At 36.5% G+C, this 56,402-nt stretch carries 72 protein-coding genes (1 of these 72 only partly in view); 1 reads left to right on the forward strand and 71 read right to left on the reverse strand.

Annotated features, from left to right (window positions below):
* Window positions 1-612: 612 nt before the first annotated feature.
* Entirely contained in the window at window positions 613-1,365 is a 753-nt protein-coding gene (locus tag JC2156_RS07070; RefSeq protein WP_006845945.1) for a hypothetical protein, read from the reverse strand.
* Window positions 1,366-1,747: 382 nt separating this feature from the next.
* On the opposite strand from JC2156_RS07070, the gene JC2156_RS07080 reads away from it, so the two are divergent.
* On the forward strand, window positions 1,748-1,960 hold the full coding sequence (locus JC2156_RS07080; RefSeq protein ID WP_006845946.1) for a hypothetical protein: 213 nt from the start codon (window positions 1,748-1,750) through the stop codon (window positions 1,958-1,960).
* A gap of 760 nt (window positions 1,961-2,720) precedes the next feature.
* Here JC2156_RS07080 and JC2156_RS07085 read toward each other — a convergent pair.
* The 70 genes from JC2156_RS07085 to JC2156_RS07425 all read right to left on the reverse strand — a co-directional run.
* Complete coding sequence (locus JC2156_RS07085) at window positions 2,721-3,329, reverse strand: hypothetical protein (RefSeq protein WP_006845947.1); 609 nt, start codon at window positions 3,327-3,329, stop codon at window positions 2,721-2,723.
* Window positions 3,330-3,428: 99 nt separating this feature from the next.
* Window positions 3,429-4,385 (reverse strand): alpha/beta hydrolase, encoded by a 957-nt coding sequence (locus JC2156_RS07090; protein ID WP_006845948.1) that lies wholly within the window; start codon window positions 4,383-4,385, stop codon window positions 3,429-3,431.
* A gap of 177 nt (window positions 4,386-4,562) precedes the next feature.
* Window positions 4,563-4,880 carry a hypothetical protein gene (locus tag JC2156_RS07095; RefSeq protein ID WP_006845949.1) on the reverse strand — a complete coding sequence of 106 codons (318 nt, stop codon included), beginning with the start codon at window positions 4,878-4,880 and terminating at the stop codon, window positions 4,563-4,565.
* Between the two features lie 386 nt (window positions 4,881-5,266).
* A complete protein-coding gene (gene adhP / locus JC2156_RS07100) occupies window positions 5,267-6,319 on the reverse strand; it encodes an alcohol dehydrogenase AdhP (RefSeq protein WP_006845950.1) in 1,053 nt (350 codons plus the stop codon).
* A gap of 345 nt (window positions 6,320-6,664) precedes the next feature.
* Window positions 6,665-7,051 (reverse strand): 50S ribosomal protein L17, encoded by a 387-nt coding sequence (gene rplQ / locus JC2156_RS07105; protein ID WP_006845951.1) that lies wholly within the window; start codon window positions 7,049-7,051, stop codon window positions 6,665-6,667.
* A 35-nt stretch (window positions 7,052-7,086) separates the two neighbouring features.
* Window positions 7,087-8,031, reverse strand: coding sequence for a DNA-directed RNA polymerase subunit alpha (locus JC2156_RS07110; protein ID WP_006845952.1), 945 nt, complete (start codon window positions 8,029-8,031; stop codon window positions 7,087-7,089).
* A 55-nt stretch (window positions 8,032-8,086) separates the two neighbouring features.
* Window positions 8,087-8,473, reverse strand: a complete 387-nt coding sequence (gene rpsK / locus JC2156_RS07115) for a 30S ribosomal protein S11 (RefSeq protein ID WP_006845953.1) — start codon at window positions 8,471-8,473, stop codon at window positions 8,087-8,089.
* A 28-nt stretch (window positions 8,474-8,501) separates the two neighbouring features.
* Complete coding sequence (gene rpsM, locus JC2156_RS07120) at window positions 8,502-8,867, reverse strand: 30S ribosomal protein S13 (RefSeq protein ID WP_006845954.1); 366 nt, start codon at window positions 8,865-8,867, stop codon at window positions 8,502-8,504.
* 46 nt (window positions 8,868-8,913) lie between these two features.
* The gene (rpmJ, locus tag JC2156_RS08780; protein WP_013989368.1) at window positions 8,914-9,030 is read right to left on the reverse strand and encodes a 50S ribosomal protein L36; all 117 of its coding nucleotides are present in this window, start codon (window positions 9,028-9,030) and stop codon (window positions 8,914-8,916) included.
* Between the two features lie 33 nt (window positions 9,031-9,063).
* Complete coding sequence (infA, locus tag JC2156_RS07125) at window positions 9,064-9,279, reverse strand: translation initiation factor IF-1 (protein WP_006845955.1); 216 nt, start codon at window positions 9,277-9,279, stop codon at window positions 9,064-9,066.
* A gap of 83 nt (window positions 9,280-9,362) precedes the next feature.
* Window positions 9,363-9,932 carry an adenylate kinase gene (locus JC2156_RS07130; protein WP_006845956.1) on the reverse strand — a complete coding sequence of 190 codons (570 nt, stop codon included), beginning with the start codon at window positions 9,930-9,932 and terminating at the stop codon, window positions 9,363-9,365.
* Entirely contained in the window at window positions 9,932-11,236 is a 1,305-nt protein-coding gene (gene secY / locus JC2156_RS07135) for a preprotein translocase subunit SecY (protein WP_006845957.1), read from the reverse strand. The genes JC2156_RS07130 and secY overlap by 1 nt, the downstream gene beginning before the upstream one ends.
* Window positions 11,236-11,670, reverse strand: a complete 435-nt coding sequence (rplO, locus tag JC2156_RS07140) for a 50S ribosomal protein L15 (protein ID WP_006845958.1) — start codon at window positions 11,668-11,670, stop codon at window positions 11,236-11,238. Before rplO ends, secY begins: the two co-directional genes overlap by 1 nt.
* Before the next feature lie 31 nt (window positions 11,671-11,701).
* Window positions 11,702-11,887 carry a 50S ribosomal protein L30 gene (gene rpmD / locus JC2156_RS07145; RefSeq protein ID WP_006845959.1) on the reverse strand — a complete coding sequence of 62 codons (186 nt, stop codon included), beginning with the start codon at window positions 11,885-11,887 and terminating at the stop codon, window positions 11,702-11,704.
* A gap of 11 nt (window positions 11,888-11,898) precedes the next feature.
* Complete coding sequence (rpsE, locus tag JC2156_RS07150; RefSeq protein WP_006845960.1) at window positions 11,899-12,402, reverse strand: 30S ribosomal protein S5; 504 nt, start codon at window positions 12,400-12,402, stop codon at window positions 11,899-11,901.
* Window positions 12,403-12,420: 18 nt separating this feature from the next.
* Window positions 12,421-12,777 carry a 50S ribosomal protein L18 gene (rplR, locus tag JC2156_RS07155; protein WP_006845961.1) on the reverse strand — a complete coding sequence of 119 codons (357 nt, stop codon included), beginning with the start codon at window positions 12,775-12,777 and terminating at the stop codon, window positions 12,421-12,423.
* 90 nt (window positions 12,778-12,867) lie between these two features.
* The gene (rplF, locus tag JC2156_RS07160; RefSeq protein WP_006845962.1) at window positions 12,868-13,404 is read right to left on the reverse strand and encodes a 50S ribosomal protein L6; all 537 of its coding nucleotides are present in this window, start codon (window positions 13,402-13,404) and stop codon (window positions 12,868-12,870) included.
* A gap of 31 nt (window positions 13,405-13,435) precedes the next feature.
* A complete protein-coding gene (gene rpsH / locus JC2156_RS07165) occupies window positions 13,436-13,834 on the reverse strand; it encodes a 30S ribosomal protein S8 (RefSeq protein WP_006845963.1) in 399 nt (132 codons plus the stop codon).
* 49 nt (window positions 13,835-13,883) lie between these two features.
* Entirely contained in the window at window positions 13,884-14,426 is a 543-nt protein-coding gene (gene rplE, locus JC2156_RS07170; RefSeq protein WP_006845964.1) for a 50S ribosomal protein L5, read from the reverse strand.
* 27 nt (window positions 14,427-14,453) lie between these two features.
* A complete protein-coding gene (rplX, locus tag JC2156_RS07175) occupies window positions 14,454-14,759 on the reverse strand; it encodes a 50S ribosomal protein L24 (protein WP_006845965.1) in 306 nt (101 codons plus the stop codon).
* Window positions 14,760-14,794: 35 nt separating this feature from the next.
* Window positions 14,795-15,163 (reverse strand): 50S ribosomal protein L14, encoded by a 369-nt coding sequence (gene rplN, locus JC2156_RS07180; protein ID WP_006845966.1) that lies wholly within the window; start codon window positions 15,161-15,163, stop codon window positions 14,795-14,797.
* Between the two features lie 46 nt (window positions 15,164-15,209).
* Window positions 15,210-15,476 carry a 30S ribosomal protein S17 gene (gene rpsQ, locus JC2156_RS07185; RefSeq protein WP_006845967.1) on the reverse strand — a complete coding sequence of 89 codons (267 nt, stop codon included), beginning with the start codon at window positions 15,474-15,476 and terminating at the stop codon, window positions 15,210-15,212.
* 18 nt (window positions 15,477-15,494) lie between these two features.
* Window positions 15,495-15,701, reverse strand: coding sequence for a 50S ribosomal protein L29 (rpmC, locus tag JC2156_RS07190; protein ID WP_006845968.1), 207 nt, complete (start codon window positions 15,699-15,701; stop codon window positions 15,495-15,497).
* Window positions 15,701-16,120 carry a 50S ribosomal protein L16 gene (gene rplP / locus JC2156_RS07195; protein WP_006845969.1) on the reverse strand — a complete coding sequence of 140 codons (420 nt, stop codon included), beginning with the start codon at window positions 16,118-16,120 and terminating at the stop codon, window positions 15,701-15,703. Before rplP ends, rpmC begins: the two co-directional genes overlap by 1 nt.
* Window positions 16,121-16,122: 2 nt before the next feature.
* Window positions 16,123-16,788: a 30S ribosomal protein S3 gene (gene rpsC / locus JC2156_RS07200; RefSeq protein WP_006845970.1), complete on the reverse strand. Its 666-nt coding sequence runs from the start codon at window positions 16,786-16,788 to the stop codon at window positions 16,123-16,125.
* Between the two features lie 13 nt (window positions 16,789-16,801).
* The gene (gene rplV, locus JC2156_RS07205; protein ID WP_006845971.1) at window positions 16,802-17,149 is read right to left on the reverse strand and encodes a 50S ribosomal protein L22; all 348 of its coding nucleotides are present in this window, start codon (window positions 17,147-17,149) and stop codon (window positions 16,802-16,804) included.
* A gap of 17 nt (window positions 17,150-17,166) precedes the next feature.
* The gene (gene rpsS, locus JC2156_RS07210; protein ID WP_006845972.1) at window positions 17,167-17,448 is read right to left on the reverse strand and encodes a 30S ribosomal protein S19; all 282 of its coding nucleotides are present in this window, start codon (window positions 17,446-17,448) and stop codon (window positions 17,167-17,169) included.
* Window positions 17,449-17,499: 51 nt separating this feature from the next.
* Window positions 17,500-18,333, reverse strand: coding sequence for a 50S ribosomal protein L2 (rplB, locus tag JC2156_RS07215; protein ID WP_006845973.1), 834 nt, complete (start codon window positions 18,331-18,333; stop codon window positions 17,500-17,502).
* Between the two features lie 17 nt (window positions 18,334-18,350).
* A complete protein-coding gene (rplW, locus tag JC2156_RS07220) occupies window positions 18,351-18,638 on the reverse strand; it encodes a 50S ribosomal protein L23 (protein WP_006845974.1) in 288 nt (95 codons plus the stop codon).
* Window positions 18,638-19,261, reverse strand: coding sequence for a 50S ribosomal protein L4 (gene rplD / locus JC2156_RS07225; protein WP_006845975.1), 624 nt, complete (start codon window positions 19,259-19,261; stop codon window positions 18,638-18,640). Before rplD ends, rplW begins: the two co-directional genes overlap by 1 nt.
* Window positions 19,262-19,285: 24 nt before the next feature.
* A complete protein-coding gene (gene rplC, locus JC2156_RS07230; protein WP_006845976.1) occupies window positions 19,286-19,912 on the reverse strand; it encodes a 50S ribosomal protein L3 in 627 nt (208 codons plus the stop codon).
* A gap of 80 nt (window positions 19,913-19,992) precedes the next feature.
* The gene (gene rpsJ, locus JC2156_RS07235; protein WP_006845977.1) at window positions 19,993-20,301 is read right to left on the reverse strand and encodes a 30S ribosomal protein S10; all 309 of its coding nucleotides are present in this window, start codon (window positions 20,299-20,301) and stop codon (window positions 19,993-19,995) included.
* A 697-nt stretch (window positions 20,302-20,998) separates the two neighbouring features.
* Window positions 20,999-21,337 carry a helix-turn-helix domain-containing protein gene (locus tag JC2156_RS07240; RefSeq protein ID WP_006845978.1) on the reverse strand — a complete coding sequence of 113 codons (339 nt, stop codon included), beginning with the start codon at window positions 21,335-21,337 and terminating at the stop codon, window positions 20,999-21,001.
* A 51-nt stretch (window positions 21,338-21,388) separates the two neighbouring features.
* The gene (locus JC2156_RS07245; protein ID WP_006845979.1) at window positions 21,389-23,260 is read right to left on the reverse strand and encodes a hypothetical protein; all 1,872 of its coding nucleotides are present in this window, start codon (window positions 23,258-23,260) and stop codon (window positions 21,389-21,391) included.
* A gap of 29 nt (window positions 23,261-23,289) precedes the next feature.
* On the reverse strand, window positions 23,290-24,486 hold the full coding sequence (locus JC2156_RS07250; RefSeq protein WP_006845980.1) for a glycosyltransferase family 4 protein: 1,197 nt from the start codon (window positions 24,484-24,486) through the stop codon (window positions 23,290-23,292).
* A gap of 4 nt (window positions 24,487-24,490) precedes the next feature.
* Complete coding sequence (locus JC2156_RS07255) at window positions 24,491-25,453, reverse strand: acyltransferase family protein (protein WP_006845981.1); 963 nt, start codon at window positions 25,451-25,453, stop codon at window positions 24,491-24,493.
* A gap of 4 nt (window positions 25,454-25,457) precedes the next feature.
* Window positions 25,458-26,525 (reverse strand): glycosyltransferase, encoded by a 1,068-nt coding sequence (locus tag JC2156_RS07260; protein ID WP_006845982.1) that lies wholly within the window; start codon window positions 26,523-26,525, stop codon window positions 25,458-25,460.
* A complete protein-coding gene (locus JC2156_RS07265; protein WP_006845983.1) occupies window positions 26,522-27,079 on the reverse strand; it encodes a hypothetical protein in 558 nt (185 codons plus the stop codon). Before JC2156_RS07265 ends, JC2156_RS07260 begins: the two co-directional genes overlap by 4 nt.
* Window positions 27,072-27,839, reverse strand: coding sequence for a WecB/TagA/CpsF family glycosyltransferase (locus tag JC2156_RS07270; protein ID WP_006845984.1), 768 nt, complete (start codon window positions 27,837-27,839; stop codon window positions 27,072-27,074). The genes JC2156_RS07265 and JC2156_RS07270 overlap by 8 nt, the downstream gene beginning before the upstream one ends.
* Entirely contained in the window at window positions 27,836-29,284 is a 1,449-nt protein-coding gene (locus tag JC2156_RS07275; RefSeq protein ID WP_006845985.1) for an oligosaccharide flippase family protein, read from the reverse strand. The genes JC2156_RS07270 and JC2156_RS07275 overlap by 4 nt, the downstream gene beginning before the upstream one ends.
* The gene (locus tag JC2156_RS07280) at window positions 29,277-29,657 is read right to left on the reverse strand and encodes an acyltransferase (RefSeq protein WP_238530596.1); all 381 of its coding nucleotides are present in this window, start codon (window positions 29,655-29,657) and stop codon (window positions 29,277-29,279) included. Before JC2156_RS07280 ends, JC2156_RS07275 begins: the two co-directional genes overlap by 8 nt.
* 167 nt (window positions 29,658-29,824) lie before the next feature.
* Window positions 29,825-31,111, reverse strand: coding sequence for an O-antigen ligase family protein (locus tag JC2156_RS07285; protein WP_006845987.1), 1,287 nt, complete (start codon window positions 31,109-31,111; stop codon window positions 29,825-29,827).
* A 42-nt stretch (window positions 31,112-31,153) separates the two neighbouring features.
* Window positions 31,154-31,795 carry a YveK family protein gene (locus tag JC2156_RS07290; RefSeq protein WP_238530597.1) on the reverse strand — a complete coding sequence of 214 codons (642 nt, stop codon included), beginning with the start codon at window positions 31,793-31,795 and terminating at the stop codon, window positions 31,154-31,156.
* Between the two features lie 11 nt (window positions 31,796-31,806).
* Window positions 31,807-32,442, reverse strand: a complete 636-nt coding sequence (locus tag JC2156_RS07295; RefSeq protein WP_038241288.1) for a sugar transferase — start codon at window positions 32,440-32,442, stop codon at window positions 31,807-31,809.
* A 7-nt stretch (window positions 32,443-32,449) separates the two neighbouring features.
* Window positions 32,450-33,070, reverse strand: a complete 621-nt coding sequence (locus JC2156_RS07300) for a hypothetical protein (protein ID WP_006845991.1) — start codon at window positions 33,068-33,070, stop codon at window positions 32,450-32,452.
* Between the two features lie 279 nt (window positions 33,071-33,349).
* Complete coding sequence (locus tag JC2156_RS07305; RefSeq protein WP_006845992.1) at window positions 33,350-33,961, reverse strand: recombinase family protein; 612 nt, start codon at window positions 33,959-33,961, stop codon at window positions 33,350-33,352.
* 201 nt (window positions 33,962-34,162) lie between these two features.
* Entirely contained in the window at window positions 34,163-35,275 is a 1,113-nt protein-coding gene (wecB, locus tag JC2156_RS07310) for a non-hydrolyzing UDP-N-acetylglucosamine 2-epimerase (protein WP_006845993.1), read from the reverse strand.
* 206 nt (window positions 35,276-35,481) lie between these two features.
* Window positions 35,482-36,939, reverse strand: coding sequence for an Ig-like domain-containing protein (locus JC2156_RS07315; RefSeq protein WP_006845994.1), 1,458 nt, complete (start codon window positions 36,937-36,939; stop codon window positions 35,482-35,484).
* Window positions 36,940-37,234: 295 nt separating this feature from the next.
* On the reverse strand, window positions 37,235-38,296 hold the full coding sequence (gene tsaD, locus JC2156_RS07320) for a tRNA (adenosine(37)-N6)-threonylcarbamoyltransferase complex transferase subunit TsaD (RefSeq protein ID WP_006845995.1): 1,062 nt from the start codon (window positions 38,294-38,296) through the stop codon (window positions 37,235-37,237).
* A gap of 3 nt (window positions 38,297-38,299) precedes the next feature.
* On the reverse strand, window positions 38,300-38,752 hold the full coding sequence (rimI, locus tag JC2156_RS08945; protein ID WP_006845996.1) for a ribosomal protein S18-alanine N-acetyltransferase: 453 nt from the start codon (window positions 38,750-38,752) through the stop codon (window positions 38,300-38,302).
* Window positions 38,749-39,318 (reverse strand): ribosomal protein S18-alanine N-acetyltransferase, encoded by a 570-nt coding sequence (gene rimI / locus JC2156_RS07330; RefSeq protein WP_006845997.1) that lies wholly within the window; start codon window positions 39,316-39,318, stop codon window positions 38,749-38,751. The genes rimI (JC2156_RS08945) and rimI (JC2156_RS07330) overlap by 4 nt, the downstream gene beginning before the upstream one ends.
* Window positions 39,299-40,018 (reverse strand): tRNA (adenosine(37)-N6)-threonylcarbamoyltransferase complex dimerization subunit type 1 TsaB, encoded by a 720-nt coding sequence (gene tsaB / locus JC2156_RS07335; protein ID WP_006845998.1) that lies wholly within the window; start codon window positions 40,016-40,018, stop codon window positions 39,299-39,301. Before tsaB ends, rimI (JC2156_RS07330) begins: the two co-directional genes overlap by 20 nt.
* A gap of 11 nt (window positions 40,019-40,029) precedes the next feature.
* Window positions 40,030-40,974 carry a sortase domain-containing protein gene (locus tag JC2156_RS07340; protein ID WP_006845999.1) on the reverse strand — a complete coding sequence of 315 codons (945 nt, stop codon included), beginning with the start codon at window positions 40,972-40,974 and terminating at the stop codon, window positions 40,030-40,032.
* Between the two features lie 184 nt (window positions 40,975-41,158).
* The gene (locus tag JC2156_RS07345; RefSeq protein WP_006846000.1) at window positions 41,159-42,304 is read right to left on the reverse strand and encodes a PTS sugar transporter subunit IIC; all 1,146 of its coding nucleotides are present in this window, start codon (window positions 42,302-42,304) and stop codon (window positions 41,159-41,161) included.
* A gap of 149 nt (window positions 42,305-42,453) precedes the next feature.
* Window positions 42,454-43,452 carry a D-2-hydroxyacid dehydrogenase gene (locus JC2156_RS07350; protein ID WP_006846001.1) on the reverse strand — a complete coding sequence of 333 codons (999 nt, stop codon included), beginning with the start codon at window positions 43,450-43,452 and terminating at the stop codon, window positions 42,454-42,456.
* Window positions 43,453-43,664: 212 nt separating this feature from the next.
* Entirely contained in the window at window positions 43,665-44,663 is a 999-nt protein-coding gene (locus JC2156_RS07355; RefSeq protein WP_006846002.1) for a D-2-hydroxyacid dehydrogenase, read from the reverse strand.
* Between the two features lie 261 nt (window positions 44,664-44,924).
* Window positions 44,925-45,113 carry a hypothetical protein gene (locus JC2156_RS07360; protein ID WP_006846003.1) on the reverse strand — a complete coding sequence of 63 codons (189 nt, stop codon included), beginning with the start codon at window positions 45,111-45,113 and terminating at the stop codon, window positions 44,925-44,927.
* A gap of 230 nt (window positions 45,114-45,343) precedes the next feature.
* Window positions 45,344-46,621: a serine--tRNA ligase gene (gene serS, locus JC2156_RS07365; RefSeq protein ID WP_006846004.1), complete on the reverse strand. Its 1,278-nt coding sequence runs from the start codon at window positions 46,619-46,621 to the stop codon at window positions 45,344-45,346.
* A 3-nt stretch (window positions 46,622-46,624) separates the two neighbouring features.
* Window positions 46,625-47,275 carry a deoxynucleoside kinase gene (locus JC2156_RS07370; protein ID WP_006846005.1) on the reverse strand — a complete coding sequence of 217 codons (651 nt, stop codon included), beginning with the start codon at window positions 47,273-47,275 and terminating at the stop codon, window positions 46,625-46,627.
* Between the two features lie 284 nt (window positions 47,276-47,559).
* Entirely contained in the window at window positions 47,560-47,982 is a 423-nt protein-coding gene (locus JC2156_RS07375) for a F0F1 ATP synthase subunit epsilon (RefSeq protein ID WP_416236435.1), read from the reverse strand.
* Window positions 47,983-47,988: 6 nt separating this feature from the next.
* On the reverse strand, window positions 47,989-49,386 hold the full coding sequence (gene atpD, locus JC2156_RS07380) for a F0F1 ATP synthase subunit beta (RefSeq protein WP_006846007.1): 1,398 nt from the start codon (window positions 49,384-49,386) through the stop codon (window positions 47,989-47,991).
* Between the two features lie 51 nt (window positions 49,387-49,437).
* Window positions 49,438-50,319: a F0F1 ATP synthase subunit gamma gene (locus tag JC2156_RS07385; protein ID WP_006846008.1), complete on the reverse strand. Its 882-nt coding sequence runs from the start codon at window positions 50,317-50,319 to the stop codon at window positions 49,438-49,440.
* 16 nt (window positions 50,320-50,335) lie between these two features.
* Window positions 50,336-51,856 (reverse strand): F0F1 ATP synthase subunit alpha, encoded by a 1,521-nt coding sequence (atpA, locus tag JC2156_RS07390; protein WP_006846009.1) that lies wholly within the window; start codon window positions 51,854-51,856, stop codon window positions 50,336-50,338.
* A 54-nt stretch (window positions 51,857-51,910) separates the two neighbouring features.
* Window positions 51,911-52,453: an ATP synthase F1 subunit delta gene (atpH, locus tag JC2156_RS07395; protein WP_006846010.1), complete on the reverse strand. Its 543-nt coding sequence runs from the start codon at window positions 52,451-52,453 to the stop codon at window positions 51,911-51,913.
* Window positions 52,453-52,968, reverse strand: a complete 516-nt coding sequence (gene atpF, locus JC2156_RS07400; protein WP_006846011.1) for a F0F1 ATP synthase subunit B — start codon at window positions 52,966-52,968, stop codon at window positions 52,453-52,455. The genes atpH and atpF overlap by 1 nt, the downstream gene beginning before the upstream one ends.
* 33 nt (window positions 52,969-53,001) lie before the next feature.
* On the reverse strand, window positions 53,002-53,214 hold the full coding sequence (gene atpE, locus JC2156_RS07405; RefSeq protein WP_269961283.1) for a F0F1 ATP synthase subunit C: 213 nt from the start codon (window positions 53,212-53,214) through the stop codon (window positions 53,002-53,004).
* A 52-nt stretch (window positions 53,215-53,266) separates the two neighbouring features.
* A complete protein-coding gene (gene atpB, locus JC2156_RS07410) occupies window positions 53,267-53,983 on the reverse strand; it encodes a F0F1 ATP synthase subunit A (RefSeq protein ID WP_006846013.1) in 717 nt (238 codons plus the stop codon).
* Window positions 53,984-54,323: 340 nt separating this feature from the next.
* Entirely contained in the window at window positions 54,324-54,953 is a 630-nt protein-coding gene (gene upp / locus JC2156_RS07415) for a uracil phosphoribosyltransferase (protein WP_006846014.1), read from the reverse strand.
* A 79-nt stretch (window positions 54,954-55,032) separates the two neighbouring features.
* Entirely contained in the window at window positions 55,033-56,280 is a 1,248-nt protein-coding gene (glyA, locus tag JC2156_RS07420; protein WP_006846015.1) for a serine hydroxymethyltransferase, read from the reverse strand.
* A gap of 46 nt (window positions 56,281-56,326) precedes the next feature.
* A protein-coding gene (locus JC2156_RS07425; RefSeq protein WP_006846016.1) for an L-threonylcarbamoyladenylate synthase crosses the window boundary here: on the reverse strand, window positions 56,327-56,402 show its final stretch. Its footprint extends 956 nt past the window's final position; 76 of the gene's 1,032 nt are visible here — the last part of the coding sequence; its start codon lies off the right edge, out of view; its stop codon occupies window positions 56,327-56,329.

Raw genomic sequence — 56,402 nt, forward strand, 5'->3', positions numbered from 1 at the left:
CCGCCTAGAAAAGATAATATACCGATAGTTCCCAAATATACAATTAATAATTTCGACGCTTCTGAATTTGTTCGATTGCTATTTGTTAATAAACCCTCTACAAGGCCAGAAGCCATCGCACACGCTACTAACGTCCCCACTAATATATATTATCGTATGTTAATAAAAACTCACTTTATCTTAATTTTTATGTGCTAATAATTTCCATAAATAAATAATTATCATAATTACGAAATATACTATCATAAACACCGTTAACCACATAATAACTCCATTCTTTTAATTATAATTAAAAATATTAATTAGGATAAATTTGCTCTTTTTCTATAAATTAATTACGAAACATTTATAAACTATTTCGTTCTGTTTCAGTTCAATGCAAAACATTTGCGTAATATTAATAAATTATCAATATCAACCTATTTAAGACATTATAAGGTAGTTGAATGTATCTAATCACAATCAATTTAAAACTATTACGAGTTAGTTATTATTTAACAATAACCCCCGCCCTACTATTGATTAAGAGAAACGATGCAGTATTGTCGTCTTATAAGTTTTTACCAAAAAATAACTTTTGAACCTCATTCCCAGAAAATACTTTTCGAATAATTATTGAGCCCTAGTATATTTTTGGGATCCTGAACCTGGCATCACATTAACAAATGTTACTGTATTATAGTCTTCAGAAAAAGTGATACTTCCTGGTGTTTGATCAGGACTGTATTGTTGCCCCGCTATGGCTTTAAATTCTCTATTTTCTGAATTAGAACCATCATCCATAGTCCCAATGGCAAAACCTCCAGGACCATTTTCAGCAGATCCAGCTCCATAATAGTTAGTCTCACTACTTCCCGTTATCTTTAATTTATTACCTTGATCATCTTGCCATATTCCTATTAAACGATTAGTTAAATCTGTTTTATTAAAGTCATTTGTCTTAATTGGATTATTTTCTGATTGAGACTCGCTTTCTGAGGTACTTGATACATCACCCTTTGAATCACTTGATACTTCGTTATCTGAATTATCAGAAACAATATTGTCAGAGATAGTGGCTTGCCAAGTGATCTTATGTCCATCTGACGTTGAATCCCATTGTTTAAAAGTTATTTCATCATTTTCAAATTTGTACGGTATCTTACCAGAAATATTGTCATTTTTATTTATGATAATATATTTTTTAGTAACTGAATAATTTTCTGTATTATAAGAACCTAACATCTTAGAACGCATAGTATTTTCATCTATAAAACTAACATTATTAGTCCCATCATGTACTAAATTCTGAGGAGCATCACCATTATTCATAGCATCATCAACAGCCTCCCCATCATAAAGATATGGACTTATAGTAAGATTCATCCCCACTAACTTGTTCTTAACATCATTTAAATTATTTTTATTTACCTGTTTTTTTTTAATTTTGTATCCACATGATTACTCGATCTAGTTAGTTCTGTATCGTTATGCTTACTTGATATATTTGAACCTATATTATGAAGGAACACAATCATCCCAATTATTATTATGATGATAGCTAACACAATATAGATCCATTTTTTGCTTTTTTTATTCTTGTCTACTCTTGTTTCCATAATTTAAATACTCCCAAAAATAATTTCATATTCCAATTACATATTAAAACAAACGTTATAATTAGTCTTAAAACAATCATAAAATATATATAATTATTAATATTTAAAAGTATTTATAAAATTAAATCTATAACTTGTGAGGTATTATTATGGCATTCTCAACAACTTTATACTATTATTTTGGCGGACGTTTAGCAATTGAATTTAAGTTTTGTAACATGATATTGAATGATAGTTTTAGCTCACAATTAAATAATGATCAAATAGATATATACACGCAAGTGCCGGACTTAGTAGAAAATCAAATAAATCATATTAAAGCCACTCTTAGCACGTTCACTGACGAAGAGAAAGTATCATAAGTCAAAGTTACGGTAAGGAAAAACTAACCGCCAATATACTTGCTAGAATATACAAGATACCGCCTAATCATATTAACAAGATACGTCAAAAGTTTACTCAACGCTATAAACATACCGGTGGCGATGTCAGAAATAATCATGACTTATTAAAGATTGCTGTAAAAATTAATGAAGTAGTAGCAAAATAGAAATAAGATACAACGATCTAGTATAATCTAGGTCGTTTTTTGATGAGGGGATGAGCCTACTCAAGTAATTATGGCTAATATCAGAGACACATACGACTTTCGAGCGTAACACTCCCCGTCTATTTTCAGATTAAAGGAGCGCACACAGTTCATAATCTTATAGAAATACCCAAAATTGAAAACTTTTAGGTAGGGGGCTCAATGGATATAAATACTAATTTAAAGCTATTATTAACCAAAATACTTTGTTTTTAGCCATCGTTTTAGACCATAAATAAATTAAAAACGCCCGTTTTGGACGTTTATTTTTTTGCATAAATTCAATTGTATCAATGATTTAACAACGTTACCCCACCCCTATACGTTTTTAGCATATTTTATACAGTCGAGACCCTTTCCCCTGGTACCCCAAATTCATTGAATTATTATTTTTTATGATGGGGGTATTTTGAAAAGTAATAATAACTGCAGTGTTTTAAAGAAACGGCACCATTTGTTATTCGATTCTTTTCCTACTCAATGGGCGGGGCCAAATAAAAAAGCCATTCAATTATTGAACGACTAAATTAATCTTATCTAATTGCATACTGGTTTAACATATCCGGTGTTATATCGTAAACACCACCTAATCCTTGAGGAACTTTCAAACGCACCGCTGGAGCATGATCAAAATAAATTTCAAACCCATGATTATTACCAAAATTATATTCACTTTCCAAATTTTCAGAATATATTGTATCCCTAACGTCGTATGACATTCCATCTACAAAGTATATTTTAAATCCTTCTGGTATCTCTTCAAAATAATCCAATTTAGGCGTATCTTTACCAGCATCATAATAAATAACTTTCCCTACTGCTAATCCAATACTCATTCTAGTAAAATAAATAGAGCGTTCTTCATCGGTGACATTATTACTCTCACTTGATGATGATACCGAAGATGAGGTGCTAGCAATGATACTAACACTCTTTTCACTACTAATCTGTGATGAGCTACTAACTTTTTTGGACCGCTTACTTTGTTTAGCACTTTCAGTTTCAATAGATGATTTGCCTGCTATTGATAAACTAGCCACTGTAATCATCAACATAATCACAAATAGGATAGCTACAATTGAAATAATAATTATTTTTTTATGGCTTTTACCACTATTATTTTTATCTAATCTAGAATTCATACTCATACTCCTAATTTTTGTATATTACTCCTAAAAAAATCGCTTCAACAATTAAGTCAAAGCGAACATGCCAGCGGGCAAATCTATATCATTAAATTATTATTGTTTTATATAATTATTTAGGAATTTTTCGACCTTTTGTTCATACTTTTTAGTTAATGTAGCATATGATTTAACATGCTCAGCATTAGGAACCACTAATAATTGTTTTGGCCCTTTTTGAGCACGATAATTATCATATACAAATTTTGTTGGTACAAACGAATCTTCCGCACCATGAATAAACATCATTGGTCGATTATTTTTTGCAAGATATTGACTAACCTCTCCTTGCTTATATGAATACCCAGCAAAAATTTTAGAATACAATGATACCACTTTTACCAAAGGTTTCGCCAACCATTTAGGCAAATGATACATGGAATTGGCTTGGAACAATAATTCTTCACTAATTGAATTGTACCCAGCATCTTCGACATAGGCCTTCACTTGTTTAGGTGGATTCATCCCTGATAGCATCATAGTAGTTGCACCACCAAGTGAAGCCCCCATCACAACAATTTGTGAATCATTACCATTTTCTTGAACAATTTTTTGTGTCCATTCTTTAGCATCTTGGGCTTCTAAGAAACCATATCCAATATATTTACCACCTGACTTACCCGCAGCCCGATTATCAATCAATAATACATTGTATCCATTCTTATGAAACATCGCCGCATAGGGCATCATCGCTTGATGATCCACGCCAAAACCATGAATGACTAATGCTGTCTTTGTCGTCGGTTGGTCGGCCTTAACATAGTATCCTTGTAAATTAGTTCCATCATGAGCCTTAAGATTCCACAGAGCTTTATCATAGCTTTTCCAATCTTCTTGTTGTTGATATAAAGGTGCTCCAGCTTTGATGGACTTACCTTTGATAAAGGACTTATTTGCGCGCACCTCAGCTACATGAAAAAAATAACCACCTGCAGCTCCAAAAATAATAGCAATAACTAAAATAATACTAATAATCCAACGCCAAGGATGAAATGATTTATTCTTAACTTGCATGATAGAATCTCTTTTCTATTTGTTTTTTTTACATAAATTTGGATAGTCGAAATAAAATATATTTTACCATTCCTAAACTTAAAATACTATATATGAATAAAATTCCAAATAAAAAATTATGGCAAATCATAATTGAATTACCATAATTTGATATGAATGTTCAATGTGTTCAATCCACTAAAAATACTTATAAAATTGCAAACCTAGTTCCCGGCATAAGGTTTCAAAAGCACAAGCAAATCGATTTCGATCTTCATAGTTTTTAAAAACTAATTTAAATCCATCATCATTCGGATTACAACTAATTCGATAAGTACGGCTATCATGAATTCGGCCCAGATAAATAACACCATTTTGCCGTTCAATCGCATGCATGGCACACAGGATATCATTAATTAAGCAATCCTGAATAATATTAGCTTGTTTAAATAGTAGATATATTTCTTTGTGAATTTGTGACGTGTTCTCTCGGTACTGCATTTCGTTTCCTGCCATGACGCCCTCCAAAACTAATTGATGAATGCATTTCTGTTTCATAAGCATATCATGAATAGTAGGTTTAACCTTAATTTTTTCAATTGATAAATTCTTTTATATCCAACTGTATTTTTACATATAAAAGCGTCCACAACCTCGTCTTTGAGCCATTTATACGTCACATTAAATTTATACTATCTTTTCTTATTACATAAATTGTTGCTATGAATTTATTCATCTAAACCGAACAACTATTACTAATTAAAAATTATAATTTACAATTAACATTTTAAATTAATCTAATTTATTAAAACATTAATAACAATTTATTAATATTTCTATTAATTATAAACAAAAAAATTGTAGCTAAATCGCTACAATTTCATTTTAAAATTAAATTTATTTTACAAAGTAGTAAAGTCAATTACCTTACGTCCAGTAATTGATCCTTGCTTCATTTCATCAATAACAGAATTGATTTCTGAGAATGGAACTTTTTCAACGATTGGGGTAACTTTACCTTCAGCCCCAAATTGGAAGGCTTCTTTCAAATCAGCACGCGTTCCAACTAGTGATCCGCGCACTTCAATTCCATCTAAGACGGTCTTAGCAATATTCAAAGACATATCACCTTGTGGTAACGCAACTGCAACCAACTTACCCATTGGACGTAAAACATTGACCGCCTGTGAGAATGCTGCATCGTTAACTGCTGTCACTTGAGCATTGTGAACACCACCAGTTAGTTCATTCACACGAGCGACAACATCCTCTTTCTTACGGTTAACCAAAACTTCGGCTCCGTTAAGGCGAGCGGCTTCAAGTTTATCATCGTTTCCATCAATAACGGCAACATGAGCTCCAAAGACGTTATGTGCATATTGAACGGCCAAGTTTCCTAGACCTCCAGCCCCATGGACAGAAACCCATTGTCCTGGCTTTGTTTCCCCAACCTTTAATGACTTATACATTGTCACTCCGGCACAAGTAATTGATGTTGCTTGAACTGGATCAAGTCCCTCAGGAACTTTAACAGCATACTTAGCATTAACCACACATTGTTGAGCCATTGCACCATCAACTGTATAACCTGAGTTACGAGCATTACGGCAGAAAGTTTCATTTCCAGAAACACAGTAATCACAAACTCCACAAGCATCATAGAACCAGGCAATTGAAACACGATCACCAAGCTTCAAATAATCACTTGCACCTTCACCAAGCTTAGATACTCGACCGACTCCTTCATGACCAATAACCCGACGGAATTTACCGTTTTGAGTTCCCATCTTATTAGGATCACCAAAATCTCCAGCAGCAACATGCAAATCAGTATGACAAATACCTACATATTCTACGTCAACTAGCGCTTCTCCAAATGCCAAGGAACGTGGTTCCCAGTCATCAATCAAATCAACATATCCATCATTATTTTCGCGAACAACTGCTGCTTTCATTTTATTTCTCCCATTTCTTGAATAACATTTTTATTTTATATGTGAATGTTTTTACATATATTATTGTAATCGTTTTCTTGTCGTTTGTAAATGATTTTATTTGATTTTTATTATGTAAGAAAACTATTTTCAACCATATACATATACATTAATTCACTTATTTCAAAATATTAAACCGAATGAAATTATAAAGTTTAATTGTACAAAAAAAACCTCACAAATTATTAAACGTGACCCAGCATGGGGCCATTCAACCTAGACTAAGCCTAGTGCCACCATCATAACGGTTTATGTTTAATAATTTGGAGATTTTAAAGAATGTTTATCGATTTTGGCGCTAACGTATTAGTCAACCAATTCCAAGATAACCATTTGTGCAGCGTCTCCACGACGTTGTACAGTCTTTAAGATACGAGTGTATCCACCCGCGCGGCCTTCAAAACGAGGTGCAACTTGATTGAACAAGTATTGCAAAGCGTTTTCAACCTTAACGTTATCGTCTTCTGTAGTTTGTACATCAGCAACAACATTACGCAAGAAAGCTGCAGCCTTACGGCGTGAAGCCAAGTCTCCGTGCTTTCCCAACGTAATCATCTTTTCAGCAGTCTTACGAACTTCCTTGGCGCGAGCCTCAGTTGTTTCGATACGACCGTTGATCAACAATGATGTTGTTAAGTCACGTAACAAAGCCTTACGTTGTGAGCTTGTACGTCCCAACTTACGGTATGACATGAGTCATTCCTCCTTCTTTGGTATTATCTGTTTAATTAATCTTCCTTACGGAATCCAAGACCCATCAAAGCAAGTTTATCTTGGATTTCGTCAAGTGACTTCCGACCGAGGTTACGAACAGACATCATCTGTGTTTCTGTCCGGTCTACTAACTCTTGAACAGAGTTAATTCCGGCCCGTTTGAGACAATTATATGAACGAACTGATAAGTCAAGCTCTTCGATTGGCATCTCAGTATGCTTAGGCGCAACAGTTTCTTCCTTGTCGACCATCACTTGAGCCTTAACTGCACGCTCAGACATTTCAACGAATGCGTTCAAATGTGATGAAAGAACTTGTGCAGCTAAAGAAACAGCTTCTGTTGGAGTCAATGAACCATCGGTCCAGACATCCAAAGTGAGTTTGTCAAAATCATCACGTTGACCAACACGAGTGCTTTCAACTTGATAATTTACACGTTCGATAGGGGTAAAAATAGAGTCAATTGCAAGAACGCCGATTGGCAAATCTTCATGCAATTCCTTATTTTGATCAGCCGAAACATAACCACGACCACGTTCAGCAGTCAAAGTCATGTGCAAGGTAGACCCCGCTGCAACAGTTGCAATGTATAAATCATCATTTAAGATGGTTACATCACTGTCTCCAGTAATATCGCTTGCGGTTACCGTTGCTGGTCCAGCGACATTAATTTCAAGTGTTTTTTCCTCATCACTTTCGATCTGTAATGAAACTTTTTTCAAGTTCAAAATAATTTGCGTAACATCTTCAACAACCCCTTCGATTGTTGAAAACTCATGCAAAACAGAATCGATTTGTACAGAATTGATCGCTGCTCCTGGCAATGAAGATAACAATACACGACGCAAAGAATTTCCAAGCGTTGTTCCATAGCCTCGCTCTAAAGGCTCAACTACAAATTTACCGTAATTGTTACTATCTTCAACAAGAGTGATCTTTGGGTTTTCGAATTCAAGCATATTGTTTGTTACCCCTTTCATCAAAGCTTAGCTGTGAACTAGTTGCAAAGCGCAATTAGACACGACGACGCTTTGGTGGCCGAGAACCGTTATGCGGTACTGGAGTTACGTCTTTAATAGAAGAAACTTCCAAACCTGCAGCGGCCAAAGCACGGATAGCAGATTCACGTCCTGAACCAGGACCCTTAACAGTTACTTCAACTGTCTTCATACCATTTTCCATCGCTCCCTTGGCAGCAGCCTCAGATGCCATTTGCGCAGCAAATGGCGTTGACTTACGGCTACCTTTGAAACCAAGAGCACCAGCAGATGACCAAGCAACAGCGTTACCTTGAACATCAGTGATCATTACGATCGTATTGTTGAATGTTGCGTGAATATGTGCAACACCACTTTCAATATTCTTTTTAATATGACGCTTACGATTATTACGACCTGCCATGAATATAACTCCTTTCTACAGATATTAATTACTTCTTTTTACCTGTAATTGCAACAGCTGGGCCTTTGCTCGTGCGGGCGTTGTTCTTGGTATTTTGACCACGAACAGGCAATCCCTTACGATGACGAATTCCACGGTATGATGCAATTTCTTGTAACTTCTTAATGTTCATTGATACTTCACGACGTAAGTCACCTTCCACCTTGATTCCATCCGCGATTGCGCGAATTGAATCTTCTTGGTCGGGTGTCAAGTCACGAACACGTACGTCTTCAGAAACTCCAGCTTCTGCCAAAATCTTTTGAGCAGTAGTGTTACCGATTCCGTATACATATGTCAATGCGATCACGATACGCTTATCGCGAGGCAAATCTATTCCTGCAATACGAGCCATTACTTTTACCTCCTATAGTTTTAATTGATTATCAAAGCTTAATAAATTAAGCACCTTGACGTTGTTTGTGCTTGGGATTTGTGCAAATCACCATCACACGTCCGTTACGGCGGATAACTTTACAGTTATCACACATAGGCTTTACTGATGGACGAACCTTCATTGTATTTACCTCCAAAATAATTTTACGACTTGCTTACTTAAAATGGAAAGTAATCCGTCCCTTAGTCAAATCATATGGCGACATCTCAACTTTAACATGATCTCCTGGAAGGATTCGAATAAAGTTCTTTCGAATCTTACCTGAGACATGCGCAAGGATTTCGGCGCCGTTCTCTAATTCAACGGTAAACATGGCATTTGGTAAAGTATCCTTTACCACACCAGAAATTTCAATAACATCGTTGGCCACGTTTAATGCCTCCTTCGTTGTCAGAATGAAGAACGTAACATCTAATTATACCACTTCAACCAAAATTTGATTGACCTGAACAATTAGGCGTCCTTCAAATTATCAAGCAACTCTTTTACGTCAGCAAAAATCATTTCGAGTTCACGCGCACCATCAATCTTGTGCAAAACGCCTTGTTCTGCATAATAATTGGCAATTGGTGCTGTTAATTCTCCATTAACCGCCAAACGATTTTTAATCACTTCAGGAGTGTCATCTGCGCGACCGCGTGCCATCATCCGATCAACTAAGACTGCTTCATCAGCAGTAAAGTATAATACGGCATCTAACTTGCGACCTTGCTTAGATAACATTTCGTCTAAAGCAGTTGCTTGGTCTAAGTTCCGAGGAAATCCATCTAAGATGAATCCCCCTTTGGTATCGTCTTCAGATAAACGTTCTTCAACGATTCCATTTGTAACTTCATCGGGAACTAAATTACCAGCGTCCATAAATGACTTGGCTTTTAATCCCAACTCAGTTTCATTTGCCATTGCAGCGCGGAACATATCGCCCGTACTAATGTGTGGCAAACGATAAGTCTCCACGATCATCTCAGCTTGAGTCCCTTTACCAACACCTGGTAGGCCCAACAACATGATATTTAAACTCATTATGATTTAACTCCTTCGTGAATAAAACCGACATATGCTTTCTTCATCATCAAGCCTTCGAGTTGACGAATCAAATCGATAGCAACTCCAATGACGATTAATAATGATGTTCCAGACATACCTAGGTTACTATCTAAGCCAAACAAATGTGTAGCTAAGATAGGTGCCAATGCAATCGCCCCTAAGAAGATTGAGCCAACTGATGACAAACGCATCAAGAGACCCGACATCCACTTCTCAGTATCGTGACCAGGACGAACTCCAACAATATAACTAGCTTGTTTTTGTAAATTCTCTGCAACTTTTTCAGGATTAACCTGAACAAATGCATAAAAGAAAGTAAACAGAACAATTAGTAATGTATAAAGAAGTCCACCTTGCAAGGTTTGCATTGAAAACCACGTTGTCGCAGTAGTATACCAACCTTGTCCACCAAACTTACCTGCAAATGCTTGCAAAATTGTTTGTGGAGTAACAAGTAGTGATGAAGCGAAAATAACTGGAATAACTCCAGCAACGTTCACCTTCAAGGGTAAATACGACGAACTACCAGATCCAACTGATCGACGCGTATATTGCATTGGAATTTTACGAATAGCCTGATTGAACCAGGTAACAAATGAAATTGCAATAATCAATAGCAACAATAGTCCGACAAATAATGACAAACCTTGTGCTTTATTTGAATTTTGCAAAATATTTTCTTTGATTAGTTGGTATATTCCAGCTGGCACTCGCGCGATAATTCCCGCGAAAATCAACATTGAAACACCCTGTCCCAAACCATATTGAGTAATCATTTCACCTAGCCAAACAGCAAACATTGTTCCAATAGTCAAAATCATCCCAATCATCAGATAAGTTCTAATATCGGGCGTTTTAACCAATTGAACTTGGCTAAGTTGATTAAAACCAGCCGTTATTCCAATTGATTGTGCAAAAGCCAGGATAATAGTCAAATACCGTGTGACTTGGTTTAAATGACGACGACCAACTTCACCTTGTTTTGACCATTCGACAAACCGAGGCACAATGTCCATTTGTAACAATTGAACCACAATTTGAGCAGTGACATAAGGCGAAACACCCATTGCAAACAATGAATAATTCGTCAAACCACCACCACTAAACATATTTAAAATGCTTCCGAGCCCAGAATTAGCAACCTCAGTCAGTGCTTTAGGGTTAATACCCGGTACAGTAATGTACGCACCAATCCGGTAAACAATCAAAATTCCTAGAGTGAAGAACAACTTTTTACGGATGTCCTTTTCTTTTAGTGAATTGAGCACGGTTTGTAGCATTAGATCACCTCAGTTTTACCACCAGCTGCTTCGATTGCAGTTAATGCTGATGCTGAGAACTTGTTAGCCTTAACAGTCAAAGCTTTATCAAGTTGACCATTAGCCAAAATCTTGATTCCAGCCATTTCGTTTTTAACGATTCCTGATTCAACCAACAATGCTGGTGAAATTTCAGTTCCGTTTTCAAACTTATTAAGTTGGTCCAAATTAACAACAGCAAATTCTTTACGATTGATATTTGTAAATCCACGTTTTGGAATACGACGGAACAAAGGCATTTGACCACCTTCGAATCCTAGACGTACCTTACTACGTGCCTTTTGACCTTTTTGACCACGTCCTGCAGTCTTACCATTACCTGAAGACTCACCACGTCCAACACGATTGCGGACTTTGCGAGAACCTTCGGCAATTTCAAGCTCATTAAGCTTCATTAGGTTTTTCCTCCTTCAGAGCAATTTGTACTTACTTAACTACTTCAACAGTAACTAAGTGAGCAATCTTGAATACAGCGCCACGCGTTTGTACATTGTCAGGCAATACAACTGATGAAGAAACCTTGTTTAATCCAAGGGCCTTAACAATTGCACGTTGCTTTGGCAAACGGTGGGCAGCACTCTTAACAAGAGTTACTTTAACTTGTTCAGCCATTATCTGCCTCCTTATTCTGCCAAGTGCTCTAATGAGACCTGACGCAAATCTGCGACTTCTTCAGCATTCTTTAATTCTGAAATTGCTTCAAAAGTAGCACGTACAACGTTGATTGGAGTTGCTGATCCCAATGACTTTGCAGTCACGTCAGCAATTCCAGCCAATTCCAAAACGGCACGAGCAGCACCACCGGCGGCTACTCCAGATCCTTCAGCGGCTGGCTTAACTAACACGCGACCACCACCGAAGACACCCAATGCAGAGTGAGGAAGAGTTGTACCAACAGTTGGTACGGCAACGATGTTACGATTGGCAGCTTCAACAGCCTTACGGATAGCTTCAGGAACTTCCTGAGCTTTACCAGTTCCAAATCCAACGTGACCGTTACGATCACCAATAACAACCAAAGCGGCGAAACGCAAACGACGACCACCCTTAACAACCTTAGTAACACGGTTGATAGCTACGACGTTTTCTTCTAACTCACCAAGAGTCTTTGGATCGATATATGCCATGATTATTTCCTCCTTCCCTTAGAACTTCAAACCAGCTTCACGAGCTGATTCAGCTAATGCACGAACTCGACCATGATACAAGTATCCACCACGATCAAAGATAACATCTTCAATTCCAGCAGCCTTGGCACGGTCAGCGATTAATGCACCAACTTTTGTAGCTTGTTCAGTCTTTGGTGCATCCGCAATGTTTGCATCCAAAGTTGAGGCACTAGCAAGCGTCACACCCGCTACGTCATCAATTAATTGAGCGTAGATGTTTTTGTTAGAACGGAAAACGTTCAAGCGTGGGCGCTCTGCAGTACCAGAAATCTTTCCACGAACGCGAGTGTGTCGGTGTTGACGCACTTTATTCTTGTCTGACTTCGTAATCATGTTCGTAACCTCTTTTATTCTTGTTTGAAAGATATACGTGATAAGTAATAATTGAGACGTTGCGCTCAATTTTAAGCAATTAGCTTAAGTTTACTTACCAGTCTTACCTTCCTTACGTGCAACGTATTCATTTTCGTAACGAATTCCCTTACCCTTATAAGGTTCAGGAGAACGTACGGCACGGATCTCAGCGGCGAAATCTCCAACCTTTTGCTTTGAAATACCTGAAATTACAACAGTAACTGAATCAGGAACTTCCACCGTCATTTCGGTGCGGTCTTCAAATTCAACTGGGTGTGAGTAACCAACGTTCAACACAAGCTTGTTTCCTTGCTTGGCTGCACGGTAACCAACACCGACAAGCTTCAAAGTCTTTTTGAAGCCTTCTGAGACACCCTCAACCATGTTGGCGACGTTCGCACGAGTAGTTCCGTGCAAAGCCTTGATCTTACCATCATCTGATGAACGAGTGAAATTCACATCGTTTCCTTCGATAGTAAAAGCAATTTCTGAAGAAACTTCGCGTGATAACTCACCCTTTGGTCCCTTAACAGTAACAACATTACCTTCGCGTGACAATTCAACGCCAGTAGGCAAAGTCAAAGTCTTATAACCAATACGACTCATTGTGGGATACCTCCTTTATTAGATTTTTTTATTACCAAACGTATGCCAATACCTCGCCACCAATGTTCTTGGCGCGAGCTTCCTTATCGGTGATAACACCTTCAGAAGTTGAGATGATAGCAATTCCTAAACCATTCAAAACCTTTGGTAATGAATCGGCCTTAACGTATGAACGCAATCCAGGCTTTGAAATACGCTTCAAACCTGAAATAACGCGTTGCTTATCAGCACCATACTTAAGGAACACACGGATTACACCTTGCTTATCATCATCAATGTATTCAACATCACGGACAAAGCCTTCGTTCTTCAAGATCTCAGCGATGTCTTTTTTGATCTTAGATGCAGGAACTTCAACTGAATCGTGACGAACCATGTTGGCGTTACGAATGCGAGTCAAGAAATCTGCAATTGGGTCAGTCATTGACATTGATGTTGCCTCCTATAAATTTTTCACTGATTTAACAGCTTATTCTTAATTATTTAGTGAAAGGCATACCCAATTGAGTAAGCATCTCACGTGACTCTTCATCAGAGTTAGCAGTAGTTACGATTACAATATCCAAACCACGTACGCGGTTAACTGCATCGTAATCAATTTCAGGGAAAATAAGTTGCTCACGGATTCCCAAAGTGTAGTTTCCTCGACCATCAAAGGCCTTTGGTGAAACTCCACGGAAGTCACGAACACGTGGCAAAGAAATGTTGATCAACTTATCTAAGAAGTCATACATTCGTTCTCCACGCAACGTAACCTTAGTTCCGATTGCCATTCCCTCACGCAAACGGAAGCCAGCGATTGACTTCTTTGCACGAGTAACGACTGGCTTTTGACCAGCAATTAGTTCTAATTCTGCAACAGCTTCATCCAAGTTCTTTGAGTTAGATACAGCATCACCAACCCCCATATTCAAAACAATCTTTTCGATTTTTGGAGTTTGCATAATTGAGCTGTAGTTAAACTTTTCGATCAATGAAGGTTGAACTTCATTAACATACTTTTCTTTCAAGCGATTTGCCATGATAATGATTTCCTCCTTTCACCTAAATTATAAAGCCGTTCCAGACTTCTTTGATACGCGTACCTTCTTACCATCTTCAATCTTGATACCAAAACGAGCTGGTTCATTAGTTGAAGGGTCAAGCAATTGTACGTTTGATACGTGGATTGGAGCTTCTTGCTCGATAATTCCACCTTGTGGGTATTGGTTACTTGGCTTTTGGTGCTTCTTCATCATGTTAACACCTTCAACCAAGACGCGGTCTGAAGCAGCAATAATCTTAACGACTACGCCCTCTTTACCTTTGTCCTTACCGGCGATAACCTTAACCTTGTCACCTGTCTTTACAAACATGCTAGGCTTCCTCCTTGATTTATTGATGGCGCTAATTACAATACTTCAGGTGCCAATGACACAATACGCATGTAATCGTTGTCACGTAATTCACGTGCAACAGGGCCGAAGATACGAGTTCCAACAGGACTCTTATCATCCTTAACGATAACTGCAGCGTTCTCATCAAACTTGATGTATGAACCATCTGCACGGTGTGATGATGAAACAGTACGAACGATAACTGCCTTAACAACATCACCCTTCTTTACAGTTCCACCAGGAATTGCTTGCTTTACGGTTGCAACGATCATGTCACCGATTCCGGCGAACTTACGACCAGATCCACCCAAAACCTTAATAGTTAAGATTTCGCGTGCTCCAGAATTATCAGCAACATTCAAACGACTTTCTTGTTGAATCACGATTTTGTCCTCCTTCCGTTATTGGTAAAATTCGAGATTAAAACGATTAGATAATAACAGCCTTCTCGACGATTTCTACCAAACGGAAGCGCTTTGTAGCTGAAGTTGGACGTGTCTCCATGATACGTACCATATCTCCTGCTTTAGCTTCGTTGTTTTCATCGTGAGCCTTAAACTTCTTCGTGTACTTAACACGTTTTCCATAAACTGGGTGGTTCTTATAAGTTTCAATGGCAACAGAAATTGTCTTATCCATCTTATCTGAAACCACGCGGCCTGTGTAAACCTTACGTGCATTACGAGCTTCAGTCATCTCGGTCTCCTCTCTTTACTACTTGTTCAATTCTTGTTGACGAATCACAGTCTTAATACGAGCAATTTGCTTCCGTACTTCTGACAAACGAGCCGTGTTCTCAAGTTGACCAGTAGCTAGTTGGAAACGCAAGTTAAACAACTCTTCCTTGTAGCTCTTTTCCTTAGCCACTAATTCAGCTGTACTGAGGCCCTTGATTTCGTTTTTTAAATCTTTGGTCTTCATTATTCACCCTCCACTTGGCGAGCTAAGATCTTAGTCTTAACTGGCAACTTGTTAGCGGCAAGGCGCAAAGCCTCACGGGCAACTTCTTCAGGAACACCGCCGACTTCAAACATTACCTTACCACGCTTGACTGGGGCAACCCAACCAACTGGGGCACCCTTACCATTACCCATACGTACTCCAACACCTTTAGAAGTGTATGACAAGTGTGGGAAAATTTTAATCCAAACTTTACCACCACGCTTCATATAACGAGTAATGGCAACACGAGCAGCTTCGATTTGACGATTTGAAACCCAGTGAGACGTAGTTGCTTGCAATCCGAAATCACCGAAAGCAACTGCCTTACCACCTTTAGCTTCACCGCGCATGTGTCCACGATGTGGCTTACGGTACTTAACACGCTTTGGAACTAACATGATTACTTAGCCTCCTTGCTCTTAGACTTTTTCTCAGGCAAGATATCACCACGGTAAATCCAAGTTTTGATACCTAGTTTACCGTAAGTTGTAGCTGCCTCATCCCAAGAGTAGTCAATATCTGCACGCAATGTGTGCAAAGGAACTGTACCCTCAGTATATTGCTCAACACGAGCAATATCTGCCCCGTTTAAACGTCCAGAAACTTGTGTTTTGATACCCTTGGCACCAGAACGCATAGCTCGTTGAATAGCTCCACGCATTGAACGACGGAATGCCACACGGCGTTCCAAGTCTTGTGCAATTTGTGAACCTACCAAATGGGCGTCCAAATCAGGCTTCTTAATCTCAATGATGTTGATGTGAACACGTTCACCCTTAACCACTAAACGTGATAATTCGTTACGTAATGCATCAACTTCTGATCCACCCTTACCAATAACCATTCCAGGCTTAGCAGTGTGGATTGAGACGTTAACACGGTTAGCTGTACGCTCAATTTCAATACGTGAAACTGAGGCTTCAGCCAACTTAGTCTCGATATACTTACGCAACTTCATGTCTTCTAACAAAACATTAGCGTAGTCCTTCTTGTTTGCGTACCATTTAGCATCCCAATCGCGGATGATTCCGACACGGAAACCAGTTGGGTTAATCTTTTGACCCATGACTCAATCCTCCTTACTTTTCTGTTACCACAACAGTAATGTGGCTTGTGCGCTTATTGATTGGTGAAGCTGAACCCTTGGCACGGGGACGGAAACGCTTTAACGTTGGTCCTTCGTTAGCAAAGGCTTCTGCAACTACCAAATCTTCGCGATCTAGTGAGTAATTGTTTTCAGCATTAGCAACTGCTGAATTCAATACCTTATATACATCTTCTGATGAGTGGTTAGGCAAAAATTGCAAAATTGCAAATGCCTCAGCCACTCGCTTTCCACGAATCTGGTCAAGCACAAGGCGGACCTTACGTGGTGCGACACGAACGATTTTCGCTGTGGCACGTGCTGATGTGATTTCTTCAGCCATTGTATTGTCCTCCTTAATTAGCTACGCTTCGTTTTCTTATCATCCGCTGCGTGTCCATGGAATGTACGCGTAGGGACAAATTCACCAAGCTTGTGTCCGACCATGTCTTCTTGTACCAAAACTGGTACGTGCTTACGACCATCGTAAACGGCAAATGTCAAACCGATGAAACTTGGAAAAATCGTTGAACGACGTGACCATGTCTTGATGACAACTTGCTTTTCAGAAGCATTAGCTGCTTCAACCTTCTTTAACAAGTGTGCGTCAGCGAATGGTCCCTTCTTCAGGCTGCGACCCATAATGAAGTCTCCTCTCGTATGCTTTTATTTTTATCTAATTGGAATATTAGACTACTTGCTCTTACGACCACGAACGATAAACTTGCTTGAGCGCGCGTTAACGTCACGTGTCTTCTTACCAGCAGTCTTCTTACCCCATGGTGACATAGGAGATGGACGTCCAACGGGCGCTTTACCTTCTCCTCCTCCATGAGGGTGATCGTTAGGATTCATAACAGAACCACGAACGTGTGGACGTTGACCCTTCCAACGACGACGACCAGCCTTACCCCAATTGATCAATGAGTGTTGTTCATTACCAACAACTCCAATTGTTGCACGGTTAACGGCAAGAATCATACGTACTTCACCAGATTGAAGACGAACAAGGACATACTTTCCTTCCTTACCCAACAATTGTGCAGATGCACCAGCTGAACGAGCAAGTTGTCCACCCTTACCAGGCTTCAATTCGATGTTGTGGATTTGAGTTCCATCAGGAATGTTTTCCAATGGCAAAGCGTTTCCGACTTTGATATCGGCATCAGAACCAGATTGAACTGTCATGCCAACTTCTAATCCCTTAGGCGCCAAGATGTATGATTTTGTACCATCAGTATATTGTAACAAAGCGATGTTTGCTGTACGGTTTGGATCGTATTCGATCGCAGTAACCTTTGCAGGAACTTCATCCTTAGTACGCTTAAAGTCGATGATACGATATTGACGCTTATGTCCACCACCACGGTGACGAACGGTCATGTGTCCGTAAGAATTACGGGCACCAGTGTTTGACTTTGATTCCAACAAGCTCTTTTCAGGCGTCGTTTTTGTGATCTCAGCAAAATCTGAGCTCGTCATGTTACGACGTCCGTTAGAGGTTGGCTTGTATTTCTTGATAGCCACGCTGCTTTCCTCCTAAATTATTTTTCGTTGAACAATTGAATGTCCTTAGAAGCAGCAGTCAATTTAACAATTGCCTTCTTACGCTTCTTAGTGTAACCAGCGAAACGTCCTTGACGCTTCAACTTACCACGTACATTTGCAGTATTGATGTTTTCGATTTTAACATCGAAAATTTCTTCAATAGCGCTCTTGATTTGTGGCTTAGTAGCACGAACATCAACTTCAAACGTGTAACGTTTTTCATCCAAAACGCTCATCGTTTGTTCAGTGATGATCGGGCGCAAAATGATATCGCGTGCGTCCATTATGCCAAAACCTCCTCAACTTGTGACAAAGCTGATTGAACAACAACCAACTTATCGTTGTTGATAACGTCCAACACATTAACACCCTTAGCAGTCATAACCGTAATGTTTTCAAGATTACGAGCAGCTAATGCGGCGTTAGTATTGTTGTCATCCAAAACAACTAATGTCTTTTCGTTAACGTTCAAGTTGTTCAAAACAGCCTTGAATTCCTTTGTCTTTGGTGCGTCAAATGACAAACCGTCAACGATTACCAATGATGAATCCAAAACCTTTTGTGACAACACTGACTTCAAAGCCAAACGATATGCCTTTTTAGGCATCTTGTAGGCATATGAGTGTGGAGTTGGTCCGAAGACAACACCTCCACCACGCCATTGTGGGCTACGGATTGACCCTTGACGGGCGCGTCCAGTTCCCTTTTGACGCCAAGGCTTACGACCACCACCACGAACAGCAGAGCGGTTCTTAACGGCGTGAGTCCCTTGACGCATTGATGCACGTTGCATCAAAACGGCATCAGTGATGACGTTATTATTAGGCTCAATTCCAAAAATTGCGTCGTTTAACTCAACTTCTCCGGCATTTGAACCATCTTGCTTAAATAAAGCAACCTTAGTCATGTTTAAATCCTCCCTTCGTCCTTATTACTTAGCTTTAACAGAGTTCTTAACAGTAACAAGTGACTTGTTTGCTCCAGGGACGTTACCCTTGACCAAGATTACGTTGTTTTCAACGTCTACTCGTACGACTTGCAAGTTTTGAACCGTGCGCTTGTGGTTACCCATCCGTCCAGGCAATTTCTTACCCTTGAAGACACGATTGATAACGGCTCCCAATGAACCTGGACGACGGTGGAAACGAGAACCGTGCGCCATAGGACCACGAGATTGTCCATCTTTCTTAATGTTACCTTGGTAACCATGACCCTTTGTGATTCCAGTAACGTCAACACTTTCACCTTCAGCGAAAATATCAACCTTTACCTCATCCCCAACGTTTAATTCACCCTCAGCGTCGCGAATCTCACGAATGTAGCGCTTAGGGGTCGTGTTTGCTTTAGCAACGTGACCTTGTTCAGGTTTGTTAGATAAAACAGCACGCTTATCAGAGAAACCTAATTGAATCGCATTGTAACCATCGTTTTCAAGTGTTTTAACTTGAAGAACAACGTTTGGTGTTGATTCAATCACAGTAACTGGAATAAGTTCACCGTTATCAGTGAAAACCTGAGTCATGCCGATTTTACGGCCTAAGATACCCTTAGTTGTCATGACTATCTCCTTTTTTTGATAAAAATATTTTTAATTAGTTTTAATGCATAATCAGGCAAAATTTAAAATCAAATAATAAATTACAACTTGATTTCGATGTTGACACCGCTTGGTAATTCAAGCTTTGATAATGCATCAACAGTTTGAGCAGTTGGATTCATAATATCGATCAAACGCTTGTGTGTGCGCATTTCGAATTGTTCACGTGAATCCTTGTGCTTGTGTGGTGAACGCAAAACAGTGTACAAAGTACGTTCTGTAGGCAATGGGATTGGTCCTGAAATTTCAGCACCAGTCCGCTTTGCTGTTTCAACAATCTTCTCTGCTGATGCATCGATGATTGTGTGTTCGTATGCCTTTAAGCGGATACGGATCTTCTTGTTTGCCATGATTGACTCCTTCCTTCGTCCATATTGGAATATGAGACTAACTCCGTGAGAAAAACCAACACGCCGCTCTGAAATCCATGGCAATGGTTTCAGTGACAATGTTGCCGGGTGTGTCGCAACCTCTCACATCATCGCTCGTTATTGTCGCTACCACATTTTGGCCAGTTTTTAGTTGCCCAAGAAATAACGTACTTGAATATAATAACCCAGAATATGCGACATTGCAAGCATTTTATCATCTTTTTATTTAGCTTATGTAATGTAAAAATATAATTTTTCTTGAATTTACGTAACTAATTTATTTTATTTTATTTAAAAATAATTAATTAAAAAACCAACATCTTAAATATTTTAAAAATAAAAAGAACCCATCGAAATATTGGATTCTTAAAATGCACTATTAATATAGGTAGAAAACTGATTTTATTTTACTAATATTTATACTTAACTTTCATCTTATAAAGATATTTTAGCTCTAATTTTATATTTTTTACCAGAATATAAATATCCATTAACCATCTAAAAAGCATTAAAAGCAACAATTCATAGATTAAAAATTTAATAAATAGCCGAGCACCAAATATCGAATGTGTATAAAACTTGCCCTTGATTTAAATTATGCACAAACTGCCTATAATTTATTTTTTACTAATGAATACTGTGCTAGAATAAAAAATTTTCATCATATATATTTAATTCATGTCTTCATTAACATATTATTTTGATAATCTTTTATCCAATTTCTTAGTTGCGTTACAGAACGAATTTCAAACTTATCAACCACTTCTTTTTGTAGCATTCCTTCTTGTAGATACGCTCTAACTGCTTCTAACTTGATTTCTAAAGGATATTGACGATTAGTTTTACTTCTTTGTAAACCATCCAATCCAAACCGTCTATACGCATCTAACCATCGATTTAAAGTTACCTTACTAATATTATGATCATTTACAAACTCAGTTTTAGATTGATCACTTTCGTAGTAAGATAGAAGAATTTCAAATTTCTGCAAAGCAGTCCTTCTTTGTTGCTTCATAACAACCTACTCCTCCATAACAATTAAATTTATAAACGACTAAATAGCATTTTATTTTTTTACGATACTTTTAGCACGCATAACTAATTTCATCAATCCAAGTGAATTTAATTTGGAATACATATTTCTAAAACTACTTTTTTCAAAATCTTGTTTAGAAATTAAATTCACCTCAGTTTTTGATGAATCGCTAATAATCTTTTGCATTTCTTGTGCCACTTCATAATAAACTTCCTTAGAAAAATGATCTTGTGTCTCTAAGAAATCTGAATCATTTTTGGTAAATTTAGTAAAATCAAGGAAAGAGACATTATCATAATCTGCCAAGGCTTCTTTAACCATAAGATTATAATCTCCTCGCACTTTTCCTTCATTTTTCATTTTCGATGTATTTCCTCGTTGATATCCACTTGGCAAGAAAATTACCACTTTAGTTTCTTTTGGAATTTTGCTGATAATATACTTGAAATTTTTAGCAGCTTCTTTCGCAGGCAAATCACCAATGAATTTATATTTGGCACTAAATTGCAACATTTTTTGACGTTGCTCTTGAATATAGTATTCATTATTTTTATTTTCTAATTTATTTAATGTTTTTTTCAATATATCCAGATTCGTTAAATCACGCTTATCAATACCCAAAGCAATTTTTTCTCCAGTATCAATGCGTTCGTAGACTCCCTCCCATTGATCCAAAAATCCACTTAAGAAAATAATGTCAAATTTATCATGTAACATGGCTGAATCTATCAATTCATCATCCCACATAGGTACTTCTTGTTGAAATTGTCGTTTTTGATCTTCTGATAAATTAAAAGCATCATACATATTAACAGAATGATTAAAACTAGTAATATCTGCAGATGTATCGGGGTTTACGTGTCCTAGCTCATCGACGAATGGTACATCAGTTTTCAACAAATCAACTGCCCACTCTAATTCACAACTTCCTTTAATCAACACTTTATTAGTATTAGATACACTAGACATTTCCGTATATTCACTATATGTTTGCTCACTGGAATTAATCCACTTCGAAGCATCTTTCATGTCAATTTTATATGCTACCGGTTCCTCAACTATTAACTCAGGATCATCTAAATAATGATATAAGTAATTTTCAACTCCCATACCAATTGTGCGACAAGAAAACAAGAAATGTTCCAATTTGTGTTTAGCAAGATTTAATGCATAAAACCCTACCACACCGTAATCTCCAAAACGATCAGTAGCCGTTACATATCCTAATTCATAATTTCCATTAGCCATTAGGTCCCGCAATTCATTTTCATTAATGCGTAATTTTGTAAAATTCAACTGATTGGTCCGATTGATTAATTCATGCACTCGAGCAAACTGATTTTCAATATCTTTATGAATTTCAACTTTAATTTCACATGAATATAAAAATTCTTCATTAGAAACAGCCTCACGAGAAGCATCACGTTTTTCTTCTAACACATGGTAGTTGTTTAATCTTGACAGTTCACTATCATCTTTACCAATTTTATCGACCACACTATACAGTTCATTAATTTCATCAGGTAATGATACTTTAATATCTGGAGAATAGTGTTCAACTTCATTCAAATTCAATTTATTATCATCAATAAATAACACGTTTGCAGCACGCAAATGAATATCTTCAAGCAATTGTTTAACTCGCGGACCTTTGCTAGTCCAATTAACTGATTTAAAAACAAAATATTCAGATAAATTTAATTCTTTTAATTTAGTTTCAACCACATCCATATCATTTTTAGAACAAATACTTGAAACTATTCCACGCCTAGCTAAGTCTTTAACCAATTTAACATTTTTAGCAATTGGCGTAATTTCACCCTCACTAATAGTACCTTCCCAGAAAGCATCGTCTAAATCCCAAATCACCAGTTTTAATTTTGAATAATCTTTTACTGTCATGTTGAAAACATCTCCTTTTAAAACCAAATCTAGTTACCTAACGTAACTACAAATTTTCTATAAAAATCATCCAGTTTAAAATTTTCCGAAAATTCCAAACCATTTTTAATCATTTGTTTCCTGCGCAATGGATTTTCTTGTAAAAATTGTTCTGCTTTAGCGATGTTTTTAGAGAAATTCTCGTCGTACTGAATCATGATTGAACTATCATCTGTACGCGTTTCGGGAATCCCACCACTATCAGAGCAAATCAAGGCCGTCCCATAGCTTTGCGCCTCAATTGCTGTCAGTCCAAGCGCCTCTTGTACAATAGACGGAACAATCACCGCATCACTAGCTTTAATATATCTAGGTATTTCACTAGGATCCAAATACCCTGTAAAAATGACTCTATCTTTATATTTTTTAGATTCTTTTTTCAAATTTCTTAAAAATAAGCTTTGTTTATTTTGAGAATAAAAAACTCCACCCACAATTAGTAATTTGAAATTATCAGGTAGATATTTCAAAGCATCCAATGCGAATTGAACGCCTTTTAAAGGATGTAATCTACCAATATATATTCCGAGAAATTCATCATCCTTAATCTTCAATTTATCCCTTAATATCTTTACATCATTCGAAACTTTTTGTTTGAAAATCCCCGTATGAACTGTGTCAACAGCAACAGAATTTGGTAGATCAACCGTCTTTATCTGGTTTTTCAAAAAATTACTAATCGTAATAATATGATCATAACTACTTAAAATTTTTTCAGCCCAAATCGTCTTCTGATTAAAATTATCATTGTGCAAATACAATATTTTTTCGGTATTCTTTGGAATATAGGGAACTAGAGGTATAATCATCTGACCGTAATTAATGATAATTACTTTATCAAACCTCTCTGATTTTAAAAGTTCTTTAGTTCTTTTAATAATTTTTGGATATTCATTGAACCAAATATGACGATGCGTTATTTTTTCAATAATGCGCCTACCTATTTTAGTAGGCCAACGCATCACGTCATTAACTTTATGATCTGGAGTTGTAAATACCACAGAAGTTGAGCTATATCGATCAGCCTCCATTTCTGCTTCTTTTGTATAGGATGAAACAATCGTTATATCATAATCTTTATTTTCTTCATTATTATCTATGATCGTTTCAATAATTCCCTCAACACCACCACCCGATGTCGCCGGAACTGGTAATACACCAGAAGTAACAAATAATATTTTCGTCATAAGATCACCTCAATAACCCACTAATTGCATCTGTCAAATTACGATAATTCAAGGGCTTAATAATGTAATTTGTAAATAAATATGCTACTACCAATAAAATAAAGAGATATGATAGAATCCCCCATATTCGATAGTTAACAATCACATTGCTAAATACCGGATTACTAAATCCAAATCCCTCAAATAGATACAACGCAAACGATAATTTAGCAATCTGCTTTAAACTTGCATAAAAAAAATCTAACCCGTTTATTTCACTTAAATTGTTTAGCAATTTCATACAACAAATTGGCACAAAAACTACTAATATCGTCATGTTAATTGCTGGAGAAGATATCACAAAATCATAGGGTATCTTAATAAATCCAAATAGAATGAAACTACTTATAAAAGCTAAAATAATCGCTATAACATTAAAAAGTTTTTCATTGTTTCTTAAATCAAAAGCTACTACCCCTAAAGCAAAAGAAAATGACGCACTAATATAGTGAGATACTCCAGCTAATATAAGGCCACAAATGAGCATAATAATCCATTTGATGAAAATGTTTTCTATTAAATAATGCACAACATAAAACGCACAATACATAAATATTATGAAAAACATATACCACATAGTTGGGTCTAGATCGCTTCTAAAACCCAAGATAAATAATTCTTTTAAATTCCCACCTTGATTCATATGCATAAAGATTGTGATAATTATTTTCAAAATTGTAGCGAATTCATATACGATGATTAAGCTTACAATTCGCATTAGCTGTGATAAATCAGCTTGAAAATTAACCTTCTCTATAGATGCTTCTAATCCATAACCAGAAACAAATAGAAACATACCAACACCAATAGCTCCTGAATTCATAGTATATAAATTATCCATTCCTATTAAATGCAGATAATGTCCACTAATAACTAAAATGATTGCAATAGCTTTACAATACGCCGTTGTCTGTTTATTAAAATTCATAAGATTATCTCCCATTCAAATGGGTAGCTAATTTTTCGATTAACCTTTCGTTTACGACATTACTATCATAATTAGCTGCTGTATGAATCGCATTATTACTGAACTCGCTTCGCTCTTGTATATTTAACCGATAAAATTTCATAATCTTTTTTTCTAAATCATCACAACTACCTGGTTTAAAAAGAAAACCGTTATGTCCATCAACTGTATACGTCTGAATTCCACCAAAATCACTACCAATTACCGGAATACCACATGCCATTGCTTCCAGTCCCACCAATCCCAAACTTTCTCCATCCCTAGTACTTGGAAATATAAATGCATCCAAAGAATTATAAATTTCAACAAGTTCAGATTGACTCAACATTTTAATTTTTGTTACATAATCGTTCAATTTAAGATCATCAATCTTTTTAATAGCATCATTTTCTTGTGCACCGCCACCAACCATAATCAATCTGATATTAGGAATGTCTTTTTTAAGATTATGAACAGCCTCCAACAGAATATCCCACCCCTTATCTTGATCAATACGACTCACATAACCAAGCGTAAATTCATCGGTATTTTTTCGCTTTTGATGTGGTTGAAATAAAGATAGATTAATCCCAGATGATGGAGAAACATATGTTGGTACATCTCCATACTTATCAACCACCACTTTTTGAAAATACGTTGATGGAACAACCGTTAGATCAGCTCGATGAACTAACATTCTAGTAAGAAAATTCGTTCGTTCTTCTAATTTTTTTTCAGGCGTTACATCACTACCATGCACATTTACAATGAGCGGTGTTTTTTTATTAAATAATTTACCCAATAAAACCGGTGGAGCGTTATAACCTGCATAATGTACATATATCAAATCAAAATTTCCAAAAATATAATTTTTTGTAATCAACCAATAAAAATGAAGATATCCAAATAACTTTGCTTTTTTGGATTCTTTTTTAGTGATCGAAATAACCTTTGTTTCATAGGAATTAGATAATTCATCAACAAAATTTTTTACAAATACCCCATAATTAGGATATTTATCTGATGGATACATATTAGATATGACTAGTATCATAAAAATCGCCTCTTCTTTGTATTAAATAAAACTGGTGCAAGATAATCTAATGAATAAGCATTTTCGGCTTCTCTGATCTTCATTAACCTATCTCTTTTGAGAGTATTCATATCCATTAATGTAATAAGCTTCTTCTGTTTATTCAAAATAAAAGGCTCTGTTTCAAAAATATTCTTTCTATATCTAATTAAAACAACATCAAAATTTTTAAACGAAAGCTGATTTTTCTCACCTGATATCAAGAGCTTAATAAAATCTGAATATTTTGCCTCAATTTTATCTGCATTTACATACTGTATTTTAGAATTATCGAAAGTAACATCTGATAAATATCGTTTTTGTCTTGCTTGATAATCGACATCTATTAATAAAATAGAATCTAGTTTTTTTGATAGACTTATAGCCAATTGACCCACAAATAAATCATATTCATCGCTTTCTTCAACTGGAACAATTCCAATAACATTATCTTGTACTTGATATGGGATACCCGTATCAGCGATAAATTGATTAACTAACTGATCAACATTTTTAGAAAAATTATTTTCAATCATGGTTTCCACCTAGCAGCTTCTCTCGTAGTACTAATAAAATAAATTTAATATTGCCAAAAAGATAACGCCTAAATAATCTTTTGGGTTCTTGTGATAATCTATAAAGCCATTCTAAATTATGATTTTGATACCACATTGGTGCTCGATTAATATTACCTGATAGGACATCAAAGCTCCCCCCAACACCCATAAAAATAGAATTAACTGAATCTCTCATTAAATAATCAATTAAATATTCTTTTATTGGAGATGTTATTCCAATAAATATAATATCTGGTTGCTTTTTCCTTAGTTCTTCACTAACGGCCGGCCAATCTGCTTCCGTAAAATAACCATTTCGATAACCGGCAACATTTAACTTAGGATAATCACTATGGAAATTACTTAACATCTTTTCTACAACCTCTTGTTTGGATCCCAAAAAATAAACTGAGTAATTCTTTTTTTCTGAAATATCCAATAAGCTTTGCATTAAATCAATTCCAGCAACACGTTCTGGAAGAGGATGTTTCAATATCTTAGAAGCAATTACTAATGATGCCCCGTCAGCATTAATAATCTCAGCATTCTTTATAATATCGTCATATTTATCATCGATACCCAAACCATTAATCTTATCTGCATTGACTCCCAGCAAATGAGTCGGTTTTTTATCACGAATCTTTTGCTCCACTAGAGAAACCGTTTCTTGCAAAGTTAATGGATCAACTCCAACTCCAAATAAAACTTCTCGTTTCAATTTATGCGTTCTCTCTTTCATTTGAATACCTTTTTACCCCAAATCTGATTAATATAATTTAAAGACGTCGGTTTTAGCAAAAATAATAAAATAACATAAACAATCATCGCGACAATTATTTTTAAAATAAGACTGACAATCGTGTTAGGCCATATATCATTGAGCAACACCAGTATTCCTAACATCACCAAACTAGATAATAAATACTTAGGAACATTTACAAACCAAATTTTAACGTTCATTTTTTTCCTTACACTATTCAACTGAATAATAAAAACCACAAATTCTGTTAAAACAGCTGTTATACAAGCACCATACAATCCAAACTTAGATATTAAAATAAAATTCATTGGAACATTAAATATAGCTCCACATATTAACGATTTTATATATGTTTTCATTTGATTGGTTGCCACCAAATACTGATCCGCAGTTACACTTGACCATGCAATAAATATAATTTCAAAAACAACGATTTGCATCACTTTATCAATCCCATTAAAAGCCGGCCCAAAGAAGAAGCCAGAAAAAGGTTTTGCTATCCCAATAATTCCAAATAACATGGGCAATGTGGCAGCCGATATGATATCAAACGTAATTTTCAAATACTCAGGTATTTTCTTACCATCGCCTGACGAGTAAATGTTAGCCATTTTAGGCATGACTACTGTACTAATAGATGTAATCACAACTAATAAAATTCGTATAACTTTATCAGCGCTTTCAAAATAGCCTAACGCATTAACCGAATCGACTATTCCTAAAAAGGTTCTACCTGAAAATAAAAATATTTGAATCGCAATTTGAGGCAAAAAAAAGCTCATTGTTGCCTTAATATGCTGTTTATAATTCAAATCCTTAAAATTAAATCGAGAAACCTTAATATATTTGCTAATTGTTGGCCAAATAATAATATTTCCAAATAATGTAGACAACATCAAGATTAGAACGTACATTAACAAATCATGCTTGTTCTTCACTAACAGTAAAATTAACCCTACTGAAACCAACTTTACAAAAACATTCCGTAAAAAAATGCTTTTAAAATTTTCCACACCCATGAACAACCAGGATATATCAAAAAACGTGGCTACAATAGCAATACCTTGAGCAATAAATAGTGACTTATATGATCCACCAAATAAAAATACAAATCCTAAATATATTGTCCCGACAATGAAAACTAATAAGAACCTTAAAATTTGGATCTCAAAGAAAAATTTGGATAATTTTTCTTCATCATCCCTAATATAGGCAACTGTTCGATTTCCGTATAGATTAATACCCAGATTGGCAATCAATAGAAAATAGGACATCACAGCATTTGTATATGCATTTGCTCCTACTCCTACAACACCGATTGTCCTAGATATATACGGAATCGTTATTAAAGGTAAAAAGATCGTTAAAAGTTGATATGACATATTGTACAAATAGTTTTTTATAATTTTCATCCTATTATTCATTTAATACATCCTGATCACTTTCTTTACGATATTTAATCACTTTAGCTGGATTTCCACCAATGACCGCATATGCCGGGTATTCCTTGCCTACAACTATAGAACCAGCTGCGACTATGATCCCTGGATTTAATTTAGCACCCGGTAAAATAATACTTCTTGCCCCAATCCAGACATCATCCCCAATATAAACAGCTTTCTTGTTTACTCCTCCTTCAATTAATAACTTATTCTGTCCTACGATATTATGATTTTGTGTCAAAATTAAAACTTCCGGCCCCATCATTACATTTGATCCAATTTTAATTTTGGCTGCAGCAATAATTTGACTACGATCACCAATACTAGAATTATCACTAATTGATATGTTTTTCATGTAAGATATCTTCGTTTTGGGCCTAATCGAGACATTTTCTCCCACATTATCAAATAATTTTCTAGCATAAAAATTTTTAATTCCTCTAAAACAACGTTCAATTCGACTAAGTCTATAAGGAACTTGAATGTTATTTAAAAAAATATATATTATCGCTGAAAAACATTTCATTCCAATGCCTCCTTTCCTTTTGAATCATCAATAACAAAATAGGCATATGCAATAGCTAAAATGCTACTTGACATTGCATTAACGAACACATGGCCCCCAAACATGCTATAAACAAACATAGTCACCAGCATCCAACTAACACTATCTTTTGATCTATTCCAGAAATTTTTAAAACTTTCTTTGAAATAATTTATATACACTAAACAGCCAATCAGACCATAACTAAAATAAAAATCAAAAATATCCATTTCAGTAACGACCCGTCTCATCAAAACATTTTGTGGATTTGAATAATATCCAGTACCCAAAAAATGTATAAAGAAAAAATTACCAGATTGGATCATTTCATTGAAATTATCTCGCACAAAGTTTGATCGATTACTTGTAATAAATTGGACAATATTACCATCCATTTGTTGATAAAAATACATTCCTCGCGATACCAATCCATTTACCGAATTAGAAAGTGTTGGTATAATCGATGGCCATGCCAAAATCATAATAACTACAATGGTTATCAAAATATTTTTCTTAACTTTTGTTGATACTTTGTGATCTACAAGAGATCTTAAAATCAAAAAAGTAGGATAAACGATTCCGAAAATCATTCCAGTTTTCGTAGCAGTTAACAATAGAGAAATTAATACCGCAAGAAATAAAAATCCATTTACAATGATATTTCTACGATTTGCTATTTTGATATAGCTAAGAACTTCTTCGCCTAAAAACACCAATAATCCCATTAATATAGCTGATAACGAGTTGACTTCCACAAAGTAGCCTTTAAATCCAATACCTTCTTTAGCCGATAACAAACCACTACCTTGAACATCATAAGTAGCCAAACCACTTCCCATAAGAAATGGGATGAACATCATCAACGCATATAAAAAACTAATAATTGTAAGATACACTTTAATATCTTTCTGACTAATCAGACCTAAAAGATTAGCTTTATAAAAATATGCAAAGTATAGAAAAGACAACATAATTCTAGATAATGATTTTAAATCACTCAAAAAGGGAACTGATGAATGATAAATAACTAACATCTGCAATACAGCTATAGTCAAATAAGTAAGCAAAACGCCTATCATTTCAAACGTCTGCATGTATACAACATCACTAGACACAAACAAAAATAAAAGCACCACAAAAATCATTAAAATTCTATATACATCTGATACATGATGTCCTAAAAACACTCCATTTAAGGTCTCAATAATGGGCATGATACAAAATAATACCCCAATTATATAGACCATTTTTTTGTCATTTTGCATCAATAATATCCTTACTAATCATTTACGCCGAATTTTAGAATTTCAATTAAACTGATATAGCCTTTTAGTTCTCAAAATATCCGCCACTTGTTCAGGGAAAAACAATTTATTCCTCTTAAAAATAATTCGGACAATTATAAGGAAGTAAAAAACAAAAAATATCGTACTAGTTATCAGCATTAATTGCATTTTATTTATATTTCCTATTCGATAGGCTTGATCAGTTCCATTCAAAAGCTTACTTTTATTAGTCGTAATTAACTTTGGCAACTCATCTTGCGCCACTAACCCAAAAGCATTCACTATCTTAATGCTTTCATTTTTTGAATTATCTGCAACTTGAATCGTTACGATTTGAGAATCAGTATCTGTTAAAATTGTCAATTCTTTCTGCAGATCATGTGTACTACGATTAATGTTGCTACGCTTGAGATTATTATGGACTTTGTCCAAAATGATCTCATTTGTTAACAATTCTTTATACGTACTGACATATTTAAGATCCATTTGTGCATCATTAGTTTTTGGTGAAATAATCACCTGATTTGTCGCAATATATTGACTTGGTGAAATTTTTTCAACTATAAAAGTAGTAATTCCTCCTGAAATGATAGCTAACAATAATATATATACACTGTATTTTTTTAAAATAATTTTCAGGACACTTGTACCTAACTTTTCCATATTTACCATTTCTAATATGCCCCTCTTGGTCTAATCATTTGAACAATTGTTTTCAAGACGATCATAAGATCTAATCCAAAACTTCTTTGTGTAATATACTTAAAATCTAATTCAATCATTTCATCAAAACTCAATTCATTTCTTCCGCTAACTTGCCACAATCCTGAACATCCTGGCTTAACCCTAAGACGTTTTTTTTCACGCGATGAGTATTTTAGTACCTCATTTGGCAAAGGCGGACGAGGGCCAACCAAACTCATATCTCCAATCAAAACATTCACTAATTGGGGCAACTCATCTAAACTAGTTCTTCTTAAAAATTTGCCCACAGTTGTTACTCGCGGGTCATTTTTCATCTTAAACATGGCGCCCTTAACTTCATTTTTATCTTTTAGCTTTACTAGTTCTTTCTCCGCATCAACCTTCATGGATCTGAATTTATACATTTTAAATACGTTTCCATTTTTTCCAACTCTCATTTGTGAAAAAAATATATATCCTTTAGGGTCTTCAAATTTAATTGCTACCATAATAATTAAAAAGATAGGTGACAACACCAGCAATCCCAAGGCTGAGCATACAAGATCAAAACAACGCTTCTCAATTAAATATGCCCAATGATCCTTATCATTTCCCTCAATATACATGGTCGACCTATCCCTCATCTTTCAAAGGCAGGTAACGTTTAGACTTTCCAAACGAATAAATTCCCGAAAAACGATTTTTTTCACCATCCTGTGTATTAAAATCAGCATGGTTCATCTGGTTAAAATTAATTTTATCGGATACCGTGATAAAACTTTGATCCATCACCAAATCGAACAATCTATTATGATCAAGAGTCATGATCAACCAAATTTTAGGATTTTTATCATTCCACATCATACCGCTAACTAATTCATGTTTATCATATAGACCACTTGCATAGATCTTGCCAATATCTGAAATCCCTAATAGTTCAGTATTGGGTCTTACAAACTGTTTATAGATCTCAACGTCATTCAATTCTTTTTTTTGACTAGACAAGACCACCTTGTCTTTAGCCAAAATCCACCAAGGAAATTGTCCGGATGTATTCGGACTTACTACCCTATTGTCAATCATTAAATCTGGCTCATTAATTTTCTTATCAAACAAAAAAACATGAAATTCAACTAAAGAAAAAGCATCATTAATCTCAGTTTTTTCGAATTTAAAGTTAATTGATTGACTTTCCCCATAAGCACTAGAAATTAAAATCCGTTGTTCTTTTTTTCTAAAGCCTACAATATTCATACTAAAAAACACCCCCGCAATCCAACATCTACAAAATGTTCGTTTTATAGATGTGCTATTTTGGGTAAAAAAATATTTTTCACAAATATAAAAATATATTTATAAATTATAATTGTAAACGTATTGTATTTTTCAAGTACTTGCAGATAGCTATTTCATGGTGTAGAATATATTCTATAAAACGAACGTTTTATAGATGTGCTATTTGAAGATAAAATTAAAAAGAGTTCTATTATGACTTACGTCAGTAGAACTCTTTTTTTATAATTTAAAATTTATTCATTTTTTTCGTCTATTATTTATTCCGGATATTTTTATAATTTTATATATAGTTGATACACCTACATTAACTTGTTGCGCAATATCTACAACCGAAAAATCAGAATTACTATATAAATCTATAATTTGTTCCTTAGTACTTTGTGATAAAGCGGGGCGCCCTAGCTTTTTACCATTTAACCGTGCTTGTTCTAAGCCTTCCTTAGTACGTTGTCTGATTGTATTTAATTCAAATTCAGCAAAAGTTGCTAACATTTGATATTGCAAAACACCTACTGGAGTGGATGTATCAAATTGTTCTTTGATACTAACTACTTCTACGCCATTTTTATTTAAATCTTCTATAATTTGAATAGCTCGATTAGAATGACGACCCAAACGGTCCAATTTGTAAATATAAAATATTACATTATATACTTGCCTACTATAATCTTTTGACAGATCTATAGCTTTTTGCATTTGCTTTCTTTCATCAAGACTACCACTAACCTCTTCTTTAAAAATTGTTTTACAACCTGATTTTTTTAAAGCTCTCACTTGTAATTCCAAACCCAAGTTTTGCTTTTCAGCTAAAGACACACGAGCATAACCAATTCTTACGTATTTAGTCATCGTTTCTCCCCTTTACAATTAAAACAGCAGTGTATCTCTGAATAATTGTAGGCACACATACAAGAAATATACAAAAATATATTCTATAAATGCAATAATCAACATTTAAAACAAAAAAACAGTAGTAAATAGCGAAAATGGACTTCGCTGTTTACTACTGTTTTTGACATTATGCCTAATTTTTTAAGAACGGGAAGTACTTTAACCCAATTCTTTTATAATTGCATTTAATATGTACCCAGATGCGTGTCCGTCTCCGTATGGATTCTTTGCTGCTGCCATTTTATGATAAGACGCTGAATTGTCTAATAAATCTTTCATAGCATCTTTAACCTGACTAGCTTCAGTCCCAACTAATTTCAAGGTTCCAGCTGATACACCTTCTGGACGCTCAGTTGTCTCTCGCAAGACTAAAACTGGTTTTCCAAGTGATGGTGCCTCTTCTTGAACTCCCCCTGAATCTGTCATTATAAAGTAGCTTTGTGCTGCGATATTATGAAAGTCAATTACATCCATCGGCTCTACTAAATGAATTCTATCGTGCTCACCTAGCACTTCATGAGCCAATTTTTGAACAACGGGACTTAAATGTACAGGATAAACCACCTCTACATCGGTATATTGATCTACTACCTCACGAATAGCACCAAATACCCTTCGCATAGGATCTCCCTGATTTTCTCGTCGATGCATAGTTACCAAAATCATGCGGTTATCATCTTTTTTCAACTCATACGGATGATTAACATATTCTTCTTGAACTGTCTGTTTTAAAGCATCAATGGCCGTGTTACCTGTAACATAAATATGATCCTTTGAATGATTTTCTAACATCAAATTTTCTTTACTTAATGTCGTAGGGGCAAAATATATATCACTTAAAACGTCCGTCATTTGCCGATTCATTTCTTCAGGAAAAGGACTGTATTTATCCCATGTTCGTAGCCCCGCTTCAACATGACCAACCATTATTTGATGATAAAAAGCACTCAAACTAGCCGCGAAAGTCGTCGTCGTATCTCCATGTACTAAGATAATATTTGGGTGTTCTTTTTCTATTATAGGATCAAGATTAATCATTACGTTACTAGTAATTTGACTAAGAGATTGTTGCTTTTGCATAATATTTAGATCGTAATCTGGTTTTATTTTAAATATATTCAAAACTTGATCTAACATTTGACGATGTTGTGCCGTAATAACTGTAATCGCCTCAAAACGTTCCTGTTGTTGCTTTAAAGCTAAAATAATCGGAGCCATTTTAATTGCTTCCGGACGTGTCCCAAAAACAAACATAACTTTTATCTTATTCATAATTAATCCCTTTCTAACTACTTCGAGATTAACACGTTTTTTGTAGAACAAAAACTGTTTCGTTTATTGTAATAGTAATTTATAATCTCATATTTTATCTTATTTATTCTTAGGAACTAATACCTCTCGTTTATCATAAATATAATAAAAAGCATGACTATCATCTATCGAATTTAGTCATGCTTTTCATTATATTTTATCGACATTTAAGGTAGTATCGTCACTGATTGTGTATCAATAGCATTACCTGTTCCATCCAAGATACTTACAGATACAGCTTGACCTGTATTAGTAACCAAATTTCCAACGTAATATTTAAAGTTGCCATTTCCTGGCGTAATCCCAACGGTTGTTTGAGGAATTGCATCTATGTTGACCCTTACACTTACAGCATTATTTCCACTATAAGTGCCATAAATAAATCCGTCATTATTACTAATTGAGTATGGATTAATACTAGTAATTTCGTTATCATCATTGTGTTGCCCCTCATGAACTGTAACTTCCGTTGCAGGACTAGTTTCGGTTCCATTGGTCTCAACTAGATGTAAGATTTTATATGCCTTTTGAGGCTCAATAGTCACTTTAAACGTTTTGTCAGCGCCGACAAGTCCACGACCTATTTCATTTCCATTTTGATCGGTAACTATAATAGTATTCCCAATTTCATAACCTGTACCCTTAATGACAGTGTCAGTATCATATACAGTATCGGTAACCACCGGTGCTTTAATATCTACATTCTTATGTTTGACGATTGTCGAAGCTGCATCGCTCCAACCAACCCCTGTATTTTGTATAACATTGATGGTCACACCTACATTTTGCTTAGGAATTTCAATTTCATAAATTCCATTACTATCTACTGTTCCCTCACCAATGACTTCATCTCCAACCTTAACCTGTATCTTAGCTCCAGGTTCACCTTCTCCAGTAATAGTAGTATCTACGTCATATACATCCTCAACCGTAGGAATGCGATGTAGCAATCCCCAACCTGGATCTAATTGATGAGTTGGTAAAGTGTAACTAGTATTATATTTATTAACTATGTCCCAATTAATTACTGAATTTTTTTCAATCAAACCAGCATTGAATATGTAACTTGAATTGTTTTCTGCATCAGGAACTCGCATCCCTGTATCAGTGACCATTTGTCCTAAGTTAAAATTCAAATGAACATCAAACGTAGCTGAGAAAACCCAAGATTCATTTGGATTAATTACACGAATAGTTGCTCCACCATCTTCAACTCTAATATCATGTGAATCATAATTACTAGTAGTCCCATTATTGAACTGAAATGTACCAGAAACATAATTATTAAAACTAGGGTCATTAACTATTTCTTGTAATTCTTTTGGAACCGAGAAAACTGTTTCAGTCTGTTCGTTAACCCCTATTGAAACAATTGATTTACCAGTATAATGGAAATCTAATTCCCCTGTAGTAACACTGTTATTTCCTTGTAATTGCAATCCATTTGCACCAGATCCAGATACATTTAATGCTCCTGAAGTAACTACGCCTAATTCTTGAGGATCTTTTTCTATTTGTGTTGTTTTATTATCCTGTTCAGACGCAGATACATCACTAGCCCTTAATGCTGTTGTTGAAAAAAGTAATCCAATCACTAATCCGGTGGTTATTATTTGCTTTTTCATTAAACTATTCCTCCTGAATAAATAAGTTCAATCGACATCAACATTAAAAACTGATTAAAATTAAATAAGTTTTTACATTCATATGTTAACGCTTTCACAAGTGTTCGTCAACATTTTTATTCATTAAAATCTATTATGTAAATCTAAAACACCTTCCTTTAACCCTATATCTTAAAAAAAGATAATACATTTTTTATTTTATATTTCTATAAAAATACAATAATTGTGAAAATAAAGACTTAAATATAAATAAAAAGAACCTAAACAAAACTTGTTAGATCCTTTTTATTTATTGTTAAATATTATTTTCAACTCCTGGAACTTTAAACTCTAAATCAGGCGATAGATAATCAAAATCCAATCCCGGCTTAGCATTCAAGTCCCAACTAGCACGCTCTCCATGACGATAAGCAATGTCTCCGGCTGCCCCGATCATTGCAGCGTTATCTCCTGCTAATTGCAATGGGACTTTGACTAGACGTGTGTGTGTAAATTCCGTCAGCAACTGATCAAGGCCATCACGTAGTCCTTGATTAGCCGCAACTCCGCCTGCCACAATTAGCATTTTTACTGGATAAGTTTTTAAGGCCTGACGTGTTTTCGTTAGTAAAATATCTAACACCGCCATTTGAAAACTAGTAGCTAGATTAATCAAATTCAATTCTTCATCACGTTGATCAGCATTGTGCTTTAAATTAATAACTGCACTCTTAAGACCTGAAAAACTAAAATCTAATTTTCCATCATTCATCAAAGCCCGTGGAAGTTTATATTCATCTGTCCCTTGATGCGCCATTTCGTCAATCTTTTTACCAGCTGGATAAGGCAAACCCATCGTGCGCCCAACTTTATCATATGATTCACCAACTGCGTCATCCCGAGTATCACCAACAACCACATATTCATATTCAGATTCCATCAGAACAAATTCAGTATGCCCACCAGAAACCATCAAAGCGAGAGCTGGATATTGAATTGGTTCCACAAATTGCGCAGCTGAAATATGCCCAGCCATATGCACAACAGGCACCAAGGGTAATCCGTGTGCCCAAGCAATTGTTTTCGCAGCAGTTACTCCAATTAACAAAGCCCCTACCAATCCAGGACCATATGTTACAGCAACTGCAGTTAGATCATCATACGTTAATTTAGCATCTGTTAAAGCAGCATCAACTAACAGGGTGATTTGCTCAATATGATGTCGACTAGCTACTTCAGGAACAATCCCCCCAAAGCGTTGGTGACTTTTAATTTGTGTCGCAATTTCTAAACTAAGGATTTCGTTCCCATTCTTAACAATTGCCACACTCGTTTCATCAGCACTTGATTCAAAAGCTAAGATAATTCGATCAGTCATCTTCTATTCTCCCCATCCATTAATTTTTAAATCCATCAATTGAGCCGCTTCTACTGGATTTTGATAATAATTTTCACGTATATAATAAGTCTCAAAGCCTAAATGATGATATAATTTTTGCGCCTTTTGATTTGAAGCTCTAACCTCTAACAAAATTCTGAGAGGTTGTTTAAATTGATCCAAACATCTCATCATTAATGATCGCCCAATTCCTTGTTGCTGCCAATCAGGTGCTACTGCCACATTTGTAATTGATAATTCATCTAAAACCAGACTAGCACTAACATAAGCAATTAATTTACCATCTATCCGTCCACCAAAATACCACGCCGTTGGTTGGGATAAGTCCGCAGCAAAAACCGCTTTCGACCAACCATGCCCTTGATAACTTTGCTTAGTCAAATCAAAAACCTCATCCACTTGTAGTACGTTAGTCCATTCCACTGCTAAAGTCATTTAGCCGCACCGCCCACTTTAACCATCATTTCTAACGCTGCTTCATGATCATCATAATAATCAGGATGTTGTCGAATCACGTTAAAATTAAGCTTTTCATATAAGTTTTGAGCTATAACATTATCCTCACGAACCTCCAGGGTCACTCGCTCAAAATGATGTTGTACAGACAAAGACATAACATAGGCCAATAGCGCTTTAGCCAGACCTCGATTTTGCCATTGTGGATGCACAGCAATGTTCGTAATATGTGTAGTCTTTTTACCAGCCGCAAAATTAGCCCCAATATAAGCTAAGGCCGAACCCGTTTCTTTAGCTCGTAAAACCAAATATAAACGTTCATTCGTCCTGATCACTTCATCTTCAAAAACTTCTAATGGCCATGGTGTACTACCTTCATAAGCAGCTTCTTCGATATCAAACATATCAACAGCATCATTTAACTGCGCCACCATTAGACTATATTCTTGCCCACCAATTGTCATCGTTTGAACAAAATTTTGAACTTCCACCGGTAAAGTCGAACTTTGTTTACGAGACCACCATTTATTTAATCTTTTCAACATAATCTTTATTCTCTACATTCGGATGTAAGGCTTGCCAATCTGCTTCAGCTTGAGTGACACGTAAATAATTCGGATTAAAATTATGTATTTCTACAGAATCACGTAAAGGTGTAACATTCTGAGCTAAGTTAAACATATTAGTTGCATGTGGTAAATTATCTGTTGCAAATTTGGCTTGAGGAACCTTACTTTGAAGCATCTCTTTAAACTTATGATATTCACCCACATAAACTACTGGTTGATCACCGACCGCTAATGGTAAATCATAAATTGAACTATGACGATCAGATTCTACCATCATTAATTGCCCCGCTTGCCAACGATATTGTCCTGTATATACATTCTCATTTCGGGCGTCCATCATCGGAATAATCAATGTATTATCATCCAAAACATTAGATGCTAACAAAGCTAATCCAGAAATACCTCTCAACTCCAACTGAAGCGTAAAAGCCAAAGTTTTAGCCGTCGTTACTGCTAGGCGTAATCCTGTATATGAGCCAGGTCCTTGACTAACAATTACTTGATCTAGATTTTGAGGGGTCCAATTTTGGTTCTGTAATAATTGATCAATAGCTGACATTAATTTTTCTGAATGATTTCTAGTTGAATCCATTTCTAGTTGTTCTAATAAGACTCCATCTTTAAAAACAGCCGCCGTCAAGGGCTGATTTGATGTATCAAACGCAATTGTTTTCAATCTTCTTCTCCTTATTTTTGCACTGTCTTAGTTCCACCAGCATCCCCATTGGCCCCTTCTTCAGTTCCAGGATTAAACCAATCGGCCCGGGCATTCGTATTTTGTACTTTTAAATTAAAATACCCTACTATCTTATCTGGTGCTTGTTCCCACGTGTAAGACTTAGTTAAATCAGCCTGAGTTATAATTCGCTTACTAATCGTTGGAAAGAGACAACTTACAATTGTTAATGTTGATTTTTCCGTTGGTGCTAATACATCAGACGCAGTTTCTTCTTTAGCGACTTGATTAGTAATTGTATAGCGATAAATCCCTTTTTCATTAGCCATATAGACAAATTGACCATTTAACCAGTCAGACTCACCCAACTGACCATTCACTAAGTAAGGCGCGTCATTATTTAAATCTTCTTGCAGACCACTAAATCCTGTTTTACCGTCATTAAAATTATGAGCAGCCAACCCATAGTTACCTTGTCCCATAACTGGAATATTTTTACCTAGTGGATCTTGAGCATAACGATTGGCATAATCGGCCCCTAAATTCAAACCGTCAACTGAATATGCATCATTATAGATAGGCAAAAGAATGGCCTGCGATGGAATTGCAACAAATCCAACTTTTTCAAATTTGTCAGTTTTATTTTGATCACGCATCACCATTTTTTTAATTTGTGTTCGATCAACTTTGATTACAGCTTTTTTTTGAACCTGCTTAGATTCATATTGATTACGATGCTGAGCCACCCACGCCTGCACATCAAAGATGTCTGCATTATAGGCTGTTACACCAACTCCCCCAACTATCAATAAAATAGCCGTTGTTAAAACAAAGGTTGTTTTCCTATGTAATAATTTTTGAATTGAAGTGATAATTAACGCAACAACCAAAATAGCAATTAGTGGAATAATTAAATCGGTCCAATTATATTGTGTACCCGCGATCGTTTGGTTCATCTACTGAATCTCCATAATTTTTATTCATAATTTTAAAAAACTATTCTTATTATATCTTTATCACTAATAAGTTACAAACCATTTCCTGCATTGGCATTCCCCGTGTTATAAACTAAAAAAGAAGCTGAAACAAAATAGTTCCAACTTCTTTATCAAAATGTTATATAGCACTCTTATTTTAATTTTAAATTTCTTGAGCAAAGTCAGAAGGCTTATACAACTTTAAATACTTTGTCAAAATGAAGTCAACCACAAATCCCACGATAATTGGAACAACGAAGAAGACAACAATTGAAATCATTGGGTTAACATAGTTAGTAATCCATTGTGCATCAGCGGCGTCTTTCGCAACTGATTGAATAGGTGTAACCATTCCAATCCAACCAAATCCAGCTGAAGTAGGGGTTCCTTGAACATTGAACAATGCAACTGGAATTCCTGAAATTGCAGCTGTGATTAAGAATGAAATCATTGTTGCTGGCTTAGCAAACACTGAAGGCATCATTCCCTTCATCGCTCCCAAGAAGATGGCAACTGATGTTCCCTTCTTATTAACCTTAATTGAGTTAATCAATAGGACAACAGTAGTTGCAATAACTCCAACTCCAGCTGCACCAGAACCCAAACCAGCTAATGAAATAGCCAAGGCAATTCCAACCGTTGAAACTGGGGTAATGATAATAATTGAGAAAGCCATTGCAATCAACATTGCCATAGGAACTGGTTGTAATGTTGTAAATGTCTCAACAATGTTTCCAATCCAAGTTGTCACATCTCCAACATAAGGAGCGATTGCTTTTCCAATCAATCCGACTCCTCCACCAACAACGATCGGTGTCAAGATGATAGCAACAGCTCCGAATCCCCATAGGTACTTAGCAATTAACCAAATCACTAAGACACCGATGGCTGCAACGATCATTGCATTAATAACATCGCCGGCTCCAGACGTCATATAAACCGTTGCAGGAACTTTTGAAGCAACTCCTGTTACAGGATTAACAAATCCTTTAGGTGCCGTAGCCCACTTAGTAGCACCTGAAGCAGCAGCCACAGCAATTCCTAATGTTCCAACATCCAATGGCTTCATGTTAAATTGCAAAGCAACACATACCCCAATCAAAAGCGGAATAAATGAAGTGAACAAAACCAAAATAGCATTTAAATCAGTAGCCCAGTTCGTAACTCCTGGCGTGATAAATAATTTTAAAATATATTTCAAAACAGCGGATGGTAGCACCCCAATCAAAATTCCTTGGGCTGATCCACTCAAAATTTTAAAGAAAAAATCTTTTACTTTTAGTTGATAACTTCCATCAAAATAATTCATAATCCTATTCTCCAATATAAAAAGACGCCGAGATTCCATAATCATAACAGATTCGAATGTAACAACTTACTTAGTTATCTATCAATATCGGTCATAAAAGAACGGCTTAGCGTCTTATTAATGTCTACATGAATTTATAAAAAACAATCTTAGTATTCAACAGCGATGCTAGGAACTTCACCATTGATGAAATCCAAGCTAGCTGAAAGTGATTGTGTAACCATTTCATAAACGGCCTTAGTTGTATAGAAGGCAGTATGTGGGGTTACAAGTACGTTTTCGCGTGAGATCAAGTCAGCGATACGAGCATCTGGGAATTCTTTGTTTTCCCAATCTTCATTGAACAATCCAACTTCATCTTCATAAACGTCGATTGCCAAATCAGAAATCTTACCTGAATTCAAACCATCAATAACTGCATCAGTATCAATCAAGTTTCCACGTGAGCAGTTAACGATAACAACGCCGTCTTTCATCTTAGCGATTGATTCAGCATTGATCATCTTATCGTTTGCTGGAACACCAGGAACGTACAATGAGATAACATCAGCTTGTGCGTACAATTCATCCAATGTATCAACATACAAACCTTGTGCTTCAACTTCATCGTTTTTGTACAAGTCATATGCCACAATCTTAGCACCGAAACCTTGAGCAATCTTCATTGCAACACGGCCGATATGACCGGTTCCGATAATTCCGATCGTTTGCATACGCATTTCACGACCAATTGTTGGAGCCCAACGTAAGTCATGGCGAGCAATCTTAGCATCCAAAGCCTTAGTCCGACGTAGCAAACGTGACATTTGGATCATTGAGTGTTCAGCGATTGCATTTGGTGAGTAAACTGGAACGTTTGAAATGCTGAAGCCAAATTCGCGAGCAGCTTCCAAATCAATATTATCGATTCCAACGTTACGCAATGACATCTTGTTGATTCCAACTTCATGCAAAGCAGCCAAAGTTTCACGAGTATAATCTAATTGTTGATAAACATCAACTGCATCGTAGCCTTCAGCCATCTTAGCAGTTTCAGCATCTAATAGTTGATCAGTAAAATCAACTGTTACTTCTGGGTTTTCTTCGCGCCATTGGTTCAACGCTGGAATTTCATCATCACGAATTCCGTATGCAAAAATCTTTGCCATAATTCTATATATCCCCTTTTTTATCTAAATTTAAACAAAGCAATTGTGTTCTGAAAAGGTCATGTGAAACTACATACACTCTTCTACATAATAATTTTAACGCATCTAAGCTTTTTATTCAATTATATTAGCGATTTCAGCAATCATTTTACATTCTTCTTATAAAAATATGAAAGTTTATTGCAATTATTTAATCTTTCGCCCTTTAAATATTAAAATTTAACAGCCTGCTCAGGGACTTGTCCTTGTGTATAAGCCAATCCAGCGTCTAATGATTGTTCAACCATTTCTTCTGAAGCCGTCCAAGTATAAAAGGCCGTATGTGGTGAAACAATCACATTATCACGGGTTATTAAATTCGCAACTCGTTGATCAGGGAACTCTTTCCCAGTCCAATCAACATTAAACAATCCGCCCTCGTCTTCATAAGTGTCCATCGCAAATCCATCAATTTTACCTTGATCTAACCCGGAAATCACAGCATCCGTGTCCACCAAATTACCACGACCAGCATTAACGATGACAACCTTATCGCGCATTTTTGCTATAGCATTTTCATCAATCATATGATGGTTTTCTGGTAATCCTGGAACATGCAAAGAAATACCATCAGCTTGTTCAAACAATTCATCAAGGGTATCGACATAAAGTCCCGCTGCCTCAATTTCAGGATTATGGAACTTATCATAAGCAATTACTTTAGCCCCAAACCCTTGGGCAATTTGAATAGCAACCCGACCAATATTTCCAGTTCCCACAATTCCTATCGTCTGTTTACGAACTTCACGTCCAATTGTTGGTGCCCAAGCTAAATTGTGATTATAAACTTTAATATCCATTTGCTTCATATGCCGGAATAAACGTGACATCTGAATCATTGCATGTTCAGCAATTGCATTTGGCGAGTAACGTGGAACATTTGACACACTAAATTGATATTTCTTTAAAACATCAAAATCAAGGTCATCTGTTCCAACATTTCGTAGTGTCAAAATATTAATCCCTAGGTCATGTAATTGGCTTAACGTTTCTTCACCTACCGGAATTCCAGCTTGTAAAATATTAACAACATCATAACCTTCTGCCATTTTAGCAGTTTGAGGTGTCAGTAACTCACTGGTAGTATGCACCTGAACCTCCGGATGCTTAGTCATCCAAACATCTACTGCAACCTGTTCATCTTCTCGAATTCCAAAAGCAATAATTTTCATATTATTTGGCTCCCTTATCTTGTGCTGAATACAATAAAATCTTCTAACCTTAATTTTAACAGATTATCCAGCAATCAAAACTTTTCAACTCAAAATTAGTCTATAAATATTTAAATTAATAGGTCTTTACTTTTAATTCAATTCTTTTATAGCGCTTAACCGAACTCATTAAAAAAAAGCAGAATGAAATTCTCTGCTTTCCTTTTTAACGAATAAATTAATAGATCATCAATTATCTAATTGACGGCGATCTGATCGCCATTAGTCTACTAAAATTAAATCTTCTTTCGTTGCTTCTTTCAATATGAATTGTTTTGTTTTATTACGATCGTTTAAATAATTAACTTGTTGCCGGTGTCGGGCACGGTATCGTTGATTAGCGACCCGTTGTGCTTCCTTTGGATCGTCATATTTCCTAGGTCGGCCCCGATGCTTAATTTCACTCAACATAAAATCACCTTTCCTAAATTGGGCTAATTTATATATATTCACAACCTTACAATATTTATTGTAAAGCCTTTATTAAATAAAATTCACCAATTAGTTACATAAAAATGTTAAAAAATAAGTTGATTTTACGTAACATTCGTAACGTTTATGTTTTTTTAATATATTTATACAAAAAAAAAGATCAATTAATTCATTTAAAAACGAACTAATTGATCTTTTTAATTTTGAAATTAAACTTCAGGCTTAATTATATCAGCACCAAAGTATGGGCGTAGAACGGTTGGAACTGTAACCGTTCCATCTGCATTTTGGTAATTTTCCAAAATGGCTGCTACAGCCCGGCCAACAGCTAATCCAGATCCATTCAAAGTATGGATATATTGAAGCTTACCATCATCATCTCGATATTGAATCTTAGCGCGACGTGCTTGGAATGCTTCAGTATTTGAAATTGAAGAAATTTCACGATAAAGATTTTGTTCAGGCATCCAAACTTCTAAGTCATGCGTTTTGGCAGCTGAGAAGCCCATGTCTCCGGTTGACAGTGTCAAAACATGATATGGCAATTCCAACTTTCGAAGAATGTTTTCTGCATCTTTTGTCATTTCTTCCAATGCTTGATATGATTGCTCGGGTTTTGTGAACTTAACCATTTCAACCTTGTTGAATTGGTGCATGCGAATTAAACCACGTGTATCTCGCCCTGCAGATCCAGCTTCTTGGCGGAAAGAAGGTGATAGTGCCGTTACTGAGATGGGTAACTTGTCTGCATCAATAACTTCTTCACGATAATAATTAGTCAAAGGTACTTCCGCAGTTGGAATTAAGGTCATGTCTGAATTAGTTCCAACACGGTAAGCATCGTCTTTAAATTTAGGATATTGACCAGTTCCATACATAGCATCATCTTTAACCATGTAAGGCGTAATCATTTCGGTATAACCTTCTTTTTGATGCTCATCTAGCATAAAGTTATAAATCGCCCGTTCAAGTCGGGCTCCTTGACCAACATAGTAAACAAACCGTGCCCCAGAAACCTTAGCTCCTCGTTCCCAATCTAAAATACCAAGGTCTTCCCCAATCTCATAGTGAGCCTTAGGTGTGAAATCAAATTGACGAACCTCACCCCATTTATACTCTTCACGATTAGAATCTTCATTAGGTCCAACTGGAATGGTTGCCTCTGGCAAGTTAGGAAAGTGTAAAACCCGATCATTTAATTCAGACTCAATTGCAAGAATTTGATCATCTAATTCTTTAATACTTTTTGAAACATGCTGCATTTCTGCAATTACGGCACTGGCATCTTCTTTAGCTCGCTTCTTTTGTCCAATTTCATCAGAAACCTTGTTACGGCGTGCTTTCATCTCCTCAGATTGAACTAATAAGTCCCGGCGTTTCGTATCAGCAGCTAGATAGGCATCAACATCCTCAGCTGCAACTCCTCGACCTGCTAAGCGTTCCTTAGCTTCGTCTGCATTATTTCGTAAATATTTAATATCCAACATATCTTAATCCTCAACTTTTAATGTCTTAATTTCATTATCAATGAGTTGGAAAACCTTTTCTAAATCATCTGGATGTTCAATAAAGTCCAAATTATCACCATCAATCATTAATTTTGGTGATGCTGAATATTGATCAAACCATTCTGTATAACGTTTTGTTAATTCTTGATAGTACTCATACAACGAAGGATCTTGATCAATTTGTTCAAATGAACGCCCTCTTTTTTGAATCCGACTTAACATTGTTTCAAATGAAACTTTCACGTAGATCAATAGATCAGGATTTTTAATAACGGCATCTTCAGATTCATCAACTTGTTCCATCATATTATGTAATAGATCTCGATAAATTTCAGCTTCTGTTTGAGTAGCCCGATCCAAATCGGCATTCAATTGAAATAGTAATTGGTCTTCAAAGATAGATCGATCAATGATATTTAAATGCGATCCTTGAGCATCTTTAATGTTTTCTAGACGCTTATTTAAAAAATAATTTTGTAGCAAAAAACCATACTTCTGTGGATTTTCATAAAATAATGGCAAAATTGGATTATCATCAACCGATTCATAATAAGCCTGTGAACCGAGATGTTCAGCCAAAAGCGTTGCCAGGCTGGTTTTACCCGCCCCAATAGTTCCTGATAATACAATCATAATTTAAGCTCATCCTCTACTTTTTTCTAACACTAATCTTACCAAAAAATAGCTCAATATGCGAATGCAAAACGATACATTTTTATAAAAACACTTACTTAAAAAATTTGTCCATTCCTATTAAATCAAGCGATCAACTGATATTTTTTTAGTCAAAAAAAGGCCAGAACAAAACGTTCTAACCTTTTTTAAAGGAATTCAAAAAATTATTTTTAAAACCCTTATTTTTAAAAATTGATAATTATAAATAATTCATAACTACCCATTTTTTCATCTGACTAGCGTTATTGCACTGAAGCAGCGTGGATTCTAGTGACTGCTCGACGCAAGGCTAATTGCGCGCGCTTCACTTCACGTTCATCTTCAGCTGATTGCAAAACGCGCTCAGCACGTTCACGGGCTGATTCAGCTCGGGCAACATCAATTTCAGCAGCACGTTCAGATGAATCTGCCACAATTGTCAGCATATTATCTGAAAATTCTGCAAATCCACCATTTACGGCCAAACGTTCACGTTTACCTGAATCATCATCCTTAACCCGAATCTCACTGATTTCCAATGAGGCAACAACTGGAACGTGATTTGCCATGATACCTAGCTCACCACCGGTTGTGTGTAACACAACAAGTGTGGCGGTATCATATTCAAAGACCACGCCATTTGGTGTCACGATGGATACCTTAAAGCTGTGTTCATTCATGGCAATACCCCATTAATTCAATGTCTTGGCTTTTTCAACTGCCATTTCAACGGCTCCAACATTTCGGAAGGCTTCTTCAGGAAGATCATCATACTTTCCATCCAAAATTTCCTTGAAACTGCGAACAGTTTCTTCAACAGGAACATATTGTCCTGCCAAACCAGTAAATGTCTCCGCAACAGAGAATGGTTGTGACAAGAAGAATTGGATTCGACGGGCACGGTTAACCGTGGTCTTCTCTTCATCTGAAAGTTCATCCATTCCCAAAATTGAAATGATATCTTGCAATTCGCGATAACGTTGCAAAGTTTGTTGAACTTCAACAGCAACTTGATAGTGCTCTTGTCCAACAATTTCAGGCGTCAAAGCAGTTGACGTTGATGCCAATGGATCAACGGCAGGATAGATTCCTTGTTGCGTCAAAGAACGCTCCAAGTTAGTTGTGGCATCCAAGTGCGCGAAAGTCGTTGCTGGCGCAGGGTCAGTATAGTCATCGGCAGGCACATAAACAGCCTGAATTGATGTAACTGATCCCTTTTGCGTTGACGTAATTCGCTCTTGAAGTTGTCCCATTTCAGTTGCCAAAGTTGGTTGGTAACCAACGGCAGATGGAATCCGACCCAAAAGGGCAGAAACTTCAGATCCAGCTTGTGTGAATCGGAAAATGTTGTCAATAAACAACAAAACATCTTGGCCATTGATATCACGGAAATGTTCCGCAATTGTCAAACCAGTTAAGGCAACCCGCATACGGGCTCCAGGAGGCTCATTCATTTGTCCGTAAACCATAGCGGTTTGCTTCAAAACTCCTGAATCCATCATTTCGTGATACATGTCATTACCTTCTCGGGTACGTTCCCCAACTCCAGTAAAGACAGAAATACCATTGTGTCCTTGCGCGATATTGTGAATCAACTCTTGAATCAAGACCGTCTTACCAACTCCGGCTCCCCCGAACAACCCAATCTTTCCTCCACGAACATATGGAGCAAGTAGGTCAATCACTTTGATTCCTGTTTCCAAGATCTCAGTAGATGTTTTTAATTGGTCATAAGCTGGTGATGCACGATGGATTGGATCACGTTGAACATCCGCCCCAATTTTTTCACCATTATCAATTGTGTCACCCAACACGTTAAAGACACGACCCAACGTTACTTCACCGACAGGGACTGAGATTGGTTCCCCAGTATCCTCCACTGCCATACCACGTTGTAAGCCGTCAGATGAGTCCATGGCAATCGTCCGAACAACTCCGTCACCGAGGGCCAAAGAAACCTCAACAGTCAAATTACCCGCTTCACCACGATCGATGATTAAGGCGTTATTGATGTCAGGAATTTGGCTATCTAATGGGAATTGAACGTCAACGACTGGTCCAATGACTTGTACAACTCGTCCGGTACTCATTGTCGTTATCCTTCCTTTTTCTAAACAAATTCTATAGTAGAATGTGCCCTACTATTCAAGGGCTGCCATTCCACCAGTAATTTCAGTAATTTCAGTCGTAATTGCACTCTGACGCGCACGATTAAATTGTAAGTCTAACTTATCAATAATATCCTTCGCATTATCAGTGGCTGAAGACATCGCTGTTGATGATGCCGCATGCTCGGCCGTTTTAGCATCTAAGATTGCTCCATAGATTAGGCTTTGTGCATATTGTGGCAAAATAACTTGCAAAATAGCTTCCGCTGATGGTTCCACGTCATATTCTGCGTGGTAGCCAGTTGATTCATTTGGATCAACCATGCCATCAGTTGATACTGGTAACATTTTTTCAGCTCGGAATTCATTTGAAATCCGAGTGACGAAGTGATTATAGACAACTGTTAACTCATCAAATACAGCATTGTCGTACATTTCGGTTACTGTTGACACAATGTCGCGGATCCCATTAAAAGTGGGAACGTCCGCCACATTAGTATATTCATAAGCTAACTTGTAACCACGCTTTTTAAGAAAATCAGCACCATTACCTCCCACAACCAAAAACTCGATTTGTTCGGGCTTAAGATCACGTTCTTTAATGATTGACATCAATCCTTTTAGCAAGGTTGAGTTATAACCGCCAACTAAACCACGATCAGACGTAATAACTAAGAAACCGACTTTCTTAATTTCACGTTGTTCCAGCAAAGTTCCTGCTGAATTAGCCAGATTAGCTTGCGCAATATGGGAAACCATATCATGTAAGCGATCAGAGTAATCATGATATGATCCACCCTGACGTTGAATTTGGCTTAATTTAGCTGTTGAAACCATTTGCATCGCTGATGTAATTTGGCGCGTCTTTTTCGTTGAGGCAATACGGCGTTGAATGTCTTGCAAAGAAGCTGCCATTTCGCCCCTCCTCTACTTATTTCTCTGCATTATCGCTGGCGCTAAAAGTTGCCTTGAAGTTTTCAATCGCTGCATTCATTGCATCGGTATCAGGCAAATTCTTAGTTTCAACAACAGTTTGCAACAATTCATTATTAGTTGAACGAACGGCTTGAATCAATTCTGTTTCAAATCGCATAATATCATCAACCGCAACATCATCCATGTAACCATGAGATAGAGCATATAATGACAAAACTTGTTCTTCAACAGGCATTGGTTGATGCAAAGGTTGCTTCAACAATTCAACAGTACGACGTCCTCGAGCCAACTTAGATTGCGTTGCAGCATCCAAATCAGATCCGAATTGAGAGAAAGCTTCCAATTCCTTATATGATGAAAGATCCAAACGCAAAGTTCCGGCAACCTTCTTCATAGCCTTAATTTGCGCGTCTCCTCCGACACGAGAAACCGAAGTTCCAGCATCAATCGCAGGACGATTACCAGAATAGAATTGGTCAGAATCCAAGAAGATCTGTCCATCCGTAATTGAGATAACGTTCGTTGGGATATAAGCTGAAACGTCTCCAGCTTGTGTTTCAATGATTGGCAAAGCCGTCATTGATCCACCACCAAGTTCATCACTCAACTTTGCAGCACGTTCTAGCAAACGTGAGTGCAAGTAGAAGACATCACCAGGATAAGCTTCACGTCCAGGCGGACGACGAAGAATCAATGACAGCTCACGGTATGCCGTTGCTTGCTTTGATAGATCATCATAAACAATCAAGACATGCTTTCCGTTGTACATAAATTCTTCACCCATTGCAGCACCAGCATAAGGTGCTAAGTACAATAGGGGTGCTGGTTCTGATGGTCCAGCAGTAACAACGATCGTGTAATCCAAGGCTCCCATTGCACGCAATGTTTCAACTTGGGTCCGGACAGTTGAGTCCTTTTGACCAATCGCAACGTATACAACGATGATATTTTGATCCTTTTGGTTCAAAATAGCATCAATCGCAACAGAAGTCTTACCAGTCTTACGATCTCCAATGATCAATTCTCGTTGTCCACGTCCGATTGGAACTAATGCGTCGACCGCTTTCAAACCAGTTTGAAGTGGTTCAAAAACAGACTTACGTTCCATAACACCGGGTGCTTTAACTTCAATAGGGCGCGTCTTGTTTGTGTTAATTGGGCCCATTCCATCAACGGGTTGTCCCAATGCATTAACAACACGGCCAATCATTTCCTCACCAACTGGCACTTCCATGATTTTACCCGTACGCTTGACAATGTCGCCTTCACGGATTCCATCAAATTCACCTAGAACAATGATACCAACATCATTTGATTCCAAGTTTTGTGCCATTCCAAACACACCATTTGCGAATTCAACCAATTCACCGGCCATTGCGTTTTCCAAACCAGTAACCCGGGCGATTCCATCACCAACATAGGTTACGGTTCCAGTTTCTTGGACCGTCAATTCTGATTCGTAATTAGCGAGTTGGGCTTTGATGAGTGAACTGATTTCTTCAGCTTTAATGCTCATTTCAGCAGTTCCTCTTTCTTACGTTTGTGCAGTTGCACTGATATTATTTGATAATTAATGGACGATACTTTGGCGAATAGCAGCTAACTTAGTTGCTAATGACCCGTCCACAATTTGGTTGTTAGCAGAAATAATTACCCCACCTAATAATGAGGGATCAATCGTTTGTTCCAAGTCAACCGTCTTCGCACCAAAGCGCTTAACGATAACTTGCTTCAGACGATCAATCTGATCGGCATCCAACTCAACCACTGTCTTCACTTCAGCAGTCATATGACCAATTGAACGATAGACAAGGATTTGATATTCTTGCACAATCTGTGGTAATAAATCAAACCTTTGATAATCAAATGACATATTAACTAAATTAGTAACTAATTGTGAAGCAGGCTCTGTTAAAGTCTTTAAAACTTCTCGCTTAGCTGACTCATTAATGTTTTTAGCATTGATTACCTTTTCCAAATTAGGATTAGCTTGTAATACTTTAGTGAGTTCTTGCAATTCAGCAAGTGTCTCAGTATCACTATTTTGGTCATGAGATAATTCGAACAAAGCAGTCGCATATCGTTGCGCGATAATCGCGTTTTTTAATGCCATTACTTTGCCTCTAACTCTCCGATGTAAGCATCAATTAATGCTTTTTGATCATCTAATTTCAGTTCTTTTTGGATAATTTTTTGTGCAATTGAAACTGATAATTCAGCAACATCATTCTTAACACTTGCCATTGCTTCAGTACGCTCTTGCGCAATTTCAGCATTTGCTTTGATCTTCAATGAACTAGCGTTTTCACGCGCTTCATCTAGAATTTCATCGCTCCGCTTTGAAGCAGTGTCTTTAGCACTATTAATGATAGTTGTTGCTTGTGATTGTGTGGCTTGTAATTCTTCAGAACGTTGTGACTTCAACTTTGCAGCTTCTGTCTTATCGTTTTCTGCAGAATCAAGGTCGTTAGCAATCTTATCAGCACGATCTTGCATCATCTTTGTTACAGGCTTCCATGCAAATTTTCCTACAAAAAGTAGTAAAACAATGAAAGATAGTAGAACAAAGACCATATCACCCAAAGCCAACTGCTCACTGGCATTAACCAGTAAAATTCCATTTAACATGTGGTTGGCTCCTCTCTATTTTTGCCGCTAAAATTACTTTGAAAGCAACATCAATGAGATAACGAAAGCCAAGATAGGAACGGCTTCGATCAAAGCGACTCCAACGAACATGTTTGTACGTAACTTTCCTTCTAGTTCAGGTTGACGTGATGTTCCTTCGATCATCGCAGCAATAACACGTCCGTTACCAATACCGGTACCGATAGCGGCACCAGCTGCAGCAATACCTGCACCAATAGTAGCAATATGACCAGTCATAGTATAAATTCCTCCGAATTAATAAAATAAAAAAAAATATTTATTCAGCGATAGCATGTTCAGACGTATAGATCGACAACAATGTGACGAAGATAAAGGCCTGAATACCACCGATGAATAATGAGAACGCTTGCCAAATCATTGACAAGATAAATGCAGGAACTATAGTGAGTCCCAGGTGGGATGGATTACCAAAATTAGTAATCAACATCAAGAGCATTTCACCGGCCATGATATTACCATATAAACGTAATGCCAAAGTCAAATAATTAGTGAATTGCTCGAAAATATTAATTGGGAGCAATGCCGGCATTGGGCTCAAGAAAGTTGTTTTAAAGTAACCCTTGAAGCCTAGCTTATTTACTCCGACAAAGTTTGCTAAGCCAATAACAAGCAATGCCAATCCCATCGTAACAATTGGGTTCGCAGTTGGAGACTTCACATACGTGACATCACCAAAGGCAACCTGAATTGCTAGACCCATTTCGTTTGAAATCAAAATAAATAAGAATAGCGTAAACGCTATTAATTTAAGTTCATTTCCAATTGAACGGGGCAAAGAACTGTCCACAATTCCATTTGTAAAGTCAATCATCCATTCAAGCACATTTTGCTTCTTACCTGGCTTCATTGTCAAACGTCTTGACAAAAAGAAGACAAGGAAGAATACCAAAAGTGCCGCAATCACAGTTGAAATTACAACAGGCCAATCAAAAGTTAAGCCCAGCATTTGAAATGTGGTAGACTTTTCGTCCAAAAAACTCACCTCTTTCCTTTCATAATTTTTTCGGTTACTGCAGGGGAGCAATTACCGTTTTTAGTATTTACCAATCCTATTTTACTCCATTCAAACCATTTTTCAACGGAAAATAACATCAATTTTTTGTTAATTTTTGAATTACTTTCCTATGTTGTCTAATAATTTCACTTTTTACCAACTTAAACCCTCGTATCACTCTCTTTTGACATAACATATATAATTTTTATTCAGATTCATAGTATGTGCTTATTTTAATTAAATGGAAATTAAAAGGACCTGAATAGCTTTTTAGCTACTCAGATCCTTAGATTAAATTCATAATAAATGCAAATTCGAATTAACGAGTTCCAAATAAACGGTCACCCGCATCACCCAAACCAGGTACAATATAACCTTCTTCGTTTAGCTCATCATCAAGACCAGCTGTGAAAATATCAACGTCTGGATGTGCAGCTTGTACATTCTCTACACCAATAGGGGCTGAAACAATCGTAATCAACTTAATTGTTTTTGCTCCACGCTTCTTCAAAGCATCAATAGCCATGATGGCTGAACCACCAGTTGCTAACATTGGATCAACTACTAAAACTTCACGTTGATCAATATCTTCTGGCAACTTCACAAAATATTCAACGGGTTCCAATGACTTTTCATCACGATACATTCCAATATGACCAATTCGGGCAGCTGGAATTAACTTCATAATTCCATCCACCATTCCTAAACCGGCTCGTAAAATTGGAACAATTGCTAATTTTTTACCAGCTAATGTTTTCTTCGTTGTTTTTGCAACCGGAGTTTCAACTTCTACATCCATTGTTGGTAGATCACGTGTCACTTCGTATGCCATTAATGATGCAATTTCATCGACAATTTCACGAAATTCTTTAGTCCCAACTCGCTTATCACGAATAATTGTCAACTTGTGTTGAATTAAAGGATGATCAAATACAGTTAATTTACTCATTGCTGGCCTCTTTTTCTCTTTTAAATTATTAATTTTTATTATTAACCATTATAAACAATCTGATCACATTTTGGGATAATTAATTTGCATATTCAATTTGGTCAAGTGGGAAACGGGCAGTTAAGTCCCTCACACTCTTAGCTACCTCAGCTAAATTACCTTCATCATGTGGATTTGAAAAAACTTGTAAAATTAATTGGGCTACTTGTTTGACCTCAGATTCTTTAAATCCGCGTGTCGTAATAGCAGGTGTCCCAATCCGAATTCCAGATGTAATAAATGGGCTACGAGGTTCATTGGGAATGGCCTCCTTATTCACTGTAATTGCTACAGAATCTAGAATATTTTGTGCTTCTTTACCACTTAATCCACTAGCCGTTAAATCAAGATTGAACAAATGATTATCTGTTCCCCCTGACACAACCCGAACTAGGTCAGACGTCTTAAAGACCTCCACCATTGCTTTTGCATTTTTTACTATCTGTTGTCCATATTGTTTAAAACTAGGTTGCATGTCTTCATAGAAAGCAACCGCCTTACCAGCAATCACGTGTTCAAGTGGACCACCCTGCGTTCCTGGGAAAATCGCTGAATTCAACTTTTTCCCTAACTCAGCTTTGGCTAGAATCATCCCACCACGTGGTCCCCGCAAAGTTTTATGCGTTGTTGTTGTTACAACATCTGCAATTCCAACTGGACTAGGATGGACCCCTGCGGCAATTAGACCAGCAATGTGCGCCATATCAACCATCAAATAGGCTCCAACTGAATCTGCAATGGCACGGAAACGATCAAAATCAATAAACCGTGAGTACGCTGAAGCTCCTGTGACAATTAATTTTGGTTTAAATTCATGGGCCAATTGCTCAACTTGATCATAGTCAATTAATTCATTTTCATCCAATCCATAAGCGTGAAAATGATAAGTCTTACCTGAAAAATTAACGCTAGAACCATGTGTTAAGTGTCCACCCTCATTCAAACCTAACCCAAGCACATGATCACCATGTTCTAAAAGAGCCATATAAACTCCAGCATTTGCTTGTGAACCAGAGTGTGGTTGCACATTAGCATATTCAGCACCAAATAATTCTTTGGCACGATCGATCGCTAATTGCTCAACTTGATCAATATATTCGGTCCCCCCATAATAACGTTTTCCAGGGTATCCTTCCGCATATTTATTCGTCAAAACACTTCCCTGGGCAGCTTTAACCCCAGCAGATACAATATTTTCAGAAGCAATTAATTCAATGTTATGCTCCTGTCGAGCTTCTTCGCGGTCCATTGCCGCCCACAGTTCCGGATCAAATTCACGATAATTCATATGCATTCTCCTTGGCAAGTGCTGACTACCGATTTGAAAGATTAATTTAAAAATCCATCATCTCTTGTGCGTCAAAATATTGTTGTCCTGAAGCCTTTGCAAGGCGGTTATTATACGCCGCA

The sequence above is a fragment of the Weissella koreensis KCTC 3621 genome (genome assembly GCF_000277645.1).

What these genes read in the sequence shown, in the direction of transcription:
- JC2156_RS07070 (WP_006845945.1), bottom strand. Translation starts at nt 1,365, where the DNA reads ATGAATCTTACTATAAGTCCATATCTTTATGATGGGGAGGCTGTTGAT.
- JC2156_RS07080 (WP_006845946.1), top strand. Translation starts at nt 1,748, where the DNA reads ATGGCATTCTCAACAACTTTATACTATTATTTTGGCGGACGTTTAGCA.
- JC2156_RS07085 (WP_006845947.1), bottom strand. Translation starts at nt 3,329, where the DNA reads ATGAATTCTAGATTAGATAAAAATAATAGTGGTAAAAGCCATAAAAAA.
- JC2156_RS07090 (WP_006845948.1), bottom strand. Translation starts at nt 4,385, where the DNA reads ATGCAAGTTAAGAATAAATCATTTCATCCTTGGCGTTGGATTATTAGT.
- JC2156_RS07095 (WP_006845949.1), bottom strand. Translation starts at nt 4,880, where the DNA reads ATGGCAGGAAACGAAATGCAGTACCGAGAGAACACGTCACAAATTCAC.
- adhP (WP_006845950.1), bottom strand. Translation starts at nt 6,319, where the DNA reads ATGAAAGCAGCAGTTGTTCGCGAAAATAATGATGGATATGTTGATTTG.
- rplQ (WP_006845951.1), bottom strand. Translation starts at nt 7,051, where the DNA reads ATGTCATACCGTAAGTTGGGACGTACAAGCTCACAACGTAAGGCTTTG.
- JC2156_RS07110 (WP_006845952.1), bottom strand. Translation starts at nt 8,031, where the DNA reads ATGCTTGAATTCGAAAACCCAAAGATCACTCTTGTTGAAGATAGTAAC.
- rpsK (WP_006845953.1), bottom strand. Translation starts at nt 8,473, where the DNA reads ATGGCAGGTCGTAATAATCGTAAGCGTCATATTAAAAAGAATATTGAA.
- rpsM (WP_006845954.1), bottom strand. Translation starts at nt 8,867, where the DNA reads ATGGCTCGTATTGCAGGAATAGATTTGCCTCGCGATAAGCGTATCGTG.
- rpmJ (WP_013989368.1), bottom strand. Translation starts at nt 9,030, where the DNA reads ATGAAGGTTCGTCCATCAGTAAAGCCTATGTGTGATAACTGTAAAGTT.
- JC2156_RS07130 (WP_006845956.1), bottom strand. Translation starts at nt 9,932, where the DNA reads ATGAGTTTAAATATCATGTTGTTGGGCCTACCAGGTGTTGGTAAAGGG.
- secY (WP_006845957.1), bottom strand. Translation starts at nt 11,236, where the DNA reads ATGCTACAAACCGTGCTCAATTCACTAAAAGAAAAGGACATCCGTAAA.
- rplO (WP_006845958.1), bottom strand. Translation starts at nt 11,670, where the DNA reads ATGAAGCTTAATGAGCTTGAAATTGCCGAAGGTTCTCGCAAAGTCCGC.
- rpmD (WP_006845959.1), bottom strand. Translation starts at nt 11,887, where the DNA reads ATGGCTGAACAAGTTAAAGTAACTCTTGTTAAGAGTGCTGCCCACCGT.
- rpsE (WP_006845960.1), bottom strand. Translation starts at nt 12,402, where the DNA reads ATGGCATATATCGATCCAAAGACTCTTGGTGAGTTAGAAGAAAACGTC.
- rplR (WP_006845961.1), bottom strand. Translation starts at nt 12,777, where the DNA reads ATGATTACGAAGTCAGACAAGAATAAAGTGCGTCAACACCGACACACT.
- rplF (WP_006845962.1), bottom strand. Translation starts at nt 13,404, where the DNA reads ATGAGTCGTATTGGTTATAAGACTTTGACTTTGCCTACTGGCGTTGAA.
- rpsH (WP_006845963.1), bottom strand. Translation starts at nt 13,834, where the DNA reads ATGTCAATGACTGACCCAATTGCAGATTTCTTGACTCGCATTCGTAAC.
- rplE (WP_006845964.1), bottom strand. Translation starts at nt 14,426, where the DNA reads ATGGCAAATCGCTTGAAAGAAAAGTATGTTAATGAAGTTCAACCTTCA.
- rplX (WP_006845965.1), bottom strand. Translation starts at nt 14,759, where the DNA reads ATGTTTGTAAAGACAGGTGACAAGGTTAAGGTTATCGCCGGTAAGGAC.
- rpsQ (WP_006845967.1), bottom strand. Translation starts at nt 15,476, where the DNA reads ATGACTGAAGCTCGTAATGCACGTAAGGTTTACACAGGCCGCGTGGTT.
- rpmC (WP_006845968.1), bottom strand. Translation starts at nt 15,701, where the DNA reads ATGAAGACCAAAGATTTAAAAAACGAAATCAAGGGCCTCAGTACAGCT.
- rplP (WP_006845969.1), bottom strand. Translation starts at nt 16,120, where the DNA reads ATGTTAGTTCCAAAGCGTGTTAAGTACCGTAAGCCACATCGTGGACAC.
- rpsC (WP_006845970.1), bottom strand. Translation starts at nt 16,788, where the DNA reads ATGGGTCAAAAGATTAACCCAACTGGTTTCCGTGTCGGAATCATCCGC.
- rplV (WP_006845971.1), bottom strand. Translation starts at nt 17,149, where the DNA reads ATGGCTGAAGAAATCACATCAGCACGTGCCACAGCGAAAATCGTTCGT.
- rpsS (WP_006845972.1), bottom strand. Translation starts at nt 17,448, where the DNA reads ATGGGTCGCAGCCTGAAGAAGGGACCATTCGCTGACGCACACTTGTTA.
- rplW (WP_006845974.1), bottom strand. Translation starts at nt 18,638, where the DNA reads ATGGACGCACGCGATATCATTTTGCGCCCGATCATCACTGAACAAACG.
- rplD (WP_006845975.1), bottom strand. Translation starts at nt 19,261, where the DNA reads ATGACTAAGGTTGCTTTATTTAAGCAAGATGGTTCAAATGCCGGAGAA.
- rplC (WP_006845976.1), bottom strand. Translation starts at nt 19,912, where the DNA reads ATGACAACTAAGGGTATCTTAGGCCGTAAAATCGGCATGACTCAGGTT.
- rpsJ (WP_006845977.1), bottom strand. Translation starts at nt 20,301, where the DNA reads ATGGCAAACAAGAAGATCCGTATCCGCTTAAAGGCATACGAACACACA.
- JC2156_RS07240 (WP_006845978.1), bottom strand. Translation starts at nt 21,337, where the DNA reads ATGAAGCAACAAAGAAGGACTGCTTTGCAGAAATTTGAAATTCTTCTA.
- JC2156_RS07245 (WP_006845979.1), bottom strand. Translation starts at nt 23,260, where the DNA reads ATGACAGTAAAAGATTATTCAAAATTAAAACTGGTGATTTGGGATTTA.
- JC2156_RS07250 (WP_006845980.1), bottom strand. Translation starts at nt 24,486, where the DNA reads ATGACGAAAATATTATTTGTTACTTCTGGTGTATTACCAGTTCCGGCG.
- JC2156_RS07255 (WP_006845981.1), bottom strand. Translation starts at nt 25,453, where the DNA reads ATGAATTTTAATAAACAGACAACGGCGTATTGTAAAGCTATTGCAATC.
- JC2156_RS07260 (WP_006845982.1), bottom strand. Translation starts at nt 26,525, where the DNA reads ATGATACTAGTCATATCTAATATGTATCCATCAGATAAATATCCTAAT.
- JC2156_RS07265 (WP_006845983.1), bottom strand. Translation starts at nt 27,079, where the DNA reads ATGATTGAAAATAATTTTTCTAAAAATGTTGATCAGTTAGTTAATCAA.
- JC2156_RS07270 (WP_006845984.1), bottom strand. Translation starts at nt 27,839, where the DNA reads ATGAAAGAGAGAACGCATAAATTGAAACGAGAAGTTTTATTTGGAGTT.
- JC2156_RS07275 (WP_006845985.1), bottom strand. Translation starts at nt 29,284, where the DNA reads ATGAATAATAGGATGAAAATTATAAAAAACTATTTGTACAATATGTCA.
- JC2156_RS07280 (WP_238530596.1), bottom strand. Translation starts at nt 29,657, where the DNA reads ATGAAAAACATATCAATTAGTGATAATTCTAGTATTGGTGATCGTAGT.
- JC2156_RS07285 (WP_006845987.1), bottom strand. Translation starts at nt 31,111, where the DNA reads ATGCAAAATGACAAAAAAATGGTCTATATAATTGGGGTATTATTTTGT.
- JC2156_RS07290 (WP_238530597.1), bottom strand. Translation starts at nt 31,795, where the DNA reads ATGGAAAAGTTAGGTACAAGTGTCCTGAAAATTATTTTAAAAAAATAC.
- JC2156_RS07295 (WP_038241288.1), bottom strand. Translation starts at nt 32,442, where the DNA reads ATGTATATTGAGGGAAATGATAAGGATCATTGGGCATATTTAATTGAG.
- JC2156_RS07300 (WP_006845991.1), bottom strand. Translation starts at nt 33,070, where the DNA reads ATGAATATTGTAGGCTTTAGAAAAAAAGAACAACGGATTTTAATTTCT.
- JC2156_RS07305 (WP_006845992.1), bottom strand. Translation starts at nt 33,961, where the DNA reads ATGACTAAATACGTAAGAATTGGTTATGCTCGTGTGTCTTTAGCTGAA.
- wecB (WP_006845993.1), bottom strand. Translation starts at nt 35,275, where the DNA reads ATGAATAAGATAAAAGTTATGTTTGTTTTTGGGACACGTCCGGAAGCA.
- JC2156_RS07315 (WP_006845994.1), bottom strand. Translation starts at nt 36,939, where the DNA reads ATGAAAAAGCAAATAATAACCACCGGATTAGTGATTGGATTACTTTTT.
- tsaD (WP_006845995.1), bottom strand. Translation starts at nt 38,296, where the DNA reads ATGACTGATCGAATTATCTTAGCTTTTGAATCAAGTGCTGATGAAACG.
- rimI (WP_006845996.1), bottom strand. Translation starts at nt 38,752, where the DNA reads ATGACTTTAGCAGTGGAATGGACTAACGTACTACAAGTGGATGAGGTT.
- rimI (WP_006845997.1), bottom strand. Translation starts at nt 39,318, where the DNA reads ATGTTGAAAAGATTAAATAAATGGTGGTCTCGTAAACAAAGTTCGACT.
- JC2156_RS07340 (WP_006845999.1), bottom strand. Translation starts at nt 40,974, where the DNA reads ATGAACCAAACGATCGCGGGTACACAATATAATTGGACCGATTTAATT.
- JC2156_RS07345 (WP_006846000.1), bottom strand. Translation starts at nt 42,304, where the DNA reads ATGAATTATTTTGATGGAAGTTATCAACTAAAAGTAAAAGATTTTTTC.
- JC2156_RS07350 (WP_006846001.1), bottom strand. Translation starts at nt 43,452, where the DNA reads ATGGCAAAGATTTTTGCATACGGAATTCGTGATGATGAAATTCCAGCG.
- JC2156_RS07355 (WP_006846002.1), bottom strand. Translation starts at nt 44,663, where the DNA reads ATGAAAATTATTGCTTTTGGAATTCGAGAAGATGAACAGGTTGCAGTA.
- JC2156_RS07360 (WP_006846003.1), bottom strand. Translation starts at nt 45,113, where the DNA reads ATGTTGAGTGAAATTAAGCATCGGGGCCGACCTAGGAAATATGACGAT.
- serS (WP_006846004.1), bottom strand. Translation starts at nt 46,621, where the DNA reads ATGTTGGATATTAAATATTTACGAAATAATGCAGACGAAGCTAAGGAA.
- JC2156_RS07370 (WP_006846005.1), bottom strand. Translation starts at nt 47,275, where the DNA reads ATGATTGTATTATCAGGAACTATTGGGGCGGGTAAAACCAGCCTGGCA.
- atpD (WP_006846007.1), bottom strand. Translation starts at nt 49,386, where the DNA reads ATGAGTACCGGACGAGTTGTACAAGTCATTGGACCAGTCGTTGACGTT.
- JC2156_RS07385 (WP_006846008.1), bottom strand. Translation starts at nt 50,319, where the DNA reads ATGGCAGCTTCTTTGCAAGACATTCAACGCCGTATTGCCTCAACGAAA.
- atpA (WP_006846009.1), bottom strand. Translation starts at nt 51,856, where the DNA reads ATGAGCATTAAAGCTGAAGAAATCAGTTCACTCATCAAAGCCCAACTC.
- atpH (WP_006846010.1), bottom strand. Translation starts at nt 52,453, where the DNA reads ATGGCATTAAAAAACGCGATTATCGCGCAACGATATGCGACTGCTTTG.
- atpF (WP_006846011.1), bottom strand. Translation starts at nt 52,968, where the DNA reads ATGTTAAATGGAATTTTACTGGTTAATGCCAGTGAGCAGTTGGCTTTG.
- upp (WP_006846014.1), bottom strand. Translation starts at nt 54,953, where the DNA reads ATGAGTAAATTAACTGTATTTGATCATCCTTTAATTCAACACAAGTTG.
- glyA (WP_006846015.1), bottom strand. Translation starts at nt 56,280, where the DNA reads ATGAATTATCGTGAATTTGATCCGGAACTGTGGGCGGCAATGGACCGC.